This window comes from Actinophytocola sp. (assembly GCF_035942955.1).
GTDB lineage: Bacteria > Actinomycetota > Actinomycetes > Mycobacteriales > Pseudonocardiaceae > DASYTH01.
In genome coordinates this window covers 1-50657 of sequence record NZ_DASZCQ010000171.1, presented here as the reverse complement: position 1 = coordinate 50657, position 50657 = coordinate 1, and the positions used below count along the sequence as shown (strand labels likewise).

General features: G+C 69.8%; 33 protein-coding genes and 2 pseudogenes. 18 read left to right on the top strand and 17 right to left on the bottom strand.

Annotated elements, in window-relative coordinates; all coding sequences use genetic code 11:
• Positions 1–77: 77 nt before the first annotated feature.
• Positions 78–437: pseudogene (locus VGX25_RS17435) on the bottom strand (helix-turn-helix domain-containing protein); the annotation flags it as partial.
• Between the two features lie 116 nt (positions 438–553).
• Positions 554–3517, bottom strand: a complete 2964-nt coding sequence (locus tag VGX25_RS17430; RefSeq protein WP_326918859.1) for an AfsR/SARP family transcriptional regulator — start codon at positions 3515–3517, stop codon at positions 554–556.
• Between the two features lie 221 nt (positions 3518–3738).
• On the opposite strand from VGX25_RS17430, the gene VGX25_RS17425 reads away from it, so the two are divergent.
• The 3 genes and pseudogenes from VGX25_RS17425 to VGX25_RS17415 form a co-directional block, all read left to right on the top strand.
• The gene (locus tag VGX25_RS17425; RefSeq protein WP_326918858.1) at positions 3739–4356 is read left to right on the top strand and encodes a hypothetical protein; all 618 of its coding nucleotides are present in this window, start codon (positions 3739–3741) and stop codon (positions 4354–4356) included.
• Positions 4357–4803: 447 nt separating this feature from the next.
• Entirely contained in the window at positions 4804–5751 is a 948-nt protein-coding gene (locus tag VGX25_RS17420; RefSeq protein WP_326918857.1) for a hypothetical protein, read from the top strand.
• Positions 5752–5793: 42 nt separating this feature from the next.
• Positions 5794–6105 (top strand): annotated as a pseudogene (locus tag VGX25_RS17415) (toll/interleukin-1 receptor domain-containing protein); the annotation flags it as partial.
• Between the two features lie 1061 nt (positions 6106–7166).
• Here VGX25_RS17415 and VGX25_RS17410 read toward each other — a convergent pair.
• Both VGX25_RS17410 and VGX25_RS17405 read right to left on the bottom strand, forming a co-directional pair.
• Positions 7167–8603 carry a toll/interleukin-1 receptor domain-containing protein gene (locus tag VGX25_RS17410; protein WP_326918856.1) on the bottom strand — a complete coding sequence of 479 codons (1437 nt, stop codon included), beginning with the start codon at positions 8601–8603 and terminating at the stop codon, positions 7167–7169.
• Between the two features lie 13 nt (positions 8604–8616).
• Complete coding sequence (locus VGX25_RS17405; protein ID WP_326918855.1) at positions 8617–9996, bottom strand: toll/interleukin-1 receptor domain-containing protein; 1380 nt, start codon at positions 9994–9996, stop codon at positions 8617–8619.
• Positions 9997–10025: 29 nt separating this feature from the next.
• On the opposite strand from VGX25_RS17405, the gene VGX25_RS17400 reads away from it, so the two are divergent.
• A complete protein-coding gene (locus tag VGX25_RS17400) occupies positions 10026–10511 on the top strand; it encodes a nucleotide exchange factor GrpE (protein ID WP_326918854.1) in 486 nt (161 codons plus the stop codon).
• On the opposite strand, the gene VGX25_RS17395 is transcribed toward VGX25_RS17400, so the two are convergent.
• The 7 genes from VGX25_RS17395 to VGX25_RS17365 are packed head-to-tail and all read right to left on the bottom strand — an operon-like array spanning position 10508 to position 20876.
• Entirely contained in the window at positions 10508–10645 is a 138-nt protein-coding gene (locus VGX25_RS17395) for a hypothetical protein (protein ID WP_326918853.1), read from the bottom strand. The genes VGX25_RS17400 and VGX25_RS17395 overlap by 4 nt on opposite strands.
• On the bottom strand, positions 10642–12276 hold the full coding sequence (locus tag VGX25_RS17390; protein WP_326918852.1) for a TRAFAC clade GTPase domain-containing protein: 1635 nt from the start codon (positions 12274–12276) through the stop codon (positions 10642–10644). The genes VGX25_RS17395 and VGX25_RS17390 overlap by 4 nt, the downstream gene beginning before the upstream one ends.
• Positions 12273–14537 (bottom strand): GTPase-associated protein 1-related protein, encoded by a 2265-nt coding sequence (locus tag VGX25_RS17385; protein WP_326918851.1) that lies wholly within the window; start codon positions 14535–14537, stop codon positions 12273–12275. Before VGX25_RS17385 ends, VGX25_RS17390 begins: the two co-directional genes overlap by 4 nt.
• Entirely contained in the window at positions 14534–15643 is a 1110-nt protein-coding gene (locus tag VGX25_RS17380) for a TRAFAC clade GTPase domain-containing protein (RefSeq protein ID WP_326918850.1), read from the bottom strand. The genes VGX25_RS17385 and VGX25_RS17380 overlap by 4 nt, the downstream gene beginning before the upstream one ends.
• A gap of 21 nt (positions 15644–15664) precedes the next feature.
• Entirely contained in the window at positions 15665–18229 is a 2565-nt protein-coding gene (locus VGX25_RS17375) for a hypothetical protein (protein WP_326918849.1), read from the bottom strand.
• Complete coding sequence (locus tag VGX25_RS17370) at positions 18226–19800, bottom strand: Hsp70 family protein (protein WP_326918848.1); 1575 nt, start codon at positions 19798–19800, stop codon at positions 18226–18228. Before VGX25_RS17370 ends, VGX25_RS17375 begins: the two co-directional genes overlap by 4 nt.
• Complete coding sequence (locus tag VGX25_RS17365) at positions 19797–20876, bottom strand: vWA domain-containing protein (RefSeq protein ID WP_326918847.1); 1080 nt, start codon at positions 20874–20876, stop codon at positions 19797–19799. The genes VGX25_RS17370 and VGX25_RS17365 overlap by 4 nt, the downstream gene beginning before the upstream one ends.
• A 415-nt stretch (positions 20877–21291) precedes the next feature.
• Here VGX25_RS17365 and VGX25_RS17360 point away from each other — a divergent pair, with 415 nt between their 5' ends.
• Positions 21292–21474: a DUF397 domain-containing protein gene (locus VGX25_RS17360; protein ID WP_326918846.1), complete on the top strand. Its 183-nt coding sequence runs from the start codon at positions 21292–21294 to the stop codon at positions 21472–21474.
• A gap of 2 nt (positions 21475–21476) precedes the next feature.
• Here VGX25_RS17360 and VGX25_RS17355 read toward each other — a convergent pair whose 3' ends face one another.
• On the bottom strand, positions 21477–22325 hold the full coding sequence (locus tag VGX25_RS17355; protein WP_326918845.1) for a helix-turn-helix transcriptional regulator: 849 nt from the start codon (positions 22323–22325) through the stop codon (positions 21477–21479).
• Between the two features lie 128 nt (positions 22326–22453).
• Between VGX25_RS17355 and VGX25_RS17350 the strand changes: the two genes are divergently transcribed.
• The 13 genes from VGX25_RS17350 to VGX25_RS17290 all read left to right on the top strand — a co-directional run bounded on the left by VGX25_RS17350 (position 22454) and on the right by VGX25_RS17290 (position 45280).
• Positions 22454–24865: a vWA domain-containing protein gene (locus tag VGX25_RS17350; RefSeq protein WP_326918844.1), complete on the top strand. Its 2412-nt coding sequence runs from the start codon at positions 22454–22456 to the stop codon at positions 24863–24865.
• Positions 24866–24879: 14 nt separating this feature from the next.
• Positions 24880–25947: a DUF4407 domain-containing protein gene (locus VGX25_RS17345; RefSeq protein ID WP_326918843.1), complete on the top strand. Its 1068-nt coding sequence runs from the start codon at positions 24880–24882 to the stop codon at positions 25945–25947.
• A gap of 3 nt (positions 25948–25950) precedes the next feature.
• The gene (locus VGX25_RS17340; RefSeq protein ID WP_326918842.1) at positions 25951–27030 is read left to right on the top strand and encodes a hypothetical protein; all 1080 of its coding nucleotides are present in this window, start codon (positions 25951–25953) and stop codon (positions 27028–27030) included.
• Between the two features lie 45 nt (positions 27031–27075).
• Positions 27076–30213 carry a tubulin-like doman-containing protein gene (locus VGX25_RS17335; RefSeq protein WP_326918841.1) on the top strand — a complete coding sequence of 1046 codons (3138 nt, stop codon included), beginning with the start codon at positions 27076–27078 and terminating at the stop codon, positions 30211–30213.
• A gap of 8 nt (positions 30214–30221) precedes the next feature.
• Positions 30222–32429 carry a hypothetical protein gene (locus VGX25_RS17330; protein ID WP_326918840.1) on the top strand — a complete coding sequence of 736 codons (2208 nt, stop codon included), beginning with the start codon at positions 30222–30224 and terminating at the stop codon, positions 32427–32429.
• On the top strand, positions 32422–33384 hold the full coding sequence (locus VGX25_RS17325) for a hypothetical protein (RefSeq protein ID WP_326918839.1): 963 nt from the start codon (positions 32422–32424) through the stop codon (positions 33382–33384). The genes VGX25_RS17330 and VGX25_RS17325 overlap by 8 nt, the downstream gene beginning before the upstream one ends.
• Positions 33381–34466 carry a hypothetical protein gene (locus tag VGX25_RS17320; protein WP_326918838.1) on the top strand — a complete coding sequence of 362 codons (1086 nt, stop codon included), beginning with the start codon at positions 33381–33383 and terminating at the stop codon, positions 34464–34466. The genes VGX25_RS17325 and VGX25_RS17320 overlap by 4 nt, the downstream gene beginning before the upstream one ends.
• The gene (locus tag VGX25_RS17315; protein ID WP_326918837.1) at positions 34463–36331 is read left to right on the top strand and encodes a hypothetical protein; all 1869 of its coding nucleotides are present in this window, start codon (positions 34463–34465) and stop codon (positions 36329–36331) included. The genes VGX25_RS17320 and VGX25_RS17315 overlap by 4 nt, the downstream gene beginning before the upstream one ends.
• Positions 36331–37881, top strand: coding sequence for a DUF6777 domain-containing protein (locus VGX25_RS17310; protein ID WP_326918836.1), 1551 nt, complete (start codon positions 36331–36333; stop codon positions 37879–37881). Before VGX25_RS17315 ends, VGX25_RS17310 begins: the two co-directional genes overlap by 1 nt.
• Before the next feature lie 64 nt (positions 37882–37945).
• Positions 37946–41212, top strand: a complete 3267-nt coding sequence (locus VGX25_RS17305) for a hypothetical protein (RefSeq protein ID WP_326918835.1) — start codon at positions 37946–37948, stop codon at positions 41210–41212.
• Positions 41209–43785 carry a CHAT domain-containing protein gene (locus tag VGX25_RS17300; RefSeq protein WP_326918834.1) on the top strand — a complete coding sequence of 859 codons (2577 nt, stop codon included), beginning with the start codon at positions 41209–41211 and terminating at the stop codon, positions 43783–43785. Before VGX25_RS17305 ends, VGX25_RS17300 begins: the two co-directional genes overlap by 4 nt.
• The gene (locus VGX25_RS17295; RefSeq protein WP_326918833.1) at positions 43769–44659 is read left to right on the top strand and encodes a toll/interleukin-1 receptor domain-containing protein; all 891 of its coding nucleotides are present in this window, start codon (positions 43769–43771) and stop codon (positions 44657–44659) included. The genes VGX25_RS17300 and VGX25_RS17295 overlap by 17 nt, the downstream gene beginning before the upstream one ends.
• A 432-nt stretch (positions 44660–45091) precedes the next feature.
• Positions 45092–45280, top strand: coding sequence for a PspC domain-containing protein (locus VGX25_RS17290; protein ID WP_326918860.1), 189 nt, complete (start codon positions 45092–45094; stop codon positions 45278–45280).
• A 33-nt stretch (positions 45281–45313) separates the two neighbouring features.
• Here VGX25_RS17290 and VGX25_RS17285 read toward each other — a convergent pair whose 3' ends face one another.
• The 5 genes from VGX25_RS17285 to VGX25_RS17265 form a co-directional block, all read right to left on the bottom strand.
• The gene (locus tag VGX25_RS17285) at positions 45314–46165 is read right to left on the bottom strand and encodes a carbohydrate ABC transporter permease (RefSeq protein WP_326918832.1); all 852 of its coding nucleotides are present in this window, start codon (positions 46163–46165) and stop codon (positions 45314–45316) included.
• The gene (locus tag VGX25_RS17280; RefSeq protein WP_326918831.1) at positions 46162–47070 is read right to left on the bottom strand and encodes a sugar ABC transporter permease; all 909 of its coding nucleotides are present in this window, start codon (positions 47068–47070) and stop codon (positions 46162–46164) included. The genes VGX25_RS17285 and VGX25_RS17280 overlap by 4 nt, the downstream gene beginning before the upstream one ends.
• A 7-nt stretch (positions 47071–47077) precedes the next feature.
• The gene (locus tag VGX25_RS17275) at positions 47078–48394 is read right to left on the bottom strand and encodes an ABC transporter substrate-binding protein (RefSeq protein WP_326918830.1); all 1317 of its coding nucleotides are present in this window, start codon (positions 48392–48394) and stop codon (positions 47078–47080) included.
• A 134-nt stretch (positions 48395–48528) separates the two neighbouring features.
• Entirely contained in the window at positions 48529–48759 is a 231-nt protein-coding gene (locus VGX25_RS17270) for a hypothetical protein (RefSeq protein ID WP_326918829.1), read from the bottom strand.
• Positions 48756–49898 carry an inorganic phosphate transporter gene (locus VGX25_RS17265; RefSeq protein ID WP_326918828.1) on the bottom strand — a complete coding sequence of 381 codons (1143 nt, stop codon included), beginning with the start codon at positions 49896–49898 and terminating at the stop codon, positions 48756–48758. Before VGX25_RS17265 ends, VGX25_RS17270 begins: the two co-directional genes overlap by 4 nt.
• Positions 49899–50657 lie beyond the last annotated feature (759 nt).

The window sequence follows — 50657 nt, the reverse complement described above, 5'->3', positions numbered from 1 at the left end:
AGAATGCTGGTACAACCCGAAACGGAGACACTCCAGTATCGGAATGCACAGCCCCATCACGTTTGAAGCCCTCCACACCGGGTCAGACCAAGATCACTGACCCCACACCCGACGTGTCCGGCCAACGGGGCCAAGCTCATGATGCCTTCCGCTGCCAGTTCGGTGGCGATCCGACGAGCGGACCATTTGCGCTGCCGGCGCAGCTGCTCGACCCGGGCTACCACCTCGGCGGGGGTGGCGGTGGGATGGTGGTGCGGAACGCTGGACCGGTCGAGCAGGCCGGCCTCGCCGTGGCGACGCCAGCGGTTGACCCACTTACTCGCGCACTGGCGGGAGATGCCCATCTCGGCAGCGACCTGGGCGATCGGGCGGGTCTGGCAACGCGCGACGAGCCGACGGCGGCCCTCGACAGACAACGGGGCATTACGGTGATGCACGGACGGGTCTTTCTGCTCGGCGGACGAGTTGGTCGCACTTCTCATCCTGCCGCCGAAAGACCCGTCCCCTCGCCTCAGGCCCCACCAGCCGACACCAACGTCATGACCCGCAACAACTAGACGGCGGCACAGGCGCAGCTGAACAGGTCTCGTTCCCGCTGGATCTCATTGGCTTCCGGCTGGTGCAGCTCGTGGAACTCGGCATGGGCGGCGCGCCAGTAGTCGACCGCCCGCTCGTGGTTGCCGATCGCGTGCATCACCTGGGCGATTCCGTGGTTGGCGTGCGCCAGGTGGGTGCGGTCTCCGGCGTCGGTGGCGAGGTCCAGCGCCGCCTGATAGGCGCGCAGGGCGGCCTGATGCTCGCCGCGGGCCCGGAAAGTCGTGCCCCGGTCGAGAGAAAGCTGGGTCCGCAGATGCGCATCGGCGACACCGTTCGCCACCGTCCTGGCGCGCTCCTGGAACCGCACCGCGTCGTCGAGGCGGCCGCGCAGCCGGTGCACATTGCCGACGTTGTTGAGGGCGTAGGCCTGCGCGGTGCTGTCGGCCATGTCCACGGCGAGGGTGTAGGCCTCCTCGTGGTTGACCAACGCCTCGTCGAGCCGACCGAGCCGCTGCTGGACACAGCCCAGGTTGTCCAGCGCGTGCGCCAGTCCCTGCGTGTGGTCGACCGTGCGCAGCAGGCGCACGGCGGCCCGATGTTGGGCTTGCGCCACCACCAGGTTGCCGCGCAGCTCGTTGAGGTGGCCGAGCATGCTTAGCGCGTTGGCCTGGCCATGCGCGTCGCCGATCTCCTCGTACTTCGCCAGTGCGGCGTCGAAGTGCGCGATCGCCAGGTCGTGGTCGCCCAGCTCCATGGTGGGCTTGGCGATGGCGCACAGCGTGTCGGCCTCGCCGCGGGTGTCGCCGAGCTGCACCCACCGAGGCAGCGCCTGCGCGGCCAGCTCGAGGGCATGGGTGAGCCGCCCGGCCCGCCGGTGCGCTAGGGCCAGCCGCAGCAGCACGTGCGCCTGCCCGTAGCGGTTGGCCGGGTCGGCCAAGACGATCCGTTTGGCCAGCTCGAGCGTCTCGATCCAGTCCTCGAGGTGACCGGTCGTGTTGAAGTAGCGCCACAGCAGCACGGCGAGCTGCCAGGTGTGCTCCCGGCGCTCGTGGCCGGCCGCGTACCTGACGGCGGCCACCAGGTTGGTCCGCTCCGTCGCCAGCCAGGCCAGCGCGGCCTTCTGGTCGGCGAACGCGGGCGCGACCGGGCAGAGCCGGTCGACGGTCGGCTGCTGAGCGCGGTCGAACGGGAACGCGACGGCGATCGCCGAGGCCGTGGTGACTAGATAGAAGTCGAGCAGGCGCTCGAGAGCTTCCTGCCCTTCGTGGGGTGTGGCCGGATGCGGTACCGACACGGCGAAGTCCTTGAGCGGGTCGAGCATGTGGTAGCGCTCGGGCACGGTCTCCTCGAGCAGGCTCACCGCGTGCAAGTCGTCGAGCAGTGCGCGGGCCCGCGCCGGGTCGCAGTGCGCGAGCGCAGCGGCCCCGTACCTGCTGAGGTCCTGGCCGGGAATCAACCCGAGCAACCGGAACAGCGTGCGCTGCGCGTCGTCGAGCTGGTGGTAGGACACGGTGCACGCGATGATCCCAGCCTGGTCGAAACCGCCGGCCGAGCTCCACGGACCGGTCTCGGCCAGCAGCCGGAGCAGATGCTCCAGCGGCCACCGGTCGTGCCGGCGGAACTGGGACGCCACGACCTTGATCTGCAGTGGCAGCCGGCCGCACCGGTGCACCACATCGGTGACCTGCGTCGCCCGGCCGCGCAACCGCTCCTCACCGACCAGGTTGCGGAACAGGTCGACGGCGTCGTTGGCCGGCAACGGGCCGATCCGGATGTTGGCACCCGCCTCAAGATCGCCGACCTTGCGGCTGGTGACGATCGCCAGGCACCCGGACGTATCGGGCAGCAGCGGGCGCACCTGATCCTCGGTCGCCGCGTTGTCCAGCACCATCAACGTCTTCGTTCCGGCCAGCCGCGCCCGGTAGAGCGCCGCCCTGCCGCTCATCGTGGGCGGCACCTGCTCGGCCGGTACGCCGAGGCCGAGCAGGAGCTGGGCGAGCGCCTCGGCGGGTGTGGTCGGCTCGACGTTGGGGGTGAAACCATTGAGCGCCACGAACAGCAGACCGTCCGGGCATCGGTGGCTCAGCCGGTGGGCCGCCTCGATGGCCAGCGCGGTCTTGCCGACTCCCGGCATGCCGCTCAGCCACATCACCCGGACGTCGTCAGATCGCGCAGCTGACTCGATCGATGCCAGCTCCTCGGCGCGGCCGGTGAACCGGGCCGGCCGTGGCGGCAGCGTGCTGCGCTGCTCCCCATGCTGGACCAGCCAGGCCAACCAGCGCAGCTCCGGGGAGGTCGCCATGCCGTACTCGTCGAGCGTCTCGCGGGAGCGTTGGTAGACCGTCATCGCTCCGATCCGGTCACCGTTGGCCAGCAGGGCGCGCATCAGCAGCGCCGCCTGCCGCTGCAGGCTGGGGTCGGCTCGCACGACCGGCCGCAGCCGGTCCCGCACCGATCGGTAGTCGCCCGCCTCCAGCTCAAGCTCTGCCAGGTCGGTGACGGCGTCGACGCGTGCATCGTCCGGCGGGATCACCTCGCTGCCACCGATCCGGTCGATGTCGAGGTCTTCGAGGAACCGGCCCCGCCACAGACCGACCGCCTCGCGCAGCAGCCGGCCCGCCCGGTGCGAGTCCCCGAACTGCCTCGCCGCGGCGGCCTCGGTGCACAGCCGGTCGAAGCGCGCGGTGTCGAGCTGCTCCTCGTTGACCCGCAGCACGTATCCGGTTGGCGTCGTCTCGATCTTCACGTCGCGGGCACCGATCTGCCGGAAGGTCTTGCGCAACTTGGCGATGTAGCCCGTGACCAGGTTCGTCCTCGGCTTCTGTTCCGGCCAGATGATCTCGATCAGGCGCTCGGGCGTGACCGGCTTGTTGGCGTGTAACAGAAGTACGGTGAGGACGTAGCGCTGCTGCAGGTCTCCCAGATCCACCGGGGCGCCCTCGTGCCATGCCTCGAACGGGCCCAACAGCCGAAACTCCATACCGCCTCCCATAACGCGGCCGGATTTCACCGCCCTGCTCAATGAGCCTCATCGTTCCCGCCGCGATGGGTCTCACCTGAGCAGTCTCTATTCGATCCACGATCTGTCAACCGTTCGCCACCACCCTCTCGAGGGATCCCGGCCGATCGTTGTGTTCGAGGAGCGCAATGCATTCTGACCACGTATTACCGATCTATGTGGTCTGTGACGAGTCGTTCTCGATGATCGATTACGTCGACGCCGTGAACCGGAGCCTGCTGGAGCTGCGCCGGGCCGTTGGCGACGACCCGGTCGCCGCCAACGGAAGCCGGTTCTGCCTCATTGGGTTCTCTCGGTCGCCCACGGTGCTCCTGCCGCTGTCAAGGCTGACCGCGGCCAGCGAGATATCCCGCCTGACCACACGCGCTGTGACCAATTTCGGCGCCGTGTTCACGTTCCTGCACGACACAATCGGTCGGGACCTGGCTCTGCTCGAGGAGCGTTCCTACCGGGTCTGCCGCCCAGCCGTGTTCTTCCTGTCCGATGGCCAGCCGACCGATCCGGTGACCTGGCCGGTAGCCTTCGCGCTGCTCACCGACCCGTCCTGGAGCGTCCGTCCGAACGTGGTCGCCTTCGGTGTCGGGGATGCCGATCCAGCCATCATCGGTCGGATCGGCACGTTCCGCGCGTTCCTCGGCCAGAACGGCGTGAGTCCCGGCACCGCGCTGGACGGATTCATCCGGGCGCTGATCTCCTCGGTGGTCCGGTCGGTGGGCCCATCGAGCGGGGATGGCGAATGCGTTCTGCGGGTTCCCGACCAGGTTTCCGGGTTCACCGACCTGAGAATGGATCACGGATAGAAGCGCCCTCCGCTCTCGGCCTACAGGTGCCGTCCATCGATGGTCCACCCCTGGGGGCCAATCTGTCCACCGACAGGGAGCGCGTCAACACGCTCCGGGTCGAGCGCTCGTGACCCGAGGTGAGGGGGCGGACAATGGAGATCCACTAGGTTGATCATGCACCGCGACGACTGGGAGCGACGTACCGTTTGCCGCCCGATGGTTCGGATCGTCCGTCGTCCGGTTGCCAAGCACGAGTCCGATGACAATCCCGGCGACGAATGTCAGGACCGCGAGTCGTGTGGCCGTGGAAAGTGAGCAGATGAATGTCATGACTCTTCTCCGAAAATCTCAACTCGGATTGGGGATATAGCCGAAACTACATCCAGGTCGGCGCGCCCGACAATGCGTTTCCCCGGCCGTGCGGCGACGGGCAGCGGGAAACGACGCTGAACGCGGAGGGGAGCGATGGTTGTCCTGGCCGAGCTGGTCAAGGAGTTGAAAGCGCTGCGCAAGGGACGTGGTGTGTTCGCCAGCGGCATCGGGGAACGGGTCGGGCCGGCGCTGCGCGAGGTATGCAACATCGCCGAGGATGACGGGCCCGCGATGATACGGCAGAAGGTCATCCAGCGCCTGGAGGGCCTGGCGGCAAACCTGCCGTCGGATCTTCGCACGGCGGTATTGGCGGCATTCGCAATATACTCCGATGCTCGCCTTCCTCTGTACCAGGACCGAGTAAGCTGGGCAGCCAGCCGGCTGAACCGCGATCCGCGAACCGCGCGCCGTCGGATCGACGAGGGAATCAACCATCTGGCCCAGCTCGCCACCATCCGGGCGGCAGCACCGCCGCCGCCCGGCTCGTCCCCCGCCGCGGAGAATGGCTGGCATACCACCCAGCTACGGGTGATGCTCGCACTCGACCGGGAGCGTCCGGAAGCCATCGAGCAGCGCCGGATCGTCTCGGATCAGGGTGAGCTGGCCGAGCTAGACCTAGCTGTGACGCTGCCCGTGCCGCCTGGGCTGTTCGACGCGCACGTCTTCTACGGCGGCACCCTGATCGATCGCGGGATGGAGTCGAGGGAGCGCCACGCCTTCGGCCTGGCGCTCCCCAGAACGCTCACCCGGGGCGAGCGCCACGAGTTCGCGATCCATTTTCGACTCCCGGAAGGACTCGCGATGCCGCCCTATTTCGTGTGCGTTCCGAAACGTCCGTGCGAGCTGTTCGACCTTCGCGTGCGCTTCGATCGCAAGCACCTGCCGACGCGGATCGAGCTGCTCCACGGAGTGTTCCAGCGCGATGCGTCCGATTTGACGTGGACCGGGGCGACCCAGTCCGCCGATGAAGCGGGCGAGGTCCATCTAACATTTCTGAACCTCACCCCGGGACTGTCCTACGGGCTTCGGTGGGTTCCGTGATACCAATCCCGCAACACGGTGCCGATTGGTAGTCTGCGCGGAATGAGCGGCATCTTCATCAACTACCGCCGTAGTCCCGATCGGGACTGGTTCGCCATGGCCCTGCGCGACCGGCTGGCCGAATACGTCGGAATGGATCATGTCTTCCTCGACGAGCGGTCCATCGACCTGGGCGACGACTATCGGACCGAGCTGAAGCAAGGCCTGGCCGAGTCCGACGTGGTAATCGCTATCATGCACCCAGAGTGGACGGCGCAGTTGCGGCCGGCGGGGGTGGACTGGGTTCGCGAGGAGCTGGAGCTCGCGCTGAGACTGCGTAAGCGGATCATTCCGTTGTTGCTGGACGGCGCCGATCCTCCCGATGCCGCGACACTGCCGCCATCGGTCCACGATGTCGCCTACCGGCAGGGATATAAGGTGAACCTGGATTCCTGGCGCCGGGACATCATGGGGCTCATCCAGGAGCTCGGATTCGTTCTCACCCTGTGGTCGCCGGACGAGCCGGAGAGCGTCGCACCGATCCGGCACCGCCGATGGCCGAGCTATGTGGTGGCCGGTCTCACGCTTGCTGCGCTCTGCGTGCCGGCCCTGGTTCTCCCGGACAATGCTGCCGCACGGGAGGCCGCCATCTATCTCTCGGTCTGGATGCTGGCGCTATTGCTCGCACCGACGATCGGTCTGGCGGCAACATTCCTGGCCAGAAAGCCGATCAATTTCAGCGAGCACAACGTGCACGATATGTCCCTGACGAGCTACTATCTCAGGGTGGCCATTCCGGGCGGCCTGTTCATCGTCCTGTTCTCGGTCAGCTGGATCCTGGGCTCACCCGTTGATTCCCGCGTCATACCGTTCCTGATATTCATCGCCGGCGTGTCCACACTCTACCTGGCAGTCATCATCCGCAGCCGGTACATGGATGAGAGGAAACGGGAAGACGACTGGCCGCTGCGGATGAGGGAGCCGGTTCGCGCTGTCCAGGTCCGGCAGGAGCTCGCCCGGCTGGACCGGCAGGTCAACCTGCCGGCATCCGTCCGGCCGACGCTGGAGACCTGCCAACGAGCCGACTGGCACCTGCGGCATCTCCGCTCGGCGGCCGACGCTGTGCGCCAGGACGGAAAGCGGGGCCGGTGGCGCTGGCTCACCGACGACCATCTCCTGGTGCTCGGCGGCTACGCGCTGTGGGTGGCCGGTGGCGTGGGCTTGATGATCGCCGCCGCCCTCCCGACGCTGGCGCTGACTCCACCGCTGGTCACTGCGGCATACGCCGTCGTCGTCGCCGTCGTGACGGCCGAGTTCGGCTACCGCCGTCAGCGTTGGCAACGCGCTGAGCTGGCCCGCGAGGTCGACGGCCGGCTCGGCCGCATCGACCGCCGCCTGGCGACGCTGCGCGGACGGCGAGGGCGAGCGCGGGGCCGTCATTTGACCCGCGCCGTGGTGTGGTGGACGGCGATCAATCCCGGCCGGCTCAGCTCCGACAAGCGCTCCTCGAACGCAGCGAGCCGTGCGGGGGCGTTCTCGGCAATGGTGCGAATCTGCCAGCGTTCGCGGCGGTGTTCGAAGACCAGCGAACCCCCATACGCGCCGATAGTGACCAGGACGGCACCGAGCCACAGCATGGTGCTGACCAGATCGGGGCCATCCGCGGTCCAGTGCAGCGCCAGCGCCGTGGTGGCCAGGGTCAGGGCGGCTCCGGCCAGCGCGGAATGCGGAAGGGTGATCCACGGGCTGCGGGTGCGCCACCAGCGCAGCAACGTCTGAGACGACGGATCGGACATCGTCGCCAGGGCGCCGCGGATCGCGCCCATCGCGACGAGGGCCTCGCGTTGCCGGCTCAGCGGGAGCGGCGCCGGCCAGGTGTCGAGCCGATGCTCGAGGTCCGCAAGTGCCTTCCACACCCAGTGGGGGGTGGGACGTGCGGGAGCGTGTGGCCACTCGGGCGTTCGCTCCTGATTGCGCAACCAGAGCAGGCCCATCGCGATCAGGGTGCCGACCGACAGCATGATGGTGAGCAGCAGGACCTCCACCCCGACGCCGAACCCCGCAACCGCCATGAGAGCCACCAGGCACACCACGACCACGCCGAAGCCGAACACGACATACGCCCGGTTGGGCGTTCGCACCAGGCGCTCGTCCATCCACGCCATCGGACGCCGGATCGCGTACGCGCACGCCGCGAGCACCAGGATCACGAGGAGGTAGAACAGCACGGCTCCGGCGAGGACCGCGGTCACGATGGCGGGCGGCAGTTCCGGAAGCGGCACCGTCTCGGTCACAGCGGCGAAGGCGCCGAGTACGCCGGAGGCCAGGAACAGCAGCAGCACCACGACGAGGCGGCCGCGGTCGGGCAACGGCGCCACGGCGGTCACCCGCTCCGGCACGTCCGGGGCCACGATCAGCTCGATCTCGGCAATGGCGGCCGCGACGCCGTCGGCCAGGGAGCCGAACCGCAGATTGATCGCCTGGGCGTCGGCGAGGGCGCGGATAGCCGATGGGAGCTGGTGGCGCTTGGGAGGTTCGGCGCCGTCAAGGACCACGGGCAGCAATCGGATGCCCGCCGCGATGGCCGTCGCGATCTCCTCGTGCACCCAGTCCATGCGGCGGCCGGCCCGTGCCCCGAGATCGGCCAGCCAGCCGGGATGGATCACCACCAGCAGCACCGCCGCGTCCGCGACCCTCGCGCGCAGCGCCTCGGGGTAGGGCTCGCCCGGGCGCAGCGTCATGTCGAGGTAGACCGCGTCCCGGCCGAAGTGTGTCCCCAGCCGGTCGGCCAGCGCCTCGACCAGAAGCGCGTGCGGCAGCAGCTCGCCATCGGCATCGCGCTGCCGGTAGTTGATGAATATCTTGCCGCTCAACGGATTCTCCCAATCACCTGCAGAAGACCAGCGGCCCGAGCCTGGCTTGCCATTCGGTCAGCTCGCGGATCCACCGCTTCACCTCCCAGCGGTCGGCGTAGAAGTTGGCGATCGACATCCCGGCGGTGAAGGTCAGGGCCGCCAGGACGGTCACGCCGATCAGCCGGTACGCCCCGGCCGTGGCGGCATCCAGGTGCAAAGCCAGACCCAGGGCGAAGCCGTCCAGCGCCAGGATGCTCGTCAGCCAGCCAAGCCAGGCGGTTGTCCACCCGGAGTAACCAGTGTCGATCCACCGGCCCAGCGGCACCGTGGCCCTGGTCCTCAGCTCCAGCCGGGTCTCGGCGAGGTCCAGGTAGACCGACACCGCTTCCCGCTGAATTGCGCGGGTCCGTGGTCCGCGCCAGTCCGGCTCTGTGGTCAGCTTCTCGTGCAACCGGTGGGCGGCCCGCCGGAACAGCACCGGTTCGGTGGTCACGAGTGGCGGCCACGCGTTCTGCCGTGCACCATGATGGCGCCAGGATCGATGCCCGAAATACAGCACGAAAATGCCCAACAGGATGAGGAACCACACCTCCCATTCCTGCCACGTGCCGTCCGCACCCGGCCAGGTCTTGATCATTCCGTATACCAAGGGAAGGATTGCGAGGGCCGGCAGGATCCACGTTCTGCTCATGAACTCCCGGGTGGACATTGTTTGCCAGTTGACGTCCAACCGGTACGTCAGGCGCCGGACCGGGATGAGAGCGGCCATCAGTATTGACGAGGCAGCCAGCGCCATCGTCGATGTGAACGCGGCGAAGGCGAGCCATTCCCAATCCTGTTGATCCTCCGTTCGGTCGCCGACGAACAGAATGAGGGCCAGGAGAGACAGGGCGGTGGCCCACGCGGTGATTTGGCGGCCCACCCGTTTCGGTTTCGCCGGCGTCGCCGATTCGGGTGCCCGGACATCGACCGGCGCGACGTGGTGCTCGAGCAGCCGCACCAACTCGTCGACGTCGGTGCGGAACTCCGCGCCGCGCAGGTATGCCACCTGCTTGTCGGCCAGGTCGACGATCTTCTCGGGCAGTTGCCCGTGCTGCGGGGGATCGACCTTCTCCAGCAGGACCGGCACCACGTGCTTGTGTTTCGTCAACGCGGTGGCGATCTCGAATTGCACCCAGTCCTTGTGCCGTGGCCCCTCGAACTCGTCGACCCAGCCATCGTGAATCACGGCGACCAACACGTCGCTGTCGAGCAGTCGCGCGTACAGTTCCTTGGGATACTCGGCGCCGGGGGTCAGCTGGGTGTCGACGAATACCTGGTCCTCGCCGAAATAATGGCGCAAGCGATCCGCGAGTGCGCCCACGGTTGTCTCGTGCGGCCCGCGCCGGTAGCTGATGAAGATTCCGCCCATATGTATCTCTCGAGTGCTATTTTACCCCTGTGGAGAACGAACCTGGCATCACTACACTCCTGGACGACATCAAGAAGGAGCTGACCGGCCTGCACGAGCAGAGCAGGTTTCTGAACGAGGTCGTTGACCGGCTGCACGCCGAGAACGAGCGGCTACGCCGGGCCGAGGCGCAGGGCGCCGTGCAGCCCGCGCTGCGCGAACTGATCAAGCTGGCGGACGACTGGCGAAGCCGGGCGGTCGCGGTCGCCGAGAATCCCGACCTGGCGCGGCTGTGCGGCGAGGTGGTCGAGGACGTGACGATGATCCTCGAACGGCAGGGCATCGAGCAGTTCCACGCCGAGCCGGGCGCGGAGTTCGACCGGCACCAACAGCGCGCGGTCGGCACGCAGCCGACCGACGACGAGGCGCTGGACGGGATCGTCGCACAGGCGCGCCGGCCCGGATACGTCAGCGACGGCCGGGTGGTGCGGTTCGCCGAGGTCGTGGTGTTCAAGTTCGCCGCGCCCGTGGGCTAGACGGTCACCGGCGCGGTGGCCGACAACGCGATCAGCCACAGCACGGCGGCCACCGTGAGCAGCATGGCGACCACGAGCAGGGCCATCGCGACCTTACGTCCGGTGACGACCGACTGGGGGATCTCGTCGCTCATAGCGAAGCCTTCCGGTTCAGCAGCCACAGCAGCGGCGCGGACGGGTCGTCGTTGGCCACCGCGCCGGTCGGCGACTCGCGCGTGACGACCTCGCGCGCATCCTGGTAGCTCACCACGAAGTAGGACACCGTGGTGAACTGATTGTCTATAGAGGACAGAAGGTCGCGCTGGCCGGCGGCGTCGAGCCAGGTCCGCACGGCCGCGTCCCGCGCTGACCGGCTCGCGTGCGGGTGGCCGGCGTACGGATGGGTGGCACCCGAGGGTTCCAACAGGGCGTCGGCCTTGGTCAGCACGACGGCGACCGGGATCTTCAGGCGTTCGTCGGCCCGCGACCGGTTATGCTCGCGGAGCGCCTCGACGAACCGCTCCAGCGAGTCCTTCGGCGGGGTGTTCGACGCGCTGACCCGGTTGAGCACCGCGCGGTCGGTCTCGGAGCGCACCTGGCGCAGCGAGAAGGGATCGACGATGAACACGATTCCCTTGGTGTGCTTGAGGAACTGCGACTCGGCGAGCTCGTCGGGGCTCTCCACGGCCTCGCCGGCGGGGTCGTAAAGGTACAGCAACCGGCGCTTCAGGCTGCCCTCGGCGCCCACATAGATGTTGTACGCCTTCGGTCTGGTGTTCACCGTTTTGACCGACCGGCGCGGATCGTCGGTGACCCCCAGCTTGAGGTTGCGCTCGAACTCGTCCCGGGCCCGCTCGTCGGCGAACTCGAACCCGTCGCCCAGCAACATCAAGCGGCTGACCGCGGTTTGCATGAACACGGACTTGCCCGCGGTAGGGCCGGCGATCACCGGAATGTGCACGGTCGGCGCCGTGAGCCCTCGGATCGGCAGCTGCGCCCGGCATTCCGAGCACTGCGCCGCGAGCTTGGCCTTGCCGTTCGCAAGTAGGGTGGGGAGCACGGCGTGGCAGCGGCAGGTGCGGTGCAGCACACCTGACAGCCCTGGTAGCAGCCGCCGGTGCTCGGCGCTGCAGTTCGGGCAGCGGTAGATCGGCTGGGTGGCGCGCACGGTGCAGCTGCCGCACTCGATCGTGATGCCCCGCACCCACAGCACGCCCCGCTCCAGCAACCGCGAGCCGCCCGCGACGGCGACCGCGCCGACCACCAGGAGCACCAGCAGCAGCGCGAAGACCGCTGACACGACGGCCACGAACCCGACGGCGGCGATGGCACCCAGCCATAGTCCGATGATCGCGAAGACGGCGCTGGTGTGGCTGACCGCCACCGGCAGCCTGGAGTACTTCGCCCACTGCCAGGTCCTGGCGACATAGGACGGCTGCACGGTTTCGGTGCTCTCGTCCCGCCGGCCCTCGATGATCCGCCCCCACAGCTGCCGGAACGTCGCGCGGAGCACGATGCGGTAGTCGAGCAGCACCGGGCCGGCGTAGTAGCTGCGGTAGGCCGGGTCCGGTCCGTCCGTCGATACCGCCGGGGGCGCCATGCGCAGGTGCGCGATCGGGCCGAGTGGGGCGAACCCGGCGATGGCGGCGCTGAGGAACTCCACGATCCCCACCACGGCGGCCACCGCCAGCCCGACCAGTCCCACGATGAGCAGCGCGGTGAACACGTAACTGGCGACGGCGATGAAGATCACCACGCCGATGATGAAGAGCACGAGGTAAATCACTGGCTTTTCCTTCGCAGTCCGAGCAGGCCGAGCAACCCGCGGCGTTCATGCCTGGACCGCCAGGACTTCCACCAGTCCCGCCAGCCCTTCGCGGCTGGTGCGTCGATCGCCAGCTTCTTCGCGGTAGGCACCAGCGCCGCGCCGATCGCGTCCAGGTGCTTGGCGCGGCGCCGGGCGATCGCCGCGGGCAGGGTCTCGTTGAGCAGCTGAGTGCGGACCCGGGTGTTGGCCAGGCTGGACCAGATCACGATGACCCCGGCCACCTTGGGCGGCGCGGCCTTGGCAAGCCGGTCCGTGGCGAGCTCGCGGTACCTGTTCAGGAACCGCTTGCTCCCGGTGCTCAGCGCCAGCGTGAGCAACTCGCGGTGCGGCTCGGGCTCGGCGCGCAACGTGAACTCCGCGATGCTGACCAGCATTCGGTCGCCGATCGCGCCCGGCAGCGTGTCGAGGAGCTCCAGGCCTTCCCGGACGGATCGGCCGGCGTCGCGTTTCGGGGTGGACTGGCGGAACTGGTCGATCAATCGCACCGCGGCGAGCACGGCCGCGTCCGCCGCCTCGATCTCGCCGACGATCGGTTGCTCGAGCAGCACGTCGACGAGCCGCACATCCTTTGCCGACACCTCATCCCGGTCGGCCTGCCGGATGAGTCGCTCGGTGATCCGGGCGAGTAGACCGGTGCCGGTGAGCACCTCGAGATGCAGCTTCCGGATGGCCTGGGTGGCCTCCTCGGCGGACGGCTGCTCGGGCCAGAGCACCTCCCCCAGATGCCACCACTCGACCGACTCGTCGCCCAGCGCCGCGGCCAGCACCGCAACGCGGTCGGCCTGGCCGTGGCGCGCGAGCACCAGGTCGGTGAGCCTGGCCGGATCGCGGGAGGAGGACTGCCGGATGAGCCGCGCGGCGCGTGGGGTGAGGGTGGTGGCGAGCCGGCGGAGCTCCGCGTCATCGGTGAGCCGCCGGTCGAGCACCCGCACCACGGCGTGGACCAGCTCCCGCTGCTCGCCGAGCCGATCGAGGACCGCCTCCGCACGCGGGTCGCTGAGTGCGGGCAGGACGGCGTGCTCCGCGACGGCATCGAGTTCGTCGCCGGCGAGGGCGGGCAGCCACAGCCGCTGCGGCGCGGCGAGCGCCGCGATGTAGTACGCGCCCAGCAGCTCGGGTGCGACGGGCTCGCGCCGCTGTCCGGCCGCCCGAAGGGTCTCCGACCACGCGGCCAGATCGGTCGGGCCGCCGGCGTCGGCGAGCAGATCGCCAATTCCCCGCCAACCGCCGGCGGCGAGCGCGCCGGGCAACCGGTCGACCGCCAGGCGCGCCGCGTCGAGCAGTAGCGGCTCCGGGGGGGTGGCGCCGAGCGACCCGGTGGTGCACTCGAGGAGCACCGCGAAGGCCTCGAGGTCGGCGCCGGCCAGTGGCGGCGCCGCCCGATCGGCGAGCTGGACCGCCGCGGGCACGCCGTCGCTTTCCCACAGCCGAGCCATGATCGCGCCATACCGGGTGGTTTCCGAGTCTGGCAGCCCGGAGTCGGTCAGGTCGACCACGGTGAAGTCGCCGTAGGTCGGCAGCCGCACGTCCGGGGTGGTGCAGCTGACGAGCACCGTCGTGTCCGCCGGGCGTGCGGTGTAGGTGACGAAGGAGACGTCGAGGCCCACCGCGCGGGGCAGCGACCGGCACAGCGCGGCGAGCCACAGCGCGGCACTGTGGTCGTCCGGCACGACGAGCACCAGCCGTCCGCGCCCGCCGCCGAGCACCCGCTGGGTGGCGCTGATCATCCGGGCCAACCGGTCGTAGCGGCCCGGTTCGCGTAGGAATCGCCGGATGCTCGTCGGATCCGTCGCGCCCCCGGGCGCCAGTGCGGTCACGGCCGGCAGGGCGGTGCCGTTGTGTCGCGTGTGGACCCACGTGGGGCTGCGCCACATGTCGATGGGCAGCACGCCGGAAAGCTCCGCGTCCGCGTCGTCGAGGAGCAGCGCGTGGGCGAAGTAGTTGCCCGTCCGGCCGGTGAAGTCGGACCCGATGTAGCGGCTCTGGAACAGGGTGGCGGCCGCGCCGGAGGGGACGTAGCCGAATGCCACCGGGAACGTGCCGAGGTCGGCATCGGCCAACCGCGCCATCAGGTCCGGCCCGACCTCGTAGGCGCTGGCCCGCACCGCGAGGTCCACCAGCGGCTTGGGTGCGCCGGGGGTCATGGCGCTGATCTGGAACCCCTGGATGCCCTCCAGCCCGTCCTCGCACGAGGTGTAGTGCAGCTGGTGCACGGTCATCGCTTTCCTTTCATCGTCTTGATCGCGCGGAACCTGGCGAGCAGCCAGAGCATCGGGTCCTCCAGCCGGTAGGGGTGCACACCCTCCGGAGCCAGGCGGTTGCCGTCGATCGGCGGAGCGCCCAGCGCGGACAGCCCGAAGTACCGGTACACCTCGAAGGTGTTGGCGATGCTGCGATCGAACGCCGGGTCGAACCACTGGTTCAGCCAGGCGCGGACCTCCTCGTGGACGTCCAGGCCGTCGCCGTCGTCGTAGCCGCCGACGTGCCGGGACGGCTGGCGTAGCGGCGACTCCGGGCCCAAGGTGTCGGGCAGAAGGTCGAGCTTGGTGAGCGCGACCGCGAGCGGGGTGGGCAGCCGCCGGTCGACCGGGGTGCTGCTGCGCTCGCGCAGCAGCTCGCCGAGCCGGTTCACGACATGCAGTTGGTCGGTGTAGCCGGACCTGCGGCCGTTGGTGCCGACCAGATCGCGAACCTTGGGCATCTGCAACGGATCCAGCAGCAGGATGATCCCCTCGGCCGCGTCCAGGTAGCTGATCAGCAGATCCATCTGCTGCGCGCGGGCGACGTCCTCGCCCGCGGTGTCGTAGAAGACGGTCACCACGGGGGCGACCCGGGTCGCGCCGAGCCGCCGGGAGCGCCGGAAGCGCAGGCTGAACATCAGCGGCTCGGGGGTGCTCACGCTGGCGGACCGGGTCTGCTGCAGCGGTCGGCCGTGCACGAACAGCGGAGTGTTGAAGTCCCGCTCGTACCGGACGCGGGACTCCTCACCCAGCAGGTCGAGCGACATCCCGGTGAACCGCTCGTTCACCTGGCCGCGCTGGAACTCGTGCACGAGCACGCCGACCCAGGTGCTCTTGCCCGAGTCCGCCGATCCGATCACCGCGATGTTGCGGCCGCCGCTGTCGACATACTCCCGCAACAGTTCCCGGCCGCAGTGCGGGCAGACCCGCCGGCTCTGCGGCAGCACGCCGTGCGGGCAGCGGCCGTCGCGCAGCTGCCGCTCGGGAAAGGCCTCGCCCTTGTGCGCGCAACGCTCGCCGCAGCGCATGTGCAACTCGCCCCGCTTGTGGGAGGTCCAGCAGTACGGGCATTTCGTTGTGGCCAATGGCTTTCCTCACCATGACTGTCAGGTCAGCACGAGCTGGTCGGGCCGGGCCGGGACGAGCACGAGGCGGTCGTCGGAGGAGAACGCGCGCAGGTACACCGGGCGGCCCAGGCGTGCCGGCACGGTGAACTCGACGCGCAGCGGCGCGGGGCCGGCATCGGTGCGCAGCAGCTGCTCGCCATCGTCCGGGTGCAGCGGCCGGACGCCGGTCTTCGCGATCAGCACGACCGCCGGCAGCTCTCGTCCCGCCTCGCCGGCCACGACCAGGACTCGGCGATTTCTCGGCCGCGGCCACCGGTGCCGCTCGACGGTGTAGTTGACGGTCGCCGTGGTGGACTCCCGCATCAGGACCAGCGGTCCGAAGCTCAGCTCGCCGCCGTCGGTCAGCGCCGTGCACACCCCGAACCAGTGATCGCCCGGCGGCACCGGCAGCGAGACGCCCCGGCTCTCGTAGGTCACCCGGGTCACGTCCTCGACCGAGGCTTCCGGGTCGGTGGGCCCGGCCGGCCTGGCGCCGGTCCGCCACACCACCCGGGCCGCCGTCGCGCCGGCCGGCCACTGCCAGGTGAGCCGTACCGTGCCACCCAACCGGCGCAACCGCAGCGCGCGCACCGATCCGTGCCGCACGTCGAGCAGGCAGGGCGTGCCGATCGCGGCGAGCTCGCCGAGCACCGTCACCGGAAGCAGGATCTGCCGCTTTCCCGGTATGCCAAGCCGTCCGCGCAACAGTCCGCGGCCGCCGGGCCCGGTGGCACGCACGGCGCCGCCGTAATTGCGGGCCGTCGCAACGGAAACCACGCCCTGGTCGGGTGGATCCATGCCCGGCCGCAGCTCGAGCACCTCCACCTCGCCGCGAGGTGGCGGCGTCCAGCGGGCGACCACCTCGTCCGCGTCGAGCTCGGCGACCAGATCCGTCACCGCGGCCGGGATCTCCTGGCAGCTGGCGGTCGCGTGCCGGCCGTCGCTGCGCGCCAGGGTGCCGCCGGTCAGTCGGTAGTTCGCCCGGACCACGTACGTATAGGACCGTCCCGGTTGGACGTTCCGGTCGGCGAACCCGGTCGACCCCGTGTCCCGCAGCGGGCTGCCGTCCCGGGTGACGTCGGCGCCGGTGGCGCCGGCCGGCAACCGCCAGCGGCCGGTGATCGCGTTCGGCTCGCCGCGCAGCTCCAGCTCGAGCACCTCGCGCAGCACGGTGACCGCCGCCGTCCGGGCCGGCCGGGCGGACGGGGTGCCGTCCCGCAAGGTGTGCACCGCGTAGGTCAGCGGGGTTCCGCCGGGCGGGTCCTCGTCGACGACCTCGCAGTCGCGAGTTTCCGCGGACACCACCGTGCCGTCCCTGGTGACCCGGTAGCCGATGCGTCCGGCCGTGGCGGGGCTCGGCCGCCAGGACACCACGACCCGGCCGTCTCGCACGACGGCCGTGGCCGAGCGGGGCTCGGCCGGGCGGCACCGCTCGATCGCCGCGTCGACCTCCGGGTCGGCCAGCCGCTCGCGGATGCGGTGATAGCCCGCGACCGCGGCCTCCACGTCGGTGCGTTCCAGCGCCCGGCAGCGGGCCAGCTCATCGTCCAATGTGGACAACTGGGCGGTGAGCGCGGCCCGCTGCGCCTGCCACTCGTCACTCAGCCCGGGCTGCGCCTCCAGCACGGTCAGCGCGTGCCGCAGCCGCAGCTCGCGGATCGCCGCCCGGTAGTCGTCGTGCCACCCCGGTTCCCGGTCGGCGTCGGCGATCCGGTGCCGGCACCACACGGCGTAGGTGAGTGCCGGGGGGTCGGTGGGCAGGCCGAGCCGGGGCAGCCGGTCGACGATGGTGGCCGCGACGCGGGCCACCTCGGCGTAGCCGTAGTGCACCATGTCGGCCAGCGTGGCCAGCACCTCGTGGCGCAACACGGCGACCATCTCGCCCGCGGTGATCCACTGCTCGACCAGCTTCAGAATCGTCGTCTCGGCGTTGCTGGCCGCGTCCCGGGAGACCCGCAGCCGCTCGCGGCGATCCTTGATGTGCGCCGGAGTGGTCCGCAACCCGGCCAGCACCGAGTCGAGGTACTCCCACAGGGAGTCGTGCCGCAGCTGGACGAGCAGGCCGCGCAGTTCGGTCCACCGACCCGGTTCGGGGGTGTCCGGCAGCGCAACGGGATCAAGCTCCCGCGCGCCGATCTCGGCCAGCGCGGCGCGGATCGTCGTCCGGGTGAACGCGCCTTTCGAACTCTGAGCCAGCGCGCAGACTTCCGCGGCCGGCAACCCGGGCGCGCCATGCAGGCGTTGCCGCAGGCTTCCGCCGAGCTTGCGGGTCCGCTCCTTGACCCGCGTGCGGTGCTCGTTCCGCCGCGCCGGGTCGGTGAGGATCGCGGTCGCCTCCTCATGCTGCGCGCGCAGTAGATCGCAGGCCCGCCGGAGGTGGCGGTACTTCTGGTTGTTGAGCTCGCGGCCGATCCGGTCCAGGGCGGCCCGCACCGTGGCGGCGTCGGTCACGTCGGGCGCCAGCAGGTACACCCGGAACAGGTCCTCCGCGGGGCGCCAGCCCTGCTGCACCGGGTTCAGCACCTCCTCGGCGAACCGGTCGGCGTCGAACTGCCAGTCGCTCACCGCTGGATGCGCGGCAGCGGCGCCCGCTTCACATCCTCCGGCACCAAACCGCTGATCTTCGCCTGTAGCGTCAGCTCCTTGCCGTTGCTCGCCACCGCCTTGATCCGGAGGATGCCATCGGCCTCGAGGTTGAACGACACCTCGAATGGCTGGCCGGCCGGCTGTTTCGGCAGGCCGACCAGCTCACCCTCGACGAGCTTGAGGTTGTCCTCGAGCTCCTTGCTGAGCACGTCGGTCTTGGATTCGTAGGCGGAGATCTCGACGGCGTACTGATCGTCGTGCACGGTTCGGTAGGTTCCGTGCGGGGAAGCGGGAATCTCGTCGTTGGGCCGGATCAGCCAGGACACCACCAGATCGCTGTCGTCGGGCCGCCGCGGGTCGCGGACGACGGCGACCCCGTAGCCCTTGGACGTCACGTTCACGATCTTGGGGAGCTCTGTTCTGCCGGGCACGCCGGGCAGTACCGACGTCTCGCCGTCGGTCTCCGACACGCTGCTCGCCGCGAACAGCGCGGCGCCCTTGGCCACGATCTGGTCCGGGTCGGCGAGCTGGGGTGTCGGCAGGTCGGGGAACTCCTCCACGAGCCGCTGCTTGATGGCGGGCGAGTGCGACATGCCACCGACCAGCAGCAGCTCGTCGATCCTGGTGACGCCCTTCTCCTTGGCGTGGCCGAGAACATCCCGGGTGAAGTCGAGGGTGCGGCCGATCAGGTCGGCGGTGGCCTCCTCGAACTCCTTGCGGGCGATCTCGATCTTGGCTCGCTGGCCGTTCGCGACGATCGTGTCGCTGTAGGTGTCGCGGCGGCTGAGCGCCTTCTTGGCCTGCTCGGCCAGCAGCTCGATGCTGCCCGCGGCGTCGAGGTCGAGCCGGGGATCGATGCCCGGGTGCTGCTCGGCGAACTTCTCGCAGATGAGGTCGACGAGCCGGGTGTCCCAGTCGGCGCCGCCGAGCCGGTGGTCACCACCCGTCGCGACGACGCGGATCTCGGCCGGCGAGACGGTGATGATCGTGACGTCGAACGTGCCGCCGCCGAGGTCGTATACCAGGACGTTGCGCTCGTCACCGGCGGACATGAGCCCGTAGGCGATCGCCGCGGCGGTCGGCTCGTTGATGATGTTGAGGACGTTCAGGTTCGCCATCTCGCCGGCGTCGCGAGTCGCCTGGCGCTCGGCGGCGCCGAAGTACGCGGGCACCGTGATGACCACGTCGGCAAGCGGACCGGCGGCGGGCGCCTCGACGCCGAGCACTCCGAGGGCGTCCTCGACGACCTGCTTCAGGATGAGGGCGGACACCTCCTGCGGGTACCGCTGCCGGTCGTCGATCTCGACGGTGTACCCGTCCTCGCCCATGTGCCGCTTGATCAGCGCGACGACGCGCTCGGGTTCGTTCTTCAGCTCGTTCTTGGCGAACTTGCCGACCGTCACGCTCCCGGTGGGCTCGAAGAACACCACGGACGGGGTGGTCAGGTCACCCTCCTGGTTGGGCAGCACCGTCACCCGGCGGTTCTCGTCGAGCGCCGCGACGCAGGAGTAGGTGGTTCCCAGATCGATGCCGAGGACGGGCCGGGTCATAAACTGTCCTTTGTGGTCGGTGGATGGGGGTGGTTGGCACGCAGTTGCCTGGCAAGGTGGCTATGGTCGATGGTCGGATGGCCGGTGGCCGAGCGGCCGGACGTGGGAGGCGCCGGCCGCCGGCCGGGTGCGGCGCGCCTGCGGTGCACCGCGATGGCCGCCAGCCCGAGCAACAACAATCCGGCGAGCGTGCCCAGGATGACCTGGAGCCAGGGGAATTCCGGTGGCTCCGGCTGGGGTAGCTGCGCGATGGTCACCCCGCACGAGCTCGCCACGATCCCGTACAACTGGCGGAGCAACCCGGCGGTGTCGGTGACGTAGTAGTCCTCGCCGCGGGTGGAACCCGTGATGCTGACCAGGTTCTGCTCGCCATCCTGCTGTAGGTCGATTCCGACGGCCGCGAGGCGCGTGCCGCCGCCCTTCAGCCGGTTCGCCGCCGTGACCGCCGCGGCAACGGCTTCCGGGCCTTGTCGAACGGGGTTGCCGTACACGTTGGGAAGGCCGTCGGTAACCAGGATGACGACATCGAGGTGCGGTTCCCCGGCCGCGGTGAGCGCGGCTTCCCAGTTGGTCGCGCTGTCGTCGCCGTCGTGTGCTGTGAGCTCGTCGATCTGGTCCTTCAGCCGGTGCCGAGCGTCCTCGTCCGACACGTCGACGGCCGACCCGATAACCTCGGCCGCTGTGCCGAAACCGATGATCGTCACTTCGGATGGCTTGTCGCGCAACGAGTCCACGATGTTGCGGGCGGCTTCGCGGACGTCGGAGAACCGGGCGTTCATAGAGCTCGACTGGTCCACGATCAGCCCGAGCCGAAGGGGGCACCGCGACGGCCATGGTGGATTGGGAACGTTCGGCTGCGCCGCGGCCGGCGCCGGGTCACAGAGGACGATGAGCACGGCGAACACGACGATGATGAGGCGTGGCACGCGATAACATCGAGTGCCAGCATCGATGATCAACAGTTCGGGGGGAATGCCGACACTCCTACCGTTCACCGATATGGCAGGGTGGCAGTGTAGTAGATCGCCGATGCGGGCTAGATGCGAAACAGCATCAACTGTCCTTAAAGTGTCCATTGTTGCCACTGCCTGCGGAAACGGGCAAGAATTAGTCGCGACGGCACCTTCCACATGCGGCACGAGTCTGCGGTCCGGCCGGCACGCCGAGCCCGAGCGGACCCGGTCACGCAACCCCGCCGCCGCACCTGCCGATCACTTGCCGCCCGGGAGCCGGCGACGCGAACCCTGTGGACGGCGTGATCAATCCTCGGGATCAATCTGCGCCGTGACGCGGGCGGCGATCACACGTTCAGGTTCCCCAGTGTTGGTACGCGCAATTAGGTTAGTGCGAGCCTGAACTCCGATATGTGCGTGTCCTGCACCAGTCCGCCATGGGTCCAGTAAGTGTCAACTTGGCGGAAAAGTGTCCACAATTATTCCGATCATTTCTGGCATCCTTGGAGCCGAGCCTGGAGAAGTAGGAGGGCCGGCAGTGGATCGCATCTGGCGCAAGAGCAGCTACAGCAGCGGCGTGAACTCGATGTGTGCCGAGGTAGCCCCGGATGATGCGGCCGGTTTCGTTGTCCGGGACTCGAAGGCGCCCGGCGAGACCCTGCGCCTCGGGGCCGAGCAGTGGCGGCTGCTCCTCGCCGCCTTGCGTGCGGGACGGCTCTAGCTTCAGCCACGCCTTCGCCGCCTGCGAAAGGATCTGGCGTGCCGGGCAATGAGGGCACGAGTTTCCTCCGGATCAAGGGACTTGGCCGTCAGTTCGGAAAAGGCGCGTGAATATACGTCGATATCGCCCGGATGTTCTCGGTAGAGGCTGCTGGTGAGCTGCTCGATGTGCACGATCGACGGATCGTCGCTGTTAGTGAAACTGAAGATGGTGAACGATGCTCCCGCAGCGGCGAACTCGCCGGTGGTGAGCGGAAGCACCCGGATGGTCACGCTCGGCAGCGCGCTCATCTCGACGAGGTGGTCCAGCTGGCGCGCCATCACGTCCGGCCCGCCGAACAATGCGACCAGCGCCGCCTCGTGCAGTACGAACGTGACGGTCGGCGCGGACGGTTTGGTCAGGATCTGGCGCCGGCGCTGGCGAAGCTCGATCCGCCGTTCGACGGTCTCCCGGTCTTTCGTGGCGGTGCCGATCAGCGCGCGCAGGTACTCGTCCGTCTGCACCAGACCAGGCACGAGGAGCCCACTGTATTCGTCGATTCTGGACGCACCGTCCTCGAGCCCGAGGAACCGGATGGACTCCGGCGGGAGGACCCCGGCGTACCGGTGCCACCAGGCGCGGCGGTGGGAATGCCGGACCAGATCCAGCAGCATGTCGCGTTGCTTGCCGTGTACCTCATAGATGTCGAGCAGCTCCCGCACGTCGGCGAGCCGAGCACCGACCGAGCCCGTTTCGATCCGGCTGATCTTGCCGGGCGAGCACTCCAGGATGTCGGCGACCTCCCGAATTGTTCGGTTCCGTTCGGACCTCAGCCGGCGCAGCTCGCTCGCCAACCGGCGGCGCTCGACCACCGGACTCGTGCTGTCACTCAATCGAGACCACCTCTCCGGTATCACAGCGCGGCAGACGGTCGACTCTGTCGACAGACGGTAGCGCAGCCCCGTGTCAGTCCCTCATCGATCGAGCGTACGCTCCGGTCGTGCCGTCGCGGAGTGCAATTGAGGAGGGCAAGTTGCAGTTGATCAAACGATTGCGGCTCGTCGGGTTGGTCGCCCTCGTGGTGTTCGTGGTCGCTCCCCACCCGACGGTGGGCGCGGCCGCCAAGAACCAACCGCCCACTCTGCCGTCGCTACAGGTCGTCGTGCTGGTCGACGAGTCTGGCAGCATCAGCGAAGCCGATGTGGCCGCGGAGAAGGAGGCCGCTCGGACGATCGCGGCTAGTGCGCTCGCCCCGGGCTCGGTGGTGTCGGTGGCCGGCTTCGGAAGCTCCGACGGGCCGGGACAGAGCGCGGTACACGTGGTCTGCCCGCCGACCCGATTCGATGCCACCCAGCAGCGCGACTCACTCGCGAAGTGCGTGGGCGAGCTGCACCGGCGTACCCCGCAAGAGGGCGACGGTACCGACCACGTGGCGGCATTGCAGCAGGCACTGGCGTTTCTCGGTGCCGGGGGACCGGAGAAGAAGATCGTTTTCCTGCTCACCGACGGCAAGCTGGACGTCGCCAAGAGCCCGCAGTGGGGCGACACGCCCGAGCGGCGCAACGGGGCGGCGGCGGTGCGGCTCCAGGAGGTGCTGGGCGAGCTGGATCAGGCCGGCGCCCAGGTGTGGCCGCTCGGCTTCGGTTCGGTCGACCAGGCCGCGCTGCGCGGCTTCGCGCGGGGCAAGAGCTGCGCACCGTCCGCCCCCGACCCAAGCGACCGGATCATTCCCAGCTCCACGGAACTGAAGGTGGCGGTCGCCGATGCCTTCAGCTCGGCCAGCTGCGTCAAGTACGGCCCGCTTGTGACCGGCAATGTTCCCACCGGCGGATCGACCGAGCTCACCGTCGACATTCCCGTCATCGCAAGCGATGCGTCCATACTGGTCTACAAGCGCGACCCCCGGGTCCAGGTCGAGTACCGTGCGCCCGGCACGGACAAGCCGGCGCCGGCCGCCGGCGGTTCGCATTTCGAGTTCGCCGGCCAGACCACCGAGACGGAGTCGCTGCGCATCACGGATCCGGAGCCGGGCCAGTGGACCATTCGCCTGTCCTCTGCGGACGTGCCCGCCCAGGACGTGGCCGCCACCGTGGTCTTCCAGGCGGCGGTCAAGGCGAACCTGAGCGTCAGCCCGCCGCAGCCGGCGGCCGGCCAATCGGTCAGCGTGGATATGCAGGTGTGGGCGCGCGGCAAGGCAATCACCGATCCCCAGACGCTGCAGGGACTTTCGTTCGTCACGACGCTGACGGGTAGCTCCGGGTTCCCCGCCCAACAGGTCACGCTCGCCGATCCCGATCGCGACGGGACGTTTGCCGGTAACCTCACGATTCCCGACGGCGCAACCGGCGACCTCACGTTTACCGGTCAGGTCACGGGAATCGGCATCGGCGGCGACACTCGGGTGTACTCGACCAGGGTCCAAGGCCGTGCGGCGGCGATCCAAGCGCAGGTTCTGTTCGACACCAACCGCGCCACGGTGACGCCAGGCGGAACCATCACCGGCACCGTATCGGTCACCAACAACTCCGGGCAGCCGGCGAATCTTCGGCTACAGATCGCCGATCCGTCGCCCGGTACGACCCTGACCGTGGAGCCGGCGCTCGTGCCGGCGGCCCCCGGCGTCACCACGACCCCGTTCACGCTGCGGTTCGGCGCCGACACCGCGCTCGGCCCGAACGCGGCCACGCTGCGTCTCGTCGACGACGCGAGCCCGCCGGCCGTGATCGCCGAGCGGCTGCTCGCCACCGAGGTCGCCCCCGAGCCGGGGATCCTCGAGAAGCTCTGGTGGATCTGGCTGGGGCTCGGAGTCCTGCTGACCGGCGCGCTGCTGTTCGGTGTGGCGAAGCTGCGGTCCCGCAACGAGGCCGGCAAGGTGCGCGGGTTGCGCGTACAGCTCGCACAGAACGACTTCATGATCTCGGAGCTGGAACCGCGCAACCCCAACGGAAAGGCCTTCGCGTTCGTCGTGCACGACGACTTCACCGGGCTGCAGCTGCAGCACGCCGGCCCGGCCGAGACCAACGTGTACCAGGTGCGCCGCGCCGGCCCGCAGATCAGCCTCGCGCCGCCCGGACAGCAGCCGGTCCTCCTCACCGCCGGCAAGCACCACGAGATCGGCCGGGACGGTCTCACCCTCGCCGTCCTGGACGAGCGCGGGACCACCGGCGCCGCGGTGGCCGCCGGCCCGGTTGCCGAGGTGTCGTTCGACCCGTTCAACGGCCTGCCGGCCAACGGATCCTCGCCCGCGCCCACCCCGAGCGCAAGCTGGGACCCGTTCGAGAGCTCCCCGACCCCGCAAACCCCCACCCCGGTCACCACCACCGACCCGTTCGGCGGTGATCCGTTCGGCAGCGACTCGTCCGCCGTCCCACCCAGCAAGGATTTCGATCCCAACAACCCGTTCGGCGGATAAGGAGCACGCGGCTCATGGCTGGCAACGGCCGGGAATCCGAGCCCAACGAGATTCGGCTACGGCGCCTGTTCTGGCGGGCCGTCGCGTTCAGCATTGCCGTACCGCTTGCACTGCTGTTCCCGGTCGCCTCGGCATTCAATCAGCCGCCGGTCATCGCGCTCCTGGCGCTTGGGGTGATCGTGCCCACGCTCCTGCTCGTCAACTACCTGACGGTCAGGGCGATGCACCGGCGCCAGGCGCCGCCGACAACGCCGTGGCCGCGTGTCGCGCTCACCGTGATCGTGGCGGCATTCCTGTGCTTCGCCGCCGTGCTGTGGATTTACCACGACGCGATTGCGGCCGCGCGGGTCCCGACCGAACGGGACACGTGGACCGTGGAAACGCAAGCCCTCCAGGCGGAGCGGGCGGCAAAGCACGACATCACGACGCGCCAGGCACCGTCCGTGGAGAATGACCCCGACGTGATCGACCTCAAGGAGCAGCTGCGCGCGGCGGAAGAGGAGCTGGTCAACGCGGAGCAGGAGCGGCTCGGCGAGCTGGACGGCACCCGCGGGACGGGCACGCCGGGGAGGGGTGACGCGTACAACGAGAAAGAACGCTACCGGGACGAGGTCCGCCAGAGGGTGGCCGACCTCTCCGCGAAGCTGGAAGCGGCCAAGGCCGAGGCGAAGGCTCGGATCGAGCAACTCGCCGGTGAGCAGCAGGCGGCCCGCCAGCGCATCGCCGAGATAGACAAGCGGCTCGAGACGCTTGGCCCGACTCGACCCCCTGAGCCGGATCTGTTTGATGCGTGGTGGAGCGTCGTCCAGCAGCGGCCGTACCAGACCCTGGGCGTCGCGGCCGGGTCGGGAGTCGGCTACCTGGCCGTCGACTGGCTGGCGATGCTCGTGGTCGTTCGGCGCGTCTGCCGCCCGCATGGCTGGCTCGACGAACCGGTCACTGAGGCGCTCAACCGCCACCGGGCGCGAGACGACCGGAGGATACGCGGCGCCAAGCGTCCGAGAGAGCTCCCGGCACACATGCAGCGGCGGTACTTCCCGCACATATGGAGGAAGCACCGGCCTCGGAAGGCCGAGGAGTAGCCGATGGACGTCGACGGGAAGAAGGTGGGCGAGCGGAGTCCGAGCTCGGTCGCGGACCGCAGCTGGTCTGACCGGCTCGAGGTGGCGCAACGGGCGATCGGGGCTCTCGACAAGACGATCCGAAACAACTGGCGCAGGTCACGCGACCGGCATGTGCAGGCTGCCTGCAAGGACGCGAGGCTGGTCATGGAGTTCGTCGTCAGCTCCGCGGAGATCGACGGCGCCATCAGCGCGGCCGTGCGCCAGGACGAGGCCTTCGTCGATGCGTTCGAGAAGATCGGTCCGGCGGCCCAGTCCTGCGTCGTCCGCCTGCTCGCCATCGGCGACGAGGGCGCTGACGACAAGCTGATCAAGGAACTGGCCGGCAGCGCCAACGACCTGCGGCAGCGACTCGACGAGGCCGTCACGGCGTACATCGCCGCGGTCAGCAGGAAAAAGGCCGGGGACAACCATGACCTCGCGGCTGAGTATGACAACGCTCTGGATGCCGCCGAGCACATTCAGAATCGAATTCGGAGCCGGCGGCTCGTCCACGAAGGTCCGGAGGAGACACCGCGCGTCCGCGACCGGAGCCGAGAGGCCAACGGCAATGCCGCGGCCAACCGGCTCAGCCAGCACTACTCGTCGTACGCCGAGCAGGAGACGACGAGAGCGGACCGGCTGCGGGTGATTGCCGGCGGGCTACTGGCCGTCATCGCCGGTGGCGTCGTCGGGCTCAACGCCCTGCTGGGCGATGTGTCGATCGGCACGGAGCTGGTCCGGCTGTCCGCGGTCATCCCGATCGCGGCACTCGCCGGTTATCTGATGCGCGAGTCGTCGCGACACCGTTCGTCGGCAAGGTGGGCGAGCGAGCTGGCAATCGCGCTGCGCACGTTGCCCGGCTACACACGACCACTCGACAACGCGACCGCGGTCGAGCTGCGCCGCGTGCTCGGTATGCGGGTTTTCGGCCCGGCGGGCGATCGGTCCGTGACGTCCGAAGGAGAGGGACTTTATGACGACCTGGCCAAGGCGCCGTACACGTTGGAAGAAATTGGGCGCAAAGTCCTCGAGATCGTCGAAAAGCGGAAGAAGAGCGAATGAGGCCGAATACCCGTCCCGTCGGACCCCGACCCTGAGGACAATGCCATGAAGATATATCAACCGATGCTGTTCGTCGGGCTGGGCGGGACCGGGTGCAAGGTCGGTGCCGAGTTCGAGAAGCGGCTGCGGGAGGAGCTGTGCGGCCCGGACGGCACCCGGTTGCAGGCGAGCATGCCGGATTCGAACCTCCTGCCCTATCAGCTGCCGTCGTGCCTGCAGTTCGTCTATGCCGATCTCAGCTCGACGGAGCTGCAGCGGGTGCGCCGGGAGGTGGTGCCCGGCAGGGAGCACGACCAGGCGGCGCAGAAGACGATGCACCTGATCACCGATCTGGTGCCGGCGCGGCTGGGTAACTCCGCCGAGGTCGCCCAGAGCCTGCGGATCAACGCCGACGAGGAGACCATCGGCTGGCTGCCGTCGAAGGAGAGCGACCCGCTCATCGGCCCGCTGATCCGCGGCGCCGGCCAGCTGCCGACCGTCGGGCGCTGCGTCCTGTTCGAGACCATCAGGCGAAACCCGGACACCGCTCTGCTCGGGATCACCGAGGCGCTTGAGGACATCAACGAATCCGCCGGCGAGCTCTACATGATCAGCGGCAAGCGGACCCAGCGCGTCGACCCGGTGATCGTGTTCGTGGTCTACTCCGTGGCCGGGGGTACCGGCGGCGGGGTCTTCTACGACTACCTGCACCTGATCGGGCATCTCATGCAGCGGGGGCAGAAGCAGGCCGAGATCTACCCGCTGGTGCTGATGCCGTCGGCGTTCGAGGGTGGCCCGGGCGGTGGACGGCCGGCCGAGCTCAACGCCGGCGCGGCACTGGTCGACCTGTTCCGCCTCATCGACGACCAGAACGCGCAGGGCTCGCCGGACGAGCTGGACGCCAGGGGCACGCACGGCACGGTGTCGGTCCGCTACCCGCAGCTCGAGCAGGTGCAGCTGCTGCCGAACACGGTCCAGACGGCGTTCCTGTTCGGACGCCCGGTCGGCGGGGTGCGCCGGGACGACCTCAACCGCTCGATGGTCTCGTTGATGATCTCGCTGATCGGGGCCGGGCCGACCGAGGAGGCCGACGACGAGGACGCGGTGAACCGCCCCTACCAGTCGTTCGCCGATGGCTTCATCAACAGCAAGGTCGATCGGCACGCCGTCGCCGAGACCGGCGTGGGCCGTCGCGGGGTGACGACGAGCGCGGTCGCCGCGCTGACCACACCGCTGCTCGAGCTCACCGACGTGGTCAGCTCGCATTTCCTGGCCAATGCCGTCCGGGAGCTGCTGGTGCCCCCGGGTGCCGCGGAGGCGAACAAGCCGCACATCCGGCAGTTCGTCAACGCGTCCGGCCTGGACCGGCTGCTCGAGGCGGCGCCGACCCGCATCCCGCCGGTCGGGAACCCGGTGGGCTACACGGCGGTCCTGACCGCGCTGACCGAGCGCGCGAACGCGATGAGCGCGAGCATCGACCGCGGCGGCGAGGCGCTGGCCGGCCCGGTCGCCACGCTCGCCCAGGACTTCCACCCGACCGAGGCGGCCACCGTGCTGCTGCGCAGCGTCGACCTGTTCCGGTTGCAGCGCATCGTCTTCGGCCACCGGGACCTGACCGATCCGCTGGACCGGCAGGGATTCCGGTCGCTGCTCGAGGGTTGGCGCATCCCGCCGGCCGCACCGGCCGGCCTGAACCCCGCCGCCCCGCCGGTGCCGCAGAACCTGCCGAAGAAGCTGACCAAGCGGCTGCGGATCACCGACGAGCCGGCGCAGGCCGTGCTCCGCCTGCAGGACAGCTGGTACGCCTGGCAGACGCGCCGGTTGTGGAACTCGGCGTGGAACGACAGCCACCGGCTGTGGAGCCGGCCGTGGCAGGCGTTCGTCGAGGAGCTCCGCGCGGTCTACGACCAGTTCACCGAGCACGCGCTCAACGACCCGCAACAGTTCGACCAGCGCTCGAAGGACCTCTACAAGACCCGGGTCGGCGTGACCTACCTGCTGCCGCCCGAGGACCGCGGGCTGGAGGGCTTCTACCAGACCGTGCTCACCCGGCTGAAGCAGGACCACGAGCAGCACCTGGGTCCCAACGCGCACGAGGGACACGTGCTCAACCTCCTGCTCGGTCACGACGGCTGGGCCGCGGCCTACGAGCTGGGTCGCCGTGATCCGGAGGCGGCGGTGGCGGCGGTTCGGCAGAAGGTCAAGGAGGCGGTGACCGAGGTCGTGCGCCCGAGCGACCGCGGCCGCCCCGCCCTGGTCCCACATATGGCGGACTTGCTGGCCAACGCGGTGCAGCGGCGCGACAACCACGTCACCGAGACCGACCTGAACCGGTTCCGGCAGAAGCTGGCCGAGTTGGTGCCGGGCGGGTTCGCCCCGGACGGCCATGCCCCGCTCAAGGTGCTGTTCACCTACCCGGCCGGGCAGGAGAACCCGGATATCGAGCGGTTTCTGCGCCGCGAGGTGCCGCTGCCCGTCGATCTGCTGGGGGAGCCGGAGTTTCGCGCCGTTCAAGCCGACTCGATGGTGGTGGTGCTGACCCGCAGCTCCATGGGTGTCACCGAGGTGCCGGAGCTGCGGCGGGTGGTCAAGCTCTGGTCGGAGGCCCAGCGCAAGCCGCACCCGCAGGACAGCCTCGCCTGGCGGCGGCGGCTCAACCAGGACACCGGCTACCTGCTCATGGACGAGCGGGACCGCCAGCAGGTGCTGCACCGGCTGCTCTGCGCGGCCTGGGACGGCAAGATCGTCGTTGCGGGCGATCCGGCCAGCCCGGACTTCATCAGGGTCGACATCGGCAGCAAGGACTCGATCCAGATGAAGCTGGAGCTGACCCCGCTCGGCGCGCTGTCGTCGTGGGCGAGCGTGCTACAGGCCTACGAGAACTGGATTCTCACCGACGACAACGCGACCCGGCGCGGCCTCGCCGCCCGCCTCATGTCGTCGGTCCCGGCGCACGCCGACCGGGCCCCCGCACCCCCTGCCCCCGAGTTCACCACGATCGTCGACCTCGCCGAGCCCGAGCTGTTGAAGATCAAGGAGGCCGAGCAGAGCCGGGTGCTCAGCCGAGACACGCAACTGGCGGTGTTCCGGCAGTTCTGGTCGCAGGCCCTGCGCGCGGCGCTGAACCAGCGACTGGGGATCACCGCGAAGAGCCTGCTCGACCTGCGCGAGCAGGTGGACGTCGCGCACGGCCTTGGCGGGTGAGGCCGGGCATGCACACGTCGAAGGTGACCCTGCTGGACCTGCGCGAAGCGCCCGACGACCGGCCGGCCGAGCTCGCCGGCGGGGTGGTGGTGGTCGACGACGCCGGCTCTCTGGTCGAGCACGCGGAGATCTACCTGTCGCTTGTGGGCGAGGACATGGTGACCGCGGTGGTCTGCGTCGCGGTCGGTCAGTCCACTATGGACGATGAGCTCGACGGCGTGGCGCTCGCCGTGCCGCCGGCGCTGCGGCACGCGACCGTGCTGTGGATCGGCGATCCGCGCGGGGTGGACTGGGCACCCGAGCACTCGGCGCCACGGCCGGCCGAGGGGCCGGCGGATGCGCTGGACGGCCTGGTCGCCGCGCTGACCGTACCGGCGGTGTTCGACCGGGTCGTCGCCGCGGCCGAGGGGCTGTCCAGCGCCGCGGCCAACCCCGGGATCCGGCTGGTGTCCGGCGCCGCCGAACCGGTCGAGCTGGCCGAGGCCAGGGCCGCGGCCGTGCAGTCCCTGTGCGCAACCGACCATCCGCCGGCGGCGAGCCTCGCCGCCACCATGCGCCGGTTGGACGCGCCGCACGACCAGCCGGGCGCGGTGCTGTCCGGGCCGGTGTCGGCGGCGAACACGGAGGCGTTCCGGCGGCTGAACCAGATCGGCGAGCTGGTTCGGCAGCTGGGAACGCCGAAGGCGCTGTTCGGCTCGCCGCGGCCCACCGCGGAGCTGGGCAACCACGTGGCCTGGGCGAGCCAGGCCGCGGAGAACTACCGCCGCTATCTCGGTGAGCTGCTCAACCGCATGGACGGCCAGCTCCAGGTGGGACACCCGCCCGTCGAGGAGGTCATGGAGCTGGGCGTGGCGGACCCGATGGAGGCCAGGGGCGGCGAGATCGCGGCCGGCCTGCGCGCGGCGGTCGACGCCCGCGTCGCGGAGGGGGTCTCGATTGCCGTGCTGGCGCAGGAGATGCGCATGGCGGCCGTGACCAGCGGCCCGCAGGGTCTCACGGCGACGCTGGACCAGGTGAGCCGGCGCGGTCCGCTCGTGCTGAACATGCCCGCGTTCCGGGCATGGCCGCTGCGGCTGGGCACGTTGCCGCTGATCTTCCTGAGCTGCCTGGCCGTGGCCTTCCTGGCCGGGCCGAGTTGGCTCGGCGCCGCGGTCGGCGGCCTTTACGCCGCGGCCTGGTTCGGTTCGGGTTGGCTGCTGCTGGGGCGGCGTCCCGGTCCGCAGACCGAGGTCGGACTCGGCCCGGCGGCCGCACCCGCGGTGGTCACCTACGGGCTCACGGCAGTGCTCGGGGCGGTGGCCGGCGCCGTCGAGGCGGCCCGCCGGGCGGGCGAGGTGCCGGTCCCGGCGCCGGGCGCTCCGATCCTGATCGCGGTCGCGGTTCTGCTCGCCGTGGCCGCGGTCGCGTTGAGCTGGCGCGCGGCGGTACGCCGGTGGCAGGCCGAGCTCGGGCTGCCGGCGATGGTGCGCACCCTCGAGGAGCTGACCCGAATCACCGAGGAGGCCACCGCCCGCGAGTGGCAACCGATGCGGCGCCACCGGGCGATCGCCGCGGCCGCGGCGGACGTCGCCGCCGGGCTCGAGGAGATCGTCCGCGCCTTGGCCGACACCGGCAACCGGCTCTTCGTCGCGCCGCGCGTCGATCCGGCCGGGAACGGTGCGCCGCGCAGCGTCCAGCCGACCCTCCCGGAGCTGTACGGAGTCGTCCGCGGCGACCTCGTCGACGTGTGCCGGGAAGCGCTGGCGCCGGTCTGGCCGGCGATCGAGGTGGCCGGGCGGACCACACCCGGCGCCGTCACCCAACGGCTGGACCGGCTGCTGGGGGAGTACGGGGCGCACGTCCGGCGGCACGGTCTCATGGCGGCCCCCCGGCTCACCCGTGACCTCCGCCCCCGGGATTCCCTCGTGGCCCGGGTGTGGTCGGAGTCGCCCGCGGCGCTGGCGGCACTGCGCACCGGGGTGGACGGCGACATGACGCAGCTGTGCCGCAGCGGCCAGCTCCGCTACCTCAGCACCGTGGCCGAGCCGAGCCTGGTCCGGTTCGGTCCCGCCCAGCTGCGGCGCGTCCTCGAGCAGGACGGCGCGCACCAGCCGCTGGCCGCCGATCCCGGGATCGTGTGGAGCGCCGGCGGCGAGCTGGTCGGCGCGTTGCGGCTGGTGCCCCTGCGGCCGGAGTCGATTCGTCACGTGTTGGGTGGTGCCCCGGTCAATGGCTGAGCTGACGCAGATTGTGCGCTACCGCAACGTGTTCGGCAGGTTGGGCACGATCACCATGGTCGACCGCAGCGAGTTCGTCACGCCCGGGTCGTCGCTTGAGCAGCGGCTCGTGGTCGTGCAGGGGGACCAGGTGTACGTGCGCAAGTACGTCTCGAGCGCCGCCGGCAAGCGCAACCCGCGCCTGTATGACTTGCTGGACAACGAGATCCGGGCCGGCAGCCGCCTCCGGCAGGTGTTCGCCGGTCCCTACCCGCCGGAGCTGGCGGAGCTCGTGGCCTACAACATGGATGCCGAGGAGCCGTTCGCGCTGCTGCGCGCCTACACCGGCGAACCGGCCGCGGATCTGGTGCACCGGTTCGACGATGGCCAGCGGCGGCTGTTCCACATCGGCCTGCTGCGGGCGCTGCAGCACCTCGGCGAGGCCGGCGTGGTGCACGCGGCGGTGACGGCGAACGCGGTGCGCTGGGACGGCCGGCAGCTCCAGCTCGTCGACTTCGAGTCCGCCGCGTGGGCCGGCGAGCCGCGGCGGTCCGGCTCGGGTGAGGTCGACACCCGCGACGACCTGCTGGCCGCCGGGCTACTGATCCGCACCGTCTACACGGGAGCGCCGGCGGATGGCGCGCGGCCCGACCGCAGCCGCGACCCCGAGCTGCTACGGGCGCTGTACGACCCGATCTTCGACAAGCCCGTTGAGCACTGGCCCCACCCGGCCAACCTGCTCCAGAAGCTCCGGGAGAACCCCGTCGTTCGCCCCAAGCACGATCCGGAGGCGGCGCTCGCGGCCGGCCGCCAGTTGTTCGACCAGATCAGCGCCGCGAAGCGCGGACCACACCCGGTCGACGCGGTCCCGACCGAGACCCCGCGGACCGACCAGCGGGCCCGGCGGATTCTCCCCTTTCTGGCCGCGACGGTCCTGGTTGCGGTTCTGATCATCGGTATGGCGGTGCTGGCATGATGGAGAACGGTCCCCGTTTCGTTCGCTGCCCGATCTGCGCCCACGAGTTCCACTGGCCGAACGACCAGATGCTCTCCCTCTTCGATGACGAGAACGAAAGCTATGAGCTGGTCGACATATCGAACGAGTCCGAGTCACGGCAGCGCGACCTGGAACGCCAGGGCTACCGGCAGTGCCCGAACACGTCCGAGGATACGACGGAGCACTACATTCCGGCGAGTTACTGGCGTTACCGCGACCCCCTGGTCATCGGTCTGGTCGGCGCCTCAGCCTCGGGAAAGACGCACCTGCTGACGGCGATGATCCGGGAAGCGTACCGGGTCGGGCTGCCGCACGGGGTAACCGTGGCCGCTCTCGACCTCCGCCGGCACGCCACTTTTCGCCGTCGATTCATCGAGCCATTCGAAAAGGGTGACGCGCTGTCGGCGACCGATTTCGGAGTGGTCGAGGCGGCCGACATCCTGCTGTTGCGTGGACCCGGCGGCGAGCGCCCGGTCACCTTCTTCGACGTCGCGGGCGAGGACCTGGAGAAGACCTCGGGCCGCAACCGCGCCACCCGGTTCCTGGTCGGAGCCAACGCGGTGATCTTCGTCTACGCCCCGGAGGATCAGTTCGAGACGGGAAAGGACACGGCGGCGAGCGAGAACCAGTCGTTCGACCTGGCGGTCGAGCGACTGCGGGCCCGGCCCGGCGGCATCGACGGGCTGCCGGCGGTGATCGCGGTGACGAAGTCCGACCGGTTGCGCTACGTTCCCCCGGCCGACCGGTGGCTACGCCGGGGCGATACCCGGGTGCTGGACGCCGCGTCGATTCGGGCCGAGAGCCGGGACGTGTTCTCCTACCTGCACCACATCGGCGCCGGGGCATCATTGCGACCGTTCCAGGCGTTTCCACGATGCACGCTGCACTTCGTTTCGGCCAGCGGCAGGGACGCCGTGCGAGTCGACCCGAACGACAAGAAGTCCAAGGGAAAGTTCCCGCGCGGGATTCAACCGACCCGTGTGTTGGAACCGCTGGTCGCGATCCTCGCCATGACCGGCATGGTCCCGAGCCCCGAAGCGCAGAAGGTAGGAATGCCATGACCGACCACCAACCCGAGGAAATACTCGATCAGGTCTACTTCGCCTGGTCGCATGACTCGCGTGGGCTCGATGTGCGCGGATACTCGTTTTCGAGTGAGCCCGAGGCGAAGAAATGGCTGCGCAGGCTCGAGGAGCATCTTCGGCTGCAATCGGTCGGCGAGGTGGAGCCGCCGGCCACTGCCCTGTCCTACATCGAATGCGACGGCGGACTGGTGGCCGTCCTCCGGCGAATCGCCCAGGGCACTCTCGCGCCCGGCCGAAACGACTCCCACGCGCTGATCGGGCCGGCCGGCATCCTCGACGTTCCGGCCGCCCTGAGCCTGAGCAACTGGAAGGGCTGGCGGGATGAGCCGCCGGCCACCTGGACGATGCCGCGAGTCGGCTCACGGAGCCTGCCCAACACCGCGGATGCGATCGTTCGGCTGCGCCGGCGAGCGCGCGAGCTGGAACGCGAGCTGGGTGTGGTGATCACCCGGCTGCTCGACCGTCCGACCTACCCGCTCAGCATCGTCGGCTGCCTGGACGAGGACCGGCTGGCCATGGTGTGGGGACTTCGCCAGGCGGCCAACGACTACCTGATCCAGCAGCACGGGGTCTGGCGGCGCTGGTCGTTCTCGACCTACCAGTCCCGGCACGACAGCAGCATCAAGCGGCTGCCCGAGATCGTTTTCCTGCCGGTGCGGCTGGACAGTACGGGCCCGGTCAACCGCACGATCGTCGATCTCGACCGCGACCTCGCCGACGGCCGGATCAGCCAGGAGGCCGGTCGGCTCGTCGCCAGACTCGTGCACGGCACAGCGCTTCCGGTGGCGGAGCCGGCACGTGATCCCGTGCTCGTTCCCTCCGGAGTGGACGGTCCCGCCCACCCGAGCCCGAGGCAGCCGAACCCGGCGCCGCTCGAGCCGGCGCCGATGGCCGGCGATGGCGCATCGGGTGGGCATCGCGTCCGCGACCGCGGGGCCGTGCGGTCCGAGCGGAACCCGGTGGCCGGCCTGCTCGGGGTCAGAACCGTCCGGGAGTTCCTGGGCGAGCTGAACAGGCTCGCCGAGCACTGGAGGTGGAACCGGCAGGTGCTGCGGGCCGCGCTTGACGTCCGCGCGATGGACGCCATCGCCGGGTTCGTGGAGGTCGAAGCCAGGCAGGAGTTGCTCAGCCGGCTGTTGAAGACGCTCTACGGACCGGATTTCGAGGATCTGCGCGATGCCGAGGCGCGCAAGCACGCCGCACGTCTGGTCAGGGACACGCAGTCCGAGCAGCTCGCGAGAATGGTGGGCAAAGCGGCCGCGACGGGCGGCGCGCAGGACATCTTCGCCGCCGCGTTCGACAGGTGGTCCGCGGGAGGACATCCGGCCGGGTTGATCCCGACCGGCCGGATGGCGCAGATCGCGCGGTGGGCGCGCAGGAGCCGCCGGCTGCCGGTCGCCGCCGCCGCGGCGGTGATCGCCCTGCTCGCGGTCGGGTTTCTGCTCGGGCGCCTTGCCGACCTCGCGGCTCAACCGTCCCCTGCCGGATCCGGCGGCGCCACCACCACATCGCCGACGCAGGCGCCGGTGGCCGGCCCCGGCAACGAGCCGGGGTCGGTGAGCCCGGCGCTCGGCACGGCGACGATCGGACCGGTTGGGAGTTCGCAGCGGGTGTACGCGTTCACCAAGGTGGGGGTGGACTACTACCCCGTGGGGATCTGTTCCACACAGGACTTCTCCACCTGGCAGTGCCCGATGCGCCAGGACGAGACCGGAGCCCAGCCGCAGGTGGTGGCCGTCGTGGTGCCGAACAGGCAGGAACCGGAACTGAGAGCGCAAGCCGCGTCCCGCCAACCGGCCAAGAAGGGCCAGGACTGGGGATCGGAAGTACCGGTCGGCTGATGATCATTGCCAACCTCGCGCGCTGGTCGGCCGCGTTCGGGGGTGCGCTCGCCTTGGCTTCCTTTCTGGTGATCCCGGTTCTGGTGGGAGGAATGGGCGGGTCCCACACCGGCCTGCGGCTCGCCGCAGCGGTCGGCGGGCACGGGCCACCCGGCCTGTTCTGGCTCCTGCCCGCGGCGGCCGTGGTGCTGATCCTGGGCGCGATCTTCGCGGCGGGCGCCGGGATCGGCGTCACGGCCGCCGGCCTCGCCGCCGTGGGTCAGGTCGCGGCGCTGAAGGCGTTGCAGTGGCCGGAAGTGGCGGACGCGGCGTACCGGGCGGGGATCGATCCGGCCAGCGGGGTTGGCCCGGGGTACTGGCTGTCGCTGGCCGGTCTGCTCGTCGCGCTCGCCGGCGGCGTGCTCGCCCGGCCGTCCTGGGCGGATCGGGCATGGCCGGTTCTCGCGGGGGCGGCCAACGGGATCGTCATCGGAACGTTGGTGGCGTCGGCGGTGCTCGACATCAACCAGGACGCGGCCCGGCGCGACATCGTCGCGCTGGCCACCGCGGTGCTGGGCGACGACGCCTTCGGCCCCGACCTGGCCATTGAGCACGCGCCCGTGCCGCCAGATCCGGTAGGCCGCGGCGAGATCGCCGGGGACAGCGAGCAACTCTACGGCGGCGCGTTCGGCCGGTCGAGCTGTGACCAGGGCGGGATGGCCGCGCTGGTCACGAAGGCCGAACCGGCCCGGTCCGGCGGCTGGGCCCATGCCGTCACGAGCGACGTTCCGGGGCAACCACCGGGCGACCTGGGGCGGTACCTCGCCGACCTGACGCCCGTTCGGCTCCGCGCCGACACGCGGGTGACCGCCCACCGGTTCGTCGGTGACCGGAGCGTTCCGTATCAGGCGATCCTCCAGTCCGGTACCGCGGTGCTGGTCGACCGGCGCGGTGTACCACGCGTGCGGTGTGCGGGCGCCGTCCCGCTCGCGCCGCCGCGCGGACCCGGCGGCGTCGAGCACCTCGACCCGCTCTGGCCCGGGTTCGATCCCGCCGCCGTGGTCAGTGTGACACCGTCCCAAGTGGACATCCGCCAGTTCGGGCTGGTCGACGCCGGCCGCCGGTTCCGCCGGCCGGTGGGAACCACGGGAGATCGCGATGTGGACCAGGTGCCCGAGCGGGCGCTCCTCGATGGAGCCTATGCGCTCACCGGAAAGCAGGCCGCGTGCAACCTCAACGACTGCCGGGAAACCGTGACGCGGACTCTGACCGTCGCCGTCACGGATTGCCCGGACCGCTGCCGCGTCGCGAGCGATGGCTGGGCCGGTGCGATCGAGATGGTGGAGACGAGCGGCGGCTGGCGCGCGTCCGGGACGTCGGCGGAGCGGTTCGACTGCCGCGGAGAGTCGATCCCGACGACGTTCACATTGATCCTGCGGGTGAAGACCGGCGCCGTGATCGCCGGGACATGGACGGCCGAGCAGATTGAAGGAACATATGCCAAGGAATCGCCGAGCGGACCGTGTCTCCCCGGTGCGGTCTCGTGGGACGTCTCCGGTACCCGGAGCTGACCGCCCCTTCCGCCGGCCGAAAGCCCGGCCACGAGCGGCGATCATCGGGTTCCTCGCCGTCCTGTTGCCGGCGTCCGGTTGCGACGTTTCCACACCCGGCGTTCCCCTGGCGACCACGCATACCGCCGTCATCTCCTACGACGGGGCGAGCGGCTGGCTGGCCGGGCGGCCACCGGCCGAGGTGGACGAGCAGGTGCGCGACTGGGCCCGCCTCGGTTTGGCGTCCTATTTGGATCTCAGTACGGATCGGCTGCGTGACAACCTCTATGACGGCCTGCCGGTGCGGGACGAAGGTTTCGCCGATCTTGCCCGGCAGCCGGTGGGTTCCGGACGCACGCTGTTCGACGGCAGCGTCCTGCACGTGCTGGTCCCGCAGGGCGATCCGCACCGGGCGCGCACCATCGGGCTGGCCATCGACCAGCACCGAATCGACGCCGGCTCGGATCCGGAGCGGGTTCGGGTCCATCGCTACCAGACCGACAGCGACCGCAAGACGATCGCGCTGGACTCGGAGGAGCCACTTCCGACGGCTGACGTTCGTTCCGCCAACGGGTACCTGACCAGACGTATCGACCAAGCCGATGGTCTACGGGACTTCCTCGCCCAGAGCAAGCGTCTGTCCATAGTGGAGATACGAAGCCGTGAACTCCATGCCGGTGGGTGGAACTGGCCCGACGTGTCGTCGGAACCGGTGGACGCCGAGGACCTCGCCGTTCTGCAGCGGGAGTACGCACACCGCGGTGGGTTGCTCCCCGGGTTCTCACTGGATCCCCCGGAGCACCTCGTGTCCATCGAGGACGTTCGCGATCTGCTGCCGGAGCTGGCGCCGCGGTGGCTTGACCAGGTGGCCGGGTTTCTGAGCGATCCGTCCGCCCGTCCGCCCACGGAGCTGCTCGACAAGGTCCATGGCGCGTTGCACCGCGGAGATCCGGCAAAGCCCGCGCTCGAGGCGGAGGGGCTGCCGTCCAACCGCACGCACCTGTGGGCGTTGAAGAACGCGCTCGAGCGGCGACCGATGTACAGCCAGGCGCGCTACGACGGCGACCTGGCGGGCACTGACGTTGGCATGACGCTGTTCTACACGGATCACATTGCCAAGAACTGGGTGAACGGGGTAGGCAGCGGGGTCCCGACCGAGGCGGTGGGTGGCTTCGTCCCGGATCCGAAGGCCGAGATCCCGCTGGGCCACTGTCCGGAGGAGGGCGATGCGGCCGGCGAGTCGGGCCGGCTCTGGTTCGGTCACAACGACGCCGGGTTCGACTTCACCGACGACCGGTTCAGTGTCGGCGCGCAGTCCACCAGGCTGTTCTCCCGCTCGGACGGCGCGGGCGACACCGAGGTCGAGCCCAGCTACCAGGCCGGCCGGGCCCTGGCCTGGTGGGACCGGCACTACCAGGCCATCGCCGACCATGATCCGCAGTACCAGCGGCTAGAGCAGCTCATGAGCTGGAGTGCCGCCCTGGAATGGATCGTGTCGAAGCACCTGGCGCTTCCGGTGTCGGACACCGCGATCCGGACCGACCAGAGCTTCCGGGACTGGTACGAGCGGAATCGCGCGACGCTGCGGGAACAGACGCCGATCGAGTTCGTCGCCCCACGGTCGGCGCGGCAGGAGGCAATCCTGCCGGAGCCGTCGCAGAGCTACTCCTGGTGTGGGTACACCTGGGTCTCCGGAGGCGTCTCGCTCGGTAACCCGGTGGGTCGGCGCGGGACCGGCGACTACCAGCTCGACCTGACCGGTCCGTCCCGCCGGGCCGGCCTGTACGACCCATCGTCCGGTGCGGACCCGGCGACCGGTGCCTTGCGGCTCAACGAGGTCACCCTTCAGGAGATCAAGGTTCCCGGTACCAACCGGGTAGAGCTCAAACCGGTCATCAGCGTCCGGCACACGGTCGCCCGGACGCGGGATGGAATCGGGGTCCAGGTCGCCGGGATCGGACGCGCGGCCGTTCCGTTCGGCAGACTGAAGGTCTGGCGGGTCGAGACGGCCACGCGTGCGGTCACCAACGAGATCGCGACGGGCAACGGTCGCATCTCGCAGACCGTCCACGTCCAGAGTCACGAGCTCGGCCAGCTGGACACCACCAGGGCGGCCGACACGATCACGATCCGGTGGCGCACCGGCATTCTCGACCGCGTCCGCCGCGCACTCGAGTCGATCCAGCAACGGGTGTCCGACGGGAGGATCCCCGACGCGACCGACGGGGTGCTGTACCGCGTCGACGGCGGCAACGGTCAGTCCTTCTACAAAGTGGGCGGGCCCGACGCGCCGTGGTTGACGTTGACCGACCAGGTGCGGCCACCCGGCGAGGAGCTCTCGTTCCGGCTCGGCGTTCCCGATCCGGCAACCAAGCTGCCGCTGTTCTACCAGGCGGATCTCGCCCGGGGTCCACCGGACGTTCCCGCGGGCCCGATCGGCTTCGAGCCCGCCACGCCCGACCACTCGGCCCTGGTCGTCTCGACCGGGCAGGCCCCGGACGGCGCCCCGTCGGTGAAGGTGACGACGCCGGAGGGCGCGACGACCGTCTACCTCACCTCCCAACGCCGGCCGTGGGCGCCGGCGACCGACCCGATCTTCGGCACCAACGGCTCAGTCGTGGGGGCTGCGGCCGTCCGCGACTGGCCTGCCATCGACGAGGCGATGCGGACCGCCGTCGCCCCGTACTACCGCGCCGTGCGGCTGCGCGACGACGGCGTGGCATTTGTCGGTGCCACGGAGATCGAGCTGCGGCCCAGCGGCAACCCGGCGGCCGATCGGGCGCTGGCGGCGATGGCCGCGGACCCGTCGCGGCCGCCGCTGATGCGCCGCGACGGAACGGATTTCCGGTACGTCGAGCCGGCCGAGGCCACGCTCACCCACGACGCACGGCCGGTCTACGCGACCCTGGCCGACGTGCCCGGAATGGGCGCCGTCGCCTTCGCCGAGGAGAACGCGCGGTCCACCATGGTGGCCAACAACGGCGAGCTCGTGGCCGACCCGATCGTTCGGCAGCGTGCCGTGATCATCCGTCCGGTGACGATCCGGAACGTGTCGGCCACGACGTTGCCGGACAGCCTGCCCGACATCATCACGTTCCGGGACCGGCCGTGGCTCCGGCTGGTTCCCGTTGCCGTAGGCGGCGTCGGGGGTGGTAGCGGCGGAGGTAGTGGTGGCGGTGGCTCTGGGGGTAGTGGCGGCGGAGGCGGGTCCGGTGGCTCGGGGAACAGCGGTGGCAACAGTGGTGGCACTGCGCCGAGCACGACCAGCAGCCCGGCGCCGGCTCCGTCGCTGCGCGGGCAGGCCGTCCTGGTCTGCCTGGACATTGAGCAGCCAACCCCGTGTGAGGAATGATGCGATCATCGGCGCGCCGCATCGCGGTGGAGGCCGGAAGCCGGCTAGCCGACCTGCTGACCATGGGCGGTGAGGCGTTCGATCGTCGGGACGCGAACGGCGTCGACGACGCCTACCGCCGGGCCGTGGAGCACGTCGCGGGCACCGACCGCGAGCTGTGGCTCGCGCTGGCCATCGACCACGTGGCGCTGCTGATCGAGCTGCGGCAGCTGCCTTTGGCGGCGAACCGCTGCGCGGGATATCTGGATCAAGCCGGATCGGCCCGCCCCAGCCTGCTCGTGCTGCGCGCGGAGATCCGCTCGGCCCAAGGCAACCAAGACGGCGTCCGCGAGGACGCGGCCGAGCTCGCGGATCGGCGCGATGCGCTCACCGCCGACGAGCGCGCCCGGATGGATCGGGTGACTGCGCTGGCGGCGGCCGGCAACGGCGATCTCGACGGCGCACGGCGTGGTCTGGACGCCGCCGAGCGGGCGTTTCGGGTGATCGGCGATCTGGCCGCGGTGCGGCGCGTGCGCCGCGACCGGATCCTGGTCGGGCTGCACCTGGGCGAGCAGGACGCGGTGGATGAGGTGCTCACCGACCCGCAGCTGCGAACGGTTGCCGACCACCTCGCGTACGCCCTCGCGCTCAAGGACCGGATGCGTTACGAGCAGGCCATCCAGGTGCTGCTCGCGGTCGCCGGCCCCGGGGTGGAGCCGGAGCGACGCGCGCATGTGCTGCACCAGCTCGTCGTGCTATACCGGATCACCGCCCAGCCCGAGGAGGCCGACCGGTGCCTCACGTTGCTGGTGGACGCCGTCGCGGTGATGGCCGACCAGAGAATCGGAGCCGCCCTGGTGGCCGACCTGTCCGATGAGAGGGTAGCGGAGCCCGCTCGATTCGATCAGCGAATCCGGCGTGTTCGCCGGCTGATCGTCGGCAGCCAGCTGGCCGAGGCCGAGGCCGAGCTCGGTTCGGCGCGCCGGGCCGTGCGCGGAGATCGGGAGGTCGGCCTGTGGCGCCTGGCCGCGGGTGAGCTCGAGCTCACGATCGGCACGGAGTCGTCGCTGCGCGAGGCCGTCGAGCACCTCGAGATCGCCGCCGCGGACACGTCTCCGGCCGAGGTTCGGGTCGACGCGTTGCGTGCGCTCGGCCGGGCCTGCGGCCGGCTCGGCGCGGACGCTGCGGCCGCGCACAGCTGGGCCGAGGCACATCGTCTCGAGGAGCACATCGCCGGCCTGCAGCTCACCGACCGGGTCCGCATCCGGATGCTGCAGTCTGTCCCGGACGAGCACGACGAGCGGATCAGGGCCGCGTTCAGCATGGTGGATCGGCGTGGCATCGACGGGATTGCCGCGGTCGTCGTGGCGATGGAGGCCGCCCGCGGCGCCGCGATCCTCGGCCGGATCCTGCCGGGCGACACGGGTTCTGTCCGCGATCTTCCCCGACCCAGCGACCACGAGGGCGCCTGGCGCTGGATCAACCAGATCGGCGAGCGCCTGCCGCGGTCCCGGGTGATTTGGATCATGCACTCCACCCACGATCGGGTCCACCACGCGATCCTCGGTCGAGGGCTGCTGCAGCACGTCAGCGTGCCGTGTTGGCGCCCGGCCCTGGAGGCCGCGATCGACGAGCTGATGTCCTGCTGGGCGAACAAGGACACCCTGGAGGACAGCATCGAGTCCGGACAGTTCGAGGCGCGTCTCGCCGCGGTCGCCGACCAGGCCGGCATCGGCGCCGCGCTCGCGGAGATCCCGGCGCAGGTGCGCCGGATCGCGGCGGTCGCCGGGGGCGCGCTGGCGGAGATCCCGCTGGCGGCCGTGCGGCTTCCGGGTGGGCAGAACCGGGTCTGCCACCGGTTCGCGCTTTCCGATCTTCCGTGCCTGTCCGCCCTGTTGCCGCTCCAGCGCCGGTCGCGCGGACTGCGTGGCAGGTACCGGCTCCGGATCAGTCCGCCGGCCGAAGGGCTCGCCCCCGCACCGGGTCTGCCGGCCCGGACTCGGCTTGCGGGAACGCATGTCACCCCCGGGGCGGTGCGGGCCGAGCTCGAGCGGCACTCCTATCGCCAGGTGCGCATCGACGCTCACGGCCGGTACGACCACGGCAACACGGCCCGGTCCTGGCTGCAGTTCGCGCCCGCCGGGAAAGCTGGGCGACTCGAGCCGAGAGCCTTGCAAGACATGAACCTCCGCGGCTGCGCGACCATGATCCTCGGGGCGTGCGAATCCGGCATGGCGCAGCGGGTGGGCCGGGACGAGCGGGTCGGTTTCGCCAGGGCCGCGATCCATGCGGGCGCCGCCTCGGTCGTCGCCGCCCGGTGGGTGGCGGAGGACAACGTCGCCGGCGCCGTGCTCGACCGGTTCGAGGGCTACGCCCGGTACCTACCGCGGGACGTCGCGCTGCAGCGAGCCCAGCGGGACATCCTCCGCGGCGCCCGGGGCACACCCACCGAGCTGCCGCACGCGGATCATCCGGCGCGGTGGGCGTGCTGGACGCTGTTCGGGGACGCGGGCCGGGAAAGCGGAGCACCCATGATCGTCCGTCTGGTTCGGCGGGGCCAGCAGCTATGGAGGAACCATGTCAGGCGCCGGTGACGTGCGTCCGCCCCGGGTCTTCATCTCGCACGCCGGGAGTGACCGCCCGAACGCTGAAGAGTTTGCCCGGAACCTGAGCCAGTATCGGATCGGGACGTTCGTTGACGCCTACGACATCTGGCCCGGCGAGAACGTGGTGCTCAGAATCCACCGCGAGCTGACCCAGTCGGACTACTTCGTGCTGCTGTGGTCCCAGCACTGCGACGGCAACGCTCATGTCGAGCAGGAGTTCGCCGCCGCGCTCGCGCGTGAGCTGACCGAGGTCGAGCGACGGTGCGCGTTCGTCTTCATCATTCGGTTGGACGGCTCCAACCCACCGGGTCTGCTGGCACCGCGCCGGTATCTCGACGCCTCCGCCGGGTGGGGCGAGGTCGTCGCGCAGCTGGTCCGGACCTGGCGGGACGACCGCGGCATCGGACTGCGCGTGCTGCCCGCGCCCCGGCGGATCGACAACGGCGCGGGCCCGCGCGTCGTTCTCTACATCCGCAACCGGTCTCTGTCGGTCGCGCATCTGCTGCCGGTACCGGGGAGATGCTCCGGCCGCGAGCTTGACGGCCTGGTCCGCACGGGGCTCGCCCTGCCCGATTCCGTGGCCGAGTTCGACGGCCGGACCGGCATCCGGTTCCACTACCGGCTCTACTTCGCCGGAGACCTAGTGCCACCGGATCGCACGCTCGCGGCCGCGGGCATCGGGCACCATTCGACAATTGACCTCGAGGTCCGGCTGGAGTTCTTTGGACCCAACGGACCCACCGAGAACGGCACCATTGTCCGGGGGCCCGACGACCCGACCCCGCTACTTCCGCCCGCCACGATCCGCACCCTCGTCAGAAAGGGCTTCGCACACTTGACCCCTCGCCCGCAGCGCTCATGAGGCACCGGTGGACCTGGTGTGCTGCGTGGCCACCGACGTTCCTATCGATCAACCTCGTCTGCATCGGCGCCTCGGCGGGGCAGACACCAAGCCGGCCATGCAGATGCACATCGCGGCAGGAACACCTCGGGTGCGGCGCGGTCACGGCACCGGCATGCCGCCCGACCTCGTGTCGAGCCCCGCGCCGGCAGTCGCGGTGGAGGTTGATCAGCTCGGCTCGCGTGGCATGCTCGTAGCACCAAACGTCGTCGATTGGGGTGACTGTCGGTGGCACGAGGCAGCTGAGTTCACAACGGTGCTGGTAGAGCCCACTGTCCGTCAGTCGGATCCGTTTACACCCGGGCGGTCGCAGGTTTGAGTCCCGCTGCGCCCACCCGTATCCCGTGTGCCCGATTGCGCGGTGCGCAAAGGGGGTACGCCTGCCCCATGACCATGACTACGACGACGTTGGCCAGGCCTCAGTCGCGCAAGGTGATCGCCGGCGTGTGTGCGGGGCTGGCGGATCGCTTCGGGTGGACGCCGGGCAAGATGAGGCTGCTGTTCGTGCTGTCCTGCCTGCTGCCCGGTCCGCAGTTCATCGCGTACATCGTGCTGTGGATGATGATGCCGAAGAAGCCGTGACGCGTGCCCGCCGCCGGCAGAGTCGCGCCGTTCTCAGCGTGAGGTGCGCTGGGTGACCAGGCCGTGCATGAAGTATCGCTGGGCAAGGAAGAAAGCGATGATCATGGGGACGGTGGCGATGACGCTGGCGGTGAGGACGACCTCCCATTCCTGCTCGCCGCCGAGGCCGAACCGGTCGATGATCGATTTCAGCCCGCGGGGCATCGTGTAGAGGTTGGGGTCGCGCAGGTAGATAAGCGGCTTGAGCAGGTCGGTCCAGGCGTTCTTCAGCTCGAAGATGAACACGACGATCAGGCCGGCCCTGGCCAGCGGCAGCGCCATGGAGAAGAAGATCCGCGGGTAGCCGGCGCCGTCCACCCTGGCGGCCTCGAAGATCTCCCTGGGGATCGTCAGGAAGAACTGGCGCAGCAGGAACACGAAGAACGCCGAGCCGAACAGGTTCTGCGCCCACAGCGGGACCTGGGTGTTGGCCAGGCCGAGCGCGTTCCACTCCAGGTACACCGGCACCATGGTCACCGCGCCGGGCAGCATCATCGTGCCGAGCACGAGGCCGAACCAGATGTTGCGCCCGGGGAACTGGAAGTGCGCGAATCCGAACGCGACGAACGCGCTGGACATCGTGACGCTCGCCGCGGCCGCCACACTGATCACCGCGCTGTTGACCATCCAGAGCAGCATCGGCGCCTTGTCCCAGACCAGGACGTAGTTCTCCGGAGCGAACGGCAGCGGCAGCAGCGAGTTGCCGAACACGTAGGCTCGGCTCTTCAACGAGGCGGTGAGCAGCCACACGAACGGGTAGACGAACAGGATCGCGACCACGGCCAGCGCCATGATCGATACCAGTCGTCCGGCCCGCCGGGGGCGCCGCAGGGCCAGGGTGGTCACCGTTCCCCCTCGTAGTAGACCAGGCGCCGGCTGACCCGCACCTGGATGACCGTGATCACGACGATGATCAGGAACAGCAGCCAGGCCAGCGCCGAGGCGTAGCCCATCCGCAACGACCGGAACGCCTGCTGGAACAGGTAGATCACGTAGAACAGCGCGGCGTCGCCCTCGCTGGACTCGGCGATGTTCGAGCCGAAGAACATCGAGAACGCCTCGGTGAACATCTGCAGCGAGCTGATGGTGTTCACGATGACCGTGAAGTAGATCGCGCCGCTGATCATCGGCAGGGTGATGTGCCGGAACTGCTGCCAGGCGCCGGCCCCGTCCAGCCGAGCGGCCTCGTAGAGGTCCTCGGGAACGCCGGACAGCGCCGCGAGGTAGATGATGGCGGTGCTGCCGGCGGTCCACAGTCCCATGATCACGATTCCGGGCTTGATCCAGGCCGGGTCGGTCGTCCAGTTCGGACCGTCGATGCCGAAGAACCGCAGCGCCTCGTTGATCACGCCGGTGGAACCGTTGAGCAGCAACAGGAACATTGCCGCCATGGCCACCGGCGGGGTCATCACCGGCAGGTACAGCACGGTCCGGAAGAAGCTCACCCCGCGGCCGACCCGGTGCAGCAGCATGGCCAGCGCCAGCGCCAGCGCGATCTGCAGCGGGACGTGCAGCGCGGTGTAGAACAGCGTGTTCCACACCGCGGTGCCCACCTTCGGGTCCTCGAGGAGCTCGGCATAGTTGGCGGTGCCGACCGCCTTCGGCTCGTTGATCAGGTCGTACTCGGTGAACGACAGCAGCAGGCTGGCGACCATGGGGCCGGCGGTGAACAGCACCATGCCGACGATCCACGGCGACAGGAAGAAGTAACCCCAACGCGTCTCGGTGCGGCGCAGGGTCGTGCGCGCCACGCTCGGACTACCTTCCGGCCCGCTGAATCGCGGTGTCGGCCTCCTGCTGGGCCTGCTGCATGGCCTGCTCGGGGGATTGCTGGCCGAGCAGGACCCGGTTCACCGCCGACTCCCACACCTTCAGCAGCTCCGCCCCGGCGGGGTTGGCCGGCCAGGCGAAAACCTTGTCCTGCAACGAGAGCGCCACCCGCACGCCGGCGTCGATGATCTTGTTGGACTGTCCGTCGTAGACCTCCGCGAAGATCTTCTCGTCGGCCGCCCGGTTCGCGGTGTACGTGCCGGAGTACGGCTTGTTCTGCTTGGCAAGCGCGTCCCGGCGGGCCTTGGCCGCGGTCACCCAGGTGTCGGTCGCGGTCATCGTGACCATGAAGTCGCAGGCCTGCTCGGGATGCGGGGCACCCTTGGGGATCGCCCACGCCTGGCCGCCGGCCGTGGTCACCGGTGTCCCGCTGCGGTCGGTGAACGGCAGGACCGTGACGTCCACGTCCGGGGAGTTCGCCGCCAGGGTGTTGATGTACCACGACTCGATCGGCATCGCCGCGAGCTGCCCGGTGACGTACTGGTTGCGCGCGCCGAGCATGTCGAAGCCGTCCTTGAAGGCCTTGAACTGGCTCCAGCCGCCCTGCTCGGCGACCAGATCGGTGGTGAACCGGACCGCCTCGACGGTCTTCGGATCGTTCAGCCGCACGGTCTTGCCGTCGTCGCCCACCAGGTCCACGCCGTTCGCCTTGGCCCACAGCGGCAGGAACTCCGGCACCTTGGGGTCGAAGCCGATCCGCTCGACCCGCCCGCCGGTCACCTTCGCCAGCCGCTTCGCCGCGTCGGCCAGCGCCGACCAGTCCGATGTGGACAGCTGGTCCGGGGCGAGCCCCGCCTCCCGCAGCACGGTGTTGCTCATGATCAGCAGCCGGACCTGGGCGAACTCCGGCAACCCGTAGAGCTTGCCGTCGAAGGTGACCTGCTCGACGGTTCCCTGCCGGAACTGGGACATGTCGACGTTGCGGCGCTTGACGCAGTCGTCGATCGGTTGCACCGCGGCGCGGGCGGCGAAGCTGCCCAACTTGTTGCGGTCCAAGTAGATCAGGTCGGGCGGGCTGCCGCTGGCCAGCGCGGAGAGGAACTGCTGCTCGTCGAAGTTGCCCTCGTTGATTCGGATGTCCACATCGGGATGCGCCTTCCGGTAGACGTCGACCCGGGCCGTGGCATGCTCGTCCGGCAGGCCGAACCCCATGGTGGTCAGGGAGGCCTTGCCGCCGGCGTCGCCGGACGGATCGTTTCCGACACCGCCGCAGCCGGCCAGCGCCAGCACCAGCGCGATCAGCATCGCGAGTATGCGGGGACGAGCAATCATTGCGCACCTCACCCAGGGCAAATGACGCAGACGCGCCGAGGGATACCCGAAGCGGAACAATTTACACGGCGTCGCGGCATGTCGTGCCGAATTGACGGCGCGGGGCGTCAACCGGCCACGATCACGTAGATGCCGAGGGCGACGATCGCGAGGGAGAGGGCGAAGCCGACGACGGCGCCGCCGAGCCCGAGCACGCTGGTGCGGCCGGCCTGTTTGGCGTCGATGTAGTCGGAAAGGCCGCGGACCCCGAGGGTGAACAGGACGACCACACCCACTCCGCTGACCAGCCCGGCGATCAGCACCAGGCCGAGGGCGCTCCAGTTGATCTGCACGGTCACCTCCCGGCCACCGGCACGGTGGGTTCCTCGATCGGTTCCACCGGGATGTCGTTGACGTTGTGCTCGTCGACCACCTGGCGACGCGAGGCGACGTACACGCCCAGTCCCACCAGCAAGCCGACCAGGACCACGGCGAACGTGCCGACGGTCCCGGTCGACGCCGTCCAGCCGGCCGCCGCCCCGGCCAACCCGGCCGCCGGCAGGGTCAGCAGCCAGGCCAGCACCATCCGCCGCGCGGTGTCCCACCGGACCCGCGCGCTCGGCGTGCCGAGCCCGGCGCCGACGATGCCGCCGGAGGCGACGTGGGTGGTGGACAGGGCCATCCCGAAGTGGGACGAGGTCAGGATGACGGCCGTGGCGCTGGTCTGGGCGGCGAAGCCCTGCGGTATCCCGATGTCGGTGATCCCCTTGCCCAGCGTGCGCACGATGCGCCATCCGCCGAGATAGGTGCCGAGCGCGATGGCCGCGCCGGCGCTGACGATGACCCAGACCGGCGGGCCGGAGCCGGCCGGCAGGCTGCCGGCGCTGATCAGGGTCAGCGTGATGATGCCCATCGTCTTCTGCGCGTCGTTGGTGCCGTGTGCCAGCGACAGCAGCGACGCCGAGACGACCTGCCCGACGCGGAACCCGGGCCGGACCATGGACACCGAGCACCCTCTGGTGATCCGGCACGCCAAATAGGTCGCGATCATCGCGACCATGGCGGCGATCAGCGGCGCGGCCACCGCCGGCACCAGCACCTTGTCGACCAGCCGGCCGAACCGCACCGCGTCCCAGCCCGCGGCGACCAGGGTGGCGCCGATCAAGCCGCCGAACAGCGCGTGGGACGAGCTGGACGGCAGGCCGAAATACCAGGTCAGCAAGTTCCACACGATCGCTCCGACCAGGCCGCCGAACACCAGCGACGGCCCGATGGCGCCCTCGTCGACCAGCCCGCTCGAGATCGTCTTGGCCACCTCGACGGACAGGAACGCGCCGACCAGGTTGAGGATCGCCGACAGCGCCACCGCGACCCTCGGGCGCAACGCGCCGCTGGCGATGGAGGTGGCCATGGCATTGGCCGTGTCGTGGAAACCGTTGGTGAAGTCGAAGATCAGCGCGGTCGCCACCACGATCGGAACCAGCACGGCAAGGTCCATCGGCCTCCCTCTCCATCGGAAGGGTTCCCGGTACGTCGCAAACTAATGCCGCCTTGACCTGATGGCTGGGGGTCCTGGGTGGTGGGGATGTACCAGCCGAGTGATCAGGGCCGCGACCGCGGCCGGTACCATGTCGCCGCGATATAGAACGTGTTCTATTATTGGGGCGTGTTCGCCGTCGACGCCCGCTGATTGCCCTGTTCGCCGTGGCGCTGCTGGGCGTGTCCGTGGCGGCCCCGCTGGCCTCCGCGAGCTCGGCCGTGGCCCAGGAGGAGGTTTCCGCGGCTGCGTCGGGACGGGCGCTGGCTGATTGATCAACATGGGCGGGTCGTGTTGGTGCACGGATGAACCTGGTGTGGAAGCACGCCCCGTACGCGCCGCCGGACACCGCCGAGGGGTTCACCACCGCCGACGCGGAGTGGTTGGCGGAGCACGGGTTCAACGGCGCCCGGGTCGGGACGCTCTGGGCCGGGGTCGCCCCGACCGCGCCCGGCGTTGTCGATGCCGGCTACCTGGAGCGGTGGGACCGGATCGTCGATCTGCTTGCCGCTGAGCGGATCTGGACGCAGTTCGACTTCCACCAGGATCAGTGGCACGAGACCTATTTGGCGAGGGCGTGCCCGGCCGGGCGGTCCGCCGGCCGCTGCCCTACAGCCTGCTCCCGCCGGTCACCGCGGACTTTCCGTACGGCTACTGGACGCCCGAGCTGGCCACGGTGTTCGACAACTTCTGGGCCAACCGCCACGGGCTGCTCGACGC

What these genes read in the sequence shown, in the direction of transcription:
- VGX25_RS17340 (WP_326918842.1), top strand. Translation starts at nt 25,951, where the DNA reads ATGGACGTCGACGGGAAGAAGGTGGGCGAGCGGAGTCCGAGCTCGGTC.
- VGX25_RS17405 (WP_326918855.1), bottom strand. Translation starts at nt 9,996, where the DNA reads ATGGGCGGAATCTTCATCAGCTACCGGCGCGGGCCGCACGAGACAACC.
- VGX25_RS17345 (WP_326918843.1), top strand. Translation starts at nt 24,880, where the DNA reads ATGGCTGGCAACGGCCGGGAATCCGAGCCCAACGAGATTCGGCTACGG.
- VGX25_RS17295 (WP_326918833.1), top strand. Translation starts at nt 43,769, where the DNA reads ATGTCAGGCGCCGGTGACGTGCGTCCGCCCCGGGTCTTCATCTCGCAC.
- VGX25_RS17365 (WP_326918847.1), bottom strand. Translation starts at nt 20,876, where the DNA reads ATGGACACTTTAAGGACAGTTGATGCTGTTTCGCATCTAGCCCGCATC.
- VGX25_RS17430 (WP_326918859.1), bottom strand. Translation starts at nt 3,517, where the DNA reads ATGGAGTTTCGGCTGTTGGGCCCGTTCGAGGCATGGCACGAGGGCGCC.
- VGX25_RS17335 (WP_326918841.1), top strand. Translation starts at nt 27,076, where the DNA reads ATGAAGATATATCAACCGATGCTGTTCGTCGGGCTGGGCGGGACCGGG.
- VGX25_RS17290 (WP_326918860.1), top strand. Translation starts at nt 45,092, where the DNA reads ATGACTACGACGACGTTGGCCAGGCCTCAGTCGCGCAAGGTGATCGCC.
- VGX25_RS17300 (WP_326918834.1), top strand. Translation starts at nt 41,209, where the DNA reads ATGATGCGATCATCGGCGCGCCGCATCGCGGTGGAGGCCGGAAGCCGG.
- VGX25_RS17330 (WP_326918840.1), top strand. Translation starts at nt 30,222, where the DNA reads ATGCACACGTCGAAGGTGACCCTGCTGGACCTGCGCGAAGCGCCCGAC.
- VGX25_RS17320 (WP_326918838.1), top strand. Translation starts at nt 33,381, where the DNA reads ATGATGGAGAACGGTCCCCGTTTCGTTCGCTGCCCGATCTGCGCCCAC.
- VGX25_RS17315 (WP_326918837.1), top strand. Translation starts at nt 34,463, where the DNA reads ATGACCGACCACCAACCCGAGGAAATACTCGATCAGGTCTACTTCGCC.
- VGX25_RS17425 (WP_326918858.1), top strand. Translation starts at nt 3,739, where the DNA reads ATGATCGATTACGTCGACGCCGTGAACCGGAGCCTGCTGGAGCTGCGC.
- VGX25_RS17420 (WP_326918857.1), top strand. Translation starts at nt 4,804, where the DNA reads ATGGTTGTCCTGGCCGAGCTGGTCAAGGAGTTGAAAGCGCTGCGCAAG.
- VGX25_RS17275 (WP_326918830.1), bottom strand. Translation starts at nt 48,394, where the DNA reads ATGCTGATCGCGCTGGTGCTGGCGCTGGCCGGCTGCGGCGGTGTCGGA.
- VGX25_RS17370 (WP_326918848.1), bottom strand. Translation starts at nt 19,800, where the DNA reads ATGACCCGGCCCGTCCTCGGCATCGATCTGGGAACCACCTACTCCTGC.
- VGX25_RS17395 (WP_326918853.1), bottom strand. Translation starts at nt 10,645, where the DNA reads ATGAGCGACGAGATCCCCCAGTCGGTCGTCACCGGACGTAAGGTCGCG.
- VGX25_RS17310 (WP_326918836.1), top strand. Translation starts at nt 36,331, where the DNA reads ATGATCATTGCCAACCTCGCGCGCTGGTCGGCCGCGTTCGGGGGTGCG.
- VGX25_RS17325 (WP_326918839.1), top strand. Translation starts at nt 32,422, where the DNA reads ATGGCTGAGCTGACGCAGATTGTGCGCTACCGCAACGTGTTCGGCAGG.
- VGX25_RS17265 (WP_326918828.1), bottom strand. Translation starts at nt 49,898, where the DNA reads ATGGACCTTGCCGTGCTGGTTCCGATCGTGGTGGCGACCGCGCTGATC.
- VGX25_RS17385 (WP_326918851.1), bottom strand. Translation starts at nt 14,537, where the DNA reads ATGACCGTGCACCAGCTGCACTACACCTCGTGCGAGGACGGGCTGGAG.